General features: G+C 70.3%; 56 protein-coding genes, 1 pseudogene and 1 riboswitch (2 of these 58 only partly in view). Of the genes and pseudogenes, 13 read left to right on the top strand and 44 right to left on the bottom strand.

Annotated elements, in window-relative coordinates; genetic code table 11:
- A protein-coding gene (locus ABZ848_RS33950; protein WP_360838123.1) for a YceI family protein crosses the window boundary here: on the top strand, positions 1-192 show its end. Its footprint begins 489 nt before the window's first position; only the last 192 of its 681 coding nucleotides appear in the window; the start codon falls outside the window, past its left edge; the stop codon is at positions 190-192.
- A 31-nt stretch (positions 193-223) separates the two neighbouring features.
- Here the strand turns inward: ABZ848_RS33950 and ABZ848_RS33945 are convergent, their stop codons facing one another.
- The 3 genes from ABZ848_RS33945 to ABZ848_RS33935 all read right to left on the bottom strand — a co-directional run bounded on the left by ABZ848_RS33945 (position 224) and on the right by ABZ848_RS33935 (position 3,629).
- Positions 224-1,414: a spermidine/putrescine ABC transporter substrate-binding protein gene (locus ABZ848_RS33945; RefSeq protein ID WP_360838121.1), complete on the bottom strand. Its 1,191-nt coding sequence runs from the start codon at positions 1,412-1,414 to the stop codon at positions 224-226.
- Positions 1,415-1,542: 128 nt separating this feature from the next.
- Positions 1,543-2,976, bottom strand: a complete 1,434-nt coding sequence (locus ABZ848_RS33940; protein WP_360838120.1) for an ATP-binding protein — start codon at positions 2,974-2,976, stop codon at positions 1,543-1,545.
- Entirely contained in the window at positions 2,973-3,629 is a 657-nt protein-coding gene (locus ABZ848_RS33935; RefSeq protein ID WP_360838119.1) for a response regulator transcription factor, read from the bottom strand. Before ABZ848_RS33935 ends, ABZ848_RS33940 begins: the two co-directional genes overlap by 4 nt.
- Before the next feature lie 118 nt (positions 3,630-3,747).
- On the opposite strand from ABZ848_RS33935, the gene ABZ848_RS33930 reads away from it, so the two are divergent.
- Complete coding sequence (locus ABZ848_RS33930) at positions 3,748-4,326, top strand: hypothetical protein (protein WP_360838118.1); 579 nt, start codon at positions 3,748-3,750, stop codon at positions 4,324-4,326.
- 80 nt (positions 4,327-4,406) lie between these two features.
- Here ABZ848_RS33930 and ABZ848_RS33925 read toward each other — a convergent pair whose 3' ends face one another.
- The gene (locus ABZ848_RS33925) at positions 4,407-5,846 is read right to left on the bottom strand and encodes a gamma-aminobutyraldehyde dehydrogenase (protein ID WP_360838116.1); all 1,440 of its coding nucleotides are present in this window, start codon (positions 5,844-5,846) and stop codon (positions 4,407-4,409) included.
- Between the two features lie 170 nt (positions 5,847-6,016).
- Here ABZ848_RS33925 and ABZ848_RS33920 point away from each other — a divergent pair, with 170 nt between their 5' ends.
- The 7 genes from ABZ848_RS33920 to ABZ848_RS33890 all read left to right on the top strand — a co-directional run bounded on the left by ABZ848_RS33920 (position 6,017) and on the right by ABZ848_RS33890 (position 12,887).
- On the top strand, positions 6,017-6,532 hold the full coding sequence (locus ABZ848_RS33920) for an Lrp/AsnC family transcriptional regulator (RefSeq protein ID WP_360838114.1): 516 nt from the start codon (positions 6,017-6,019) through the stop codon (positions 6,530-6,532).
- Positions 6,517-7,899, top strand: a complete 1,383-nt coding sequence (locus ABZ848_RS33915) for an aspartate aminotransferase family protein (RefSeq protein ID WP_360838113.1) — start codon at positions 6,517-6,519, stop codon at positions 7,897-7,899. The genes ABZ848_RS33920 and ABZ848_RS33915 overlap by 16 nt, the downstream gene beginning before the upstream one ends.
- A 190-nt stretch (positions 7,900-8,089) precedes the next feature.
- A complete protein-coding gene (locus ABZ848_RS33910) occupies positions 8,090-8,980 on the top strand; it encodes an ATP-binding cassette domain-containing protein (protein ID WP_360838111.1) in 891 nt (296 codons plus the stop codon).
- Entirely contained in the window at positions 8,962-10,320 is a 1,359-nt protein-coding gene (locus tag ABZ848_RS33905) for a hypothetical protein (RefSeq protein WP_360838109.1), read from the top strand. Before ABZ848_RS33910 ends, ABZ848_RS33905 begins: the two co-directional genes overlap by 19 nt.
- Positions 10,321-10,428: 108 nt before the next feature.
- Complete coding sequence (locus ABZ848_RS33900) at positions 10,429-10,836, top strand: VOC family protein (RefSeq protein WP_360838107.1); 408 nt, start codon at positions 10,429-10,431, stop codon at positions 10,834-10,836.
- A gap of 68 nt (positions 10,837-10,904) precedes the next feature.
- The gene (locus ABZ848_RS33895) at positions 10,905-12,026 is read left to right on the top strand and encodes an LOG family protein (protein ID WP_360838105.1); all 1,122 of its coding nucleotides are present in this window, start codon (positions 10,905-10,907) and stop codon (positions 12,024-12,026) included.
- Between the two features lie 162 nt (positions 12,027-12,188).
- On the top strand, positions 12,189-12,887 hold the full coding sequence (locus tag ABZ848_RS33890; RefSeq protein WP_360838103.1) for an LAETG motif-containing sortase-dependent surface protein: 699 nt from the start codon (positions 12,189-12,191) through the stop codon (positions 12,885-12,887).
- Between the two features lie 61 nt (positions 12,888-12,948).
- On the opposite strand, the gene ABZ848_RS33885 is transcribed toward ABZ848_RS33890, so the two are convergent.
- The 6 genes from ABZ848_RS33885 to ABZ848_RS33860 all read right to left on the bottom strand — a co-directional run bounded on the left by ABZ848_RS33885 (position 12,949) and on the right by ABZ848_RS33860 (position 19,337).
- Positions 12,949-13,746 carry a maleylpyruvate isomerase family mycothiol-dependent enzyme gene (locus ABZ848_RS33885; protein WP_360838101.1) on the bottom strand — a complete coding sequence of 266 codons (798 nt, stop codon included), beginning with the start codon at positions 13,744-13,746 and terminating at the stop codon, positions 12,949-12,951.
- Between the two features lie 10 nt (positions 13,747-13,756).
- Positions 13,757-14,791 carry an ABC transporter ATP-binding protein gene (locus ABZ848_RS33880; protein WP_360838100.1) on the bottom strand — a complete coding sequence of 345 codons (1,035 nt, stop codon included), beginning with the start codon at positions 14,789-14,791 and terminating at the stop codon, positions 13,757-13,759.
- The gene (locus ABZ848_RS33875; protein ID WP_360838098.1) at positions 14,792-16,393 is read right to left on the bottom strand and encodes an iron ABC transporter permease; all 1,602 of its coding nucleotides are present in this window, start codon (positions 16,391-16,393) and stop codon (positions 14,792-14,794) included. It lies immediately after the preceding gene.
- A 47-nt stretch (positions 16,394-16,440) separates the two neighbouring features.
- Positions 16,441-17,514, bottom strand: coding sequence for a thiamine ABC transporter substrate-binding protein (locus ABZ848_RS33870; RefSeq protein WP_360838096.1), 1,074 nt, complete (start codon positions 17,512-17,514; stop codon positions 16,441-16,443).
- A riboswitch (TPP riboswitch) is annotated at positions 17,511-17,618 on the bottom strand. Its footprint overlaps the gene before it by 4 nt.
- Positions 17,619-17,654: 36 nt before the next feature.
- On the bottom strand, positions 17,655-18,761 hold the full coding sequence (rlmN, locus tag ABZ848_RS33865; protein ID WP_360838094.1) for a 23S rRNA (adenine(2503)-C(2))-methyltransferase RlmN: 1,107 nt from the start codon (positions 18,759-18,761) through the stop codon (positions 17,655-17,657).
- Positions 18,762-18,800: 39 nt separating this feature from the next.
- The gene (locus ABZ848_RS33860) at positions 18,801-19,337 is read right to left on the bottom strand and encodes an NUDIX hydrolase (protein WP_360838093.1); all 537 of its coding nucleotides are present in this window, start codon (positions 19,335-19,337) and stop codon (positions 18,801-18,803) included.
- Positions 19,338-19,486: 149 nt separating this feature from the next.
- Between ABZ848_RS33860 and ABZ848_RS33855 the strand changes: the two genes are divergently transcribed.
- On the top strand, positions 19,487-19,900 hold the full coding sequence (locus ABZ848_RS33855; RefSeq protein WP_360838092.1) for a hypothetical protein: 414 nt from the start codon (positions 19,487-19,489) through the stop codon (positions 19,898-19,900).
- Between the two features lie 4 nt (positions 19,901-19,904).
- On the opposite strand, the gene ABZ848_RS33850 is transcribed toward ABZ848_RS33855, so the two are convergent.
- From ABZ848_RS33850 to rpsB, 9 genes and pseudogenes are all read right to left on the bottom strand, one after another.
- The gene (locus tag ABZ848_RS33850; protein WP_360838091.1) at positions 19,905-20,168 is read right to left on the bottom strand and encodes a hypothetical protein; all 264 of its coding nucleotides are present in this window, start codon (positions 20,166-20,168) and stop codon (positions 19,905-19,907) included.
- A complete protein-coding gene (locus ABZ848_RS33845) occupies positions 20,165-21,301 on the bottom strand; it encodes a WXG100 family type VII secretion target (RefSeq protein ID WP_360838089.1) in 1,137 nt (378 codons plus the stop codon). The genes ABZ848_RS33850 and ABZ848_RS33845 overlap by 4 nt, the downstream gene beginning before the upstream one ends.
- The gene (locus tag ABZ848_RS33840) at positions 21,298-21,633 is read right to left on the bottom strand and encodes a type VII secretion target (RefSeq protein ID WP_360838088.1); all 336 of its coding nucleotides are present in this window, start codon (positions 21,631-21,633) and stop codon (positions 21,298-21,300) included. Before ABZ848_RS33840 ends, ABZ848_RS33845 begins: the two co-directional genes overlap by 4 nt.
- A gap of 148 nt (positions 21,634-21,781) precedes the next feature.
- Positions 21,782-21,871 (bottom strand): annotated as a pseudogene (locus tag ABZ848_RS33835) (phosphatidate cytidylyltransferase); the annotation flags it as partial.
- A gap of 93 nt (positions 21,872-21,964) precedes the next feature.
- On the bottom strand, positions 21,965-23,113 hold the full coding sequence (locus ABZ848_RS33830) for a phosphatidate cytidylyltransferase (protein WP_360838087.1): 1,149 nt from the start codon (positions 23,111-23,113) through the stop codon (positions 21,965-21,967).
- Complete coding sequence (frr, locus tag ABZ848_RS33825; RefSeq protein WP_186286237.1) at positions 23,113-23,670, bottom strand: ribosome recycling factor; 558 nt, start codon at positions 23,668-23,670, stop codon at positions 23,113-23,115. The genes ABZ848_RS33830 and frr overlap by 1 nt, the downstream gene beginning before the upstream one ends.
- Before the next feature lie 147 nt (positions 23,671-23,817).
- The gene (gene pyrH / locus ABZ848_RS33820; RefSeq protein ID WP_360838084.1) at positions 23,818-24,576 is read right to left on the bottom strand and encodes a UMP kinase; all 759 of its coding nucleotides are present in this window, start codon (positions 24,574-24,576) and stop codon (positions 23,818-23,820) included.
- 188 nt (positions 24,577-24,764) lie between these two features.
- On the bottom strand, positions 24,765-25,601 hold the full coding sequence (gene tsf, locus ABZ848_RS33815; RefSeq protein ID WP_109495712.1) for a translation elongation factor Ts: 837 nt from the start codon (positions 25,599-25,601) through the stop codon (positions 24,765-24,767).
- 133 nt (positions 25,602-25,734) lie between these two features.
- Entirely contained in the window at positions 25,735-26,658 is a 924-nt protein-coding gene (gene rpsB, locus ABZ848_RS33810) for a 30S ribosomal protein S2 (protein ID WP_360838082.1), read from the bottom strand.
- Positions 26,659-26,930: 272 nt separating this feature from the next.
- On the opposite strand from rpsB, the gene ABZ848_RS33805 reads away from it, so the two are divergent.
- Positions 26,931-27,551 carry a M23 family metallopeptidase gene (locus ABZ848_RS33805; protein WP_360838081.1) on the top strand — a complete coding sequence of 207 codons (621 nt, stop codon included), beginning with the start codon at positions 26,931-26,933 and terminating at the stop codon, positions 27,549-27,551.
- 143 nt (positions 27,552-27,694) lie between these two features.
- On the opposite strand, the gene ABZ848_RS33800 is transcribed toward ABZ848_RS33805, so the two are convergent.
- The 18 genes from ABZ848_RS33800 to proS all read right to left on the bottom strand — a co-directional run bounded on the left by ABZ848_RS33800 (position 27,695) and on the right by proS (position 42,286).
- Positions 27,695-28,252 carry a helix-turn-helix domain-containing protein gene (locus tag ABZ848_RS33800; RefSeq protein WP_360838218.1) on the bottom strand — a complete coding sequence of 186 codons (558 nt, stop codon included), beginning with the start codon at positions 28,250-28,252 and terminating at the stop codon, positions 27,695-27,697.
- Between the two features lie 86 nt (positions 28,253-28,338).
- Positions 28,339-29,181 carry an RNA polymerase sigma factor WhiG gene (gene whiG / locus ABZ848_RS33795; protein ID WP_242775634.1) on the bottom strand — a complete coding sequence of 281 codons (843 nt, stop codon included), beginning with the start codon at positions 29,179-29,181 and terminating at the stop codon, positions 28,339-28,341.
- Positions 29,182-29,432: 251 nt separating this feature from the next.
- Entirely contained in the window at positions 29,433-30,578 is a 1,146-nt protein-coding gene (gene dprA / locus ABZ848_RS33790) for a DNA-processing protein DprA (protein WP_360838078.1), read from the bottom strand.
- Positions 30,575-32,179: a YifB family Mg chelatase-like AAA ATPase gene (locus ABZ848_RS33785; RefSeq protein WP_360838077.1), complete on the bottom strand. Its 1,605-nt coding sequence runs from the start codon at positions 32,177-32,179 to the stop codon at positions 30,575-30,577. Before ABZ848_RS33785 ends, dprA begins: the two co-directional genes overlap by 4 nt.
- Before the next feature lies 1 nt (position 32,180).
- Positions 32,181-32,543 (bottom strand): YraN family protein, encoded by a 363-nt coding sequence (locus ABZ848_RS33780; RefSeq protein WP_360838075.1) that lies wholly within the window; start codon positions 32,541-32,543, stop codon positions 32,181-32,183.
- Positions 32,544-32,651: 108 nt separating this feature from the next.
- Positions 32,652-32,960, bottom strand: a complete 309-nt coding sequence (locus ABZ848_RS33775) for a DUF2469 domain-containing protein (RefSeq protein ID WP_005311352.1) — start codon at positions 32,958-32,960, stop codon at positions 32,652-32,654.
- Positions 32,961-33,016: 56 nt separating this feature from the next.
- The gene (locus ABZ848_RS33770) at positions 33,017-33,538 is read right to left on the bottom strand and encodes an NUDIX hydrolase (protein WP_360838073.1); all 522 of its coding nucleotides are present in this window, start codon (positions 33,536-33,538) and stop codon (positions 33,017-33,019) included.
- Positions 33,528-34,304: a signal peptidase I gene (lepB, locus tag ABZ848_RS33765; RefSeq protein ID WP_360838072.1), complete on the bottom strand. Its 777-nt coding sequence runs from the start codon at positions 34,302-34,304 to the stop codon at positions 33,528-33,530. The genes ABZ848_RS33770 and lepB (ABZ848_RS33765) overlap by 11 nt, the downstream gene beginning before the upstream one ends.
- Positions 34,305-34,408: 104 nt before the next feature.
- Positions 34,409-35,392, bottom strand: a complete 984-nt coding sequence (gene lepB, locus ABZ848_RS33760) for a signal peptidase I (protein WP_360838070.1) — start codon at positions 35,390-35,392, stop codon at positions 34,409-34,411.
- A complete protein-coding gene (gene lepB, locus ABZ848_RS33755) occupies positions 35,280-36,401 on the bottom strand; it encodes a signal peptidase I (RefSeq protein ID WP_360838068.1) in 1,122 nt (373 codons plus the stop codon). The genes lepB (ABZ848_RS33760) and lepB (ABZ848_RS33755) overlap by 113 nt, the downstream gene beginning before the upstream one ends.
- Positions 36,394-37,089, bottom strand: coding sequence for a signal peptidase I (gene lepB, locus ABZ848_RS33750; RefSeq protein WP_360838066.1), 696 nt, complete (start codon positions 37,087-37,089; stop codon positions 36,394-36,396). The genes lepB (ABZ848_RS33755) and lepB (ABZ848_RS33750) overlap by 8 nt, the downstream gene beginning before the upstream one ends.
- A 45-nt stretch (positions 37,090-37,134) precedes the next feature.
- Complete coding sequence (rplS, locus tag ABZ848_RS33745) at positions 37,135-37,485, bottom strand: 50S ribosomal protein L19 (RefSeq protein ID WP_003973398.1); 351 nt, start codon at positions 37,483-37,485, stop codon at positions 37,135-37,137.
- A 133-nt stretch (positions 37,486-37,618) separates the two neighbouring features.
- Positions 37,619-38,452, bottom strand: a complete 834-nt coding sequence (trmD, locus tag ABZ848_RS33740) for a tRNA (guanosine(37)-N1)-methyltransferase TrmD (RefSeq protein WP_360838063.1) — start codon at positions 38,450-38,452, stop codon at positions 37,619-37,621.
- Complete coding sequence (gene rimM / locus ABZ848_RS33735; RefSeq protein WP_360838061.1) at positions 38,449-38,967, bottom strand: ribosome maturation factor RimM; 519 nt, start codon at positions 38,965-38,967, stop codon at positions 38,449-38,451. The genes trmD and rimM overlap by 4 nt, the downstream gene beginning before the upstream one ends.
- Before the next feature lie 105 nt (positions 38,968-39,072).
- Entirely contained in the window at positions 39,073-39,312 is a 240-nt protein-coding gene (locus tag ABZ848_RS33730) for an RNA-binding protein (protein ID WP_003973401.1), read from the bottom strand.
- Between the two features lie 2 nt (positions 39,313-39,314).
- The gene (rpsP, locus tag ABZ848_RS33725; protein ID WP_360838059.1) at positions 39,315-39,734 is read right to left on the bottom strand and encodes a 30S ribosomal protein S16; all 420 of its coding nucleotides are present in this window, start codon (positions 39,732-39,734) and stop codon (positions 39,315-39,317) included.
- 281 nt (positions 39,735-40,015) lie between these two features.
- On the bottom strand, positions 40,016-40,609 hold the full coding sequence (locus ABZ848_RS33720; RefSeq protein WP_242775618.1) for a hypothetical protein: 594 nt from the start codon (positions 40,607-40,609) through the stop codon (positions 40,016-40,018).
- A 261-nt stretch (positions 40,610-40,870) separates the two neighbouring features.
- Entirely contained in the window at positions 40,871-42,286 is a 1,416-nt protein-coding gene (proS, locus tag ABZ848_RS33715) for a proline--tRNA ligase (RefSeq protein WP_360838057.1), read from the bottom strand.
- Positions 42,287-42,484: 198 nt separating this feature from the next.
- On the opposite strand from proS, the gene ABZ848_RS33710 reads away from it, so the two are divergent.
- A complete protein-coding gene (locus ABZ848_RS33710; protein WP_360838055.1) occupies positions 42,485-43,351 on the top strand; it encodes an SAM-dependent methyltransferase in 867 nt (288 codons plus the stop codon).
- 30 nt (positions 43,352-43,381) lie between these two features.
- Here ABZ848_RS33710 and ftsH read toward each other — a convergent pair whose 3' ends face one another.
- The 6 genes from ftsH to ABZ848_RS33680 form a co-directional block, all read right to left on the bottom strand.
- Positions 43,382-45,322, bottom strand: coding sequence for an ATP-dependent zinc metalloprotease FtsH (ftsH, locus tag ABZ848_RS33705; RefSeq protein WP_360838053.1), 1,941 nt, complete (start codon positions 45,320-45,322; stop codon positions 43,382-43,384).
- 96 nt (positions 45,323-45,418) lie between these two features.
- Positions 45,419-46,984: a signal recognition particle protein gene (gene ffh / locus ABZ848_RS33700; RefSeq protein ID WP_360838051.1), complete on the bottom strand. Its 1,566-nt coding sequence runs from the start codon at positions 46,982-46,984 to the stop codon at positions 45,419-45,421.
- Positions 46,985-47,069: 85 nt separating this feature from the next.
- Positions 47,070-49,517, bottom strand: a complete 2,448-nt coding sequence (locus ABZ848_RS33695) for a [protein-PII] uridylyltransferase (protein WP_360838050.1) — start codon at positions 49,515-49,517, stop codon at positions 47,070-47,072.
- 24 nt (positions 49,518-49,541) lie between these two features.
- Complete coding sequence (locus tag ABZ848_RS33690) at positions 49,542-49,880, bottom strand: P-II family nitrogen regulator (RefSeq protein WP_003997576.1); 339 nt, start codon at positions 49,878-49,880, stop codon at positions 49,542-49,544.
- Complete coding sequence (locus ABZ848_RS33685) at positions 49,877-51,214, bottom strand: ammonium transporter (RefSeq protein WP_360838048.1); 1,338 nt, start codon at positions 51,212-51,214, stop codon at positions 49,877-49,879. The genes ABZ848_RS33690 and ABZ848_RS33685 overlap by 4 nt, the downstream gene beginning before the upstream one ends.
- 327 nt (positions 51,215-51,541) lie before the next feature.
- Positions 51,542-53,026, bottom strand: a complete 1,485-nt coding sequence (locus tag ABZ848_RS33680; protein WP_360838046.1) for a hypothetical protein — start codon at positions 53,024-53,026, stop codon at positions 51,542-51,544.
- A gap of 445 nt (positions 53,027-53,471) precedes the next feature.
- Here ABZ848_RS33680 and ABZ848_RS33675 point away from each other — a divergent pair, with 445 nt between their 5' ends.
- Positions 53,472-54,131, top strand: coding sequence for a bifunctional DNA primase/polymerase (locus tag ABZ848_RS33675; protein ID WP_360838044.1), 660 nt, complete (start codon positions 53,472-53,474; stop codon positions 54,129-54,131).
- 82 nt (positions 54,132-54,213) lie between these two features.
- On the opposite strand, the gene ftsY is transcribed toward ABZ848_RS33675, so the two are convergent.
- Positions 54,214-55,150, bottom strand: partial view of a signal recognition particle-docking protein FtsY gene (gene ftsY, locus ABZ848_RS33670; RefSeq protein ID WP_360838042.1) — the 3' portion only. The gene runs 266 nt beyond the window's last position; only the last 937 of its 1,203 coding nucleotides appear in the window; its start codon lies beyond the right edge, outside the window — the gene reads right to left on this strand; its stop codon occupies positions 54,214-54,216.

Below are 55,150 nucleotides of genomic sequence, written 5' to 3'. Positions count from 1 at the left end.
GAGCTCACCTACATCGGCCATGTCACCGACGCGTTCGGCGACGAGCGGGTGGGCTTCGACGGCACGACCACCATCAACCGCTCGGAATGGGGCCTGAGTTACAACCAGCGCCTGGCGGAGGGCGGCGCGATGGTGAGCGAGAAGGTCCGCCTCCAGTTCGACATCGCGGCCATCCGCACGACACGGGCCTGACGGGGACCGCCGTCCGCCTCCCGCCCCGCCCTCACAACCCCACGATCTTGTTCCACCGCTTGGCGAACTCCACCCGTTCCGTCGAGGTGATGTCCCGGGCGATGGCGAGCCGCTTGCGCATCGCCGCGTCCGGGAAGATCAGCGGGTTCTCGGCGAGGGCCGCTGTGTCCTTGTCCTTGTCGGCGGCGAGGATCTCCTGGGCCTCGGGGACGGGGCAGACGTAGTTCACCCAGGCGGCGAGCTCCGCGGCCACCTCGGGCTCGTAGTAGTAGTCGACTAGCTTCTCCGCGTTGCTCTTGTGCAGCGCGCGGTCCGGGATCATCAGCGAGTCGGCCCACAGCTCCGCGCCCTCCTCGGGGACGACGAAGCGGATGTCCGGGTTGTCGGCCTGGAGTTGGATGACGTCTCCGGAGTACGCCTGACAGGCCAGGACGTCACCGCTGACCAGGTCCTTGGTGTAGTCGTTGCCGGTGAAGCGCCGGATCTGGCCGTTGGCCACGTACTTCTCGACCTGGTCGCAGACCTTGTCGAAGTCGGCGGCCTTCCACTTGGTGATGTCGACGCCGTTGCCCTGCATCAGCAGCGCGAACGCCTCGTCGAGGCCGGAGAGCAGGGTGACGCGGCCCTTGAGGTCGCTCGCCCACAGCTCGGAGACATGGCGGATCTCGCGGCCCAGCTTCTTCCGGTTGTACGCGATGCCGGTGATGCCCGACTGCCACGGCACCGAGTACTTGCGGCCCGGGTCGAAGGCGGGCGAACGCAGCTGCGGGTCAAGGTACTTGGCCACGTTCGGCTGCTGCGACCGGTCCATCTCCTGGACCCACCCGAGCCGCACGAACCGCGCGCACATCCAGTCGCTCATGACGATGAGGTCGCGGCCGGTCTGCTGGTGGTTCATCAGCGCGGGGCTGATCTTGCCGAAGAACTCGTCGTTGTCGTTGATCTCCTCGGTGTACTTGACGGAGATCCCCGTGCGCTTCTCGAACGCCTCAAGGGTCGGCCGGCTGTTCGGGTTTTCGTCGTCCGTGTCGATGTACAGCGGCCAGTTCGCCCAGGTCAGCCGCTTGTCGCTGGCCGACATGTCCGCGACGGCCCGCTGACCGGGCTTCACGTACGCGGCCGGCACCCCGCAGCCGGCCAGACCGCCGAGCACGGCGCCCCCGCCCAGCGCACGCAGCAGGGACCGGCGGGAGAGCGGGGAAGTCTTCGAAGTCAGGGGCATTGACGCAGCATGCCGCCCCCACCTGTGGACGGACAATCGACGCTGCGTCAAGCGGATCGCCGGGTGCAGCGGACACCTTGTCGATCGGTATCACCAGGTCAAGGCAATGGGGCAGGTTTTCGGCGGGTTTACGGGCTTCGGGGCGCGGGCCGCGGGGTGGCGAGGGGGGCCGCAGCGGGCGGTGAGGGTGTATCGGCGGGCGGCGAACCCGTGGCAGCGGGCGGCACGGGCACACCGACGAGCCCCGATGCCGGCGCGGCGGGCGACGTGGGCGACGCGGCAGGCGACGCGGGCCGCGAAGAGGTCGCCACAGGCGACGCGGGCGCGCCAACGGGCCCCGAGGATGTCACGGCAGCCGACGCACGCGACGCCGCGGACGGCGCCGGTGGCGTCCGCTCGCGGCCTGGTAGGCACACCTCCACGGTCAGTCCGCCCGCCGCCCGTGTCCTGGCCAGCACCCGCCCGCCGTGCGCGGCGACGACGGCCGCGACGATCGACATGCCGAGCCCCAGCCCGTCCCGCTTCCGCACCCGGTCCGGGCCGAGCCGGCGGAACGGCTGGAACAACCCCGCCGCCTGGTCCGCCGGAATCACCGGCCCGCTGTTCTCGATCCGCAGCCCGGCCGCCCCCGCCGCGTCCACCCCCGTCCACACGCTCACCCAACCCCCCTCCCCCACAGGGAGGTTGTGCCGTACGGCGTTGTCGGTGAGGTTGACGACGAGCCGCTCGATGAGCTGCGGATCCCCGTACACGACCGCGGGTTCCAGCCGCGCCGCCACCTTCACGCCCCCTTCCGGCAAGCGGGCCCGCACGACCTCCGCGAGGTCCACCGACTCCCGCCGCTCCAGCCCGCGTTGGCTGCGGGCCAGGGTCAACAGGGCGTCGATGAGCCGCTCCTGCTCCTGCCCGGCCGAACGGACGCGGGCCAGAGCGGCTCGCAGCTCGTCCGCGGAGGCGTCGGGGTCCGCCAGGGTGACGTCGACGACGGCCTGCTGGAGCGTGAGCGGGGTGCGCAGTTCGTGCGAGGCGTTGGCGACGAACCGCTGCTGTGCCTCGAACGCGCCCTCCAGCCGGGCGAGTACGGCGTCGAAGGTGTCGGCCATCGCCTTGAGTTCGTCCTCCGGTCCGGTCACCGCGAGCCGCTCGTGCAGGTTGTCGGCGGAGATCCGGCGGGCGGCCGCGGTCATGGTGCGCAGCGGCGCCAGCACCCGCCCCGACATCAGCCAGCCGAGGGCGACCGACAGCACGACCATCACGGCGAGCGCGATCCCGGCCTCGATGAGCAGCGACCGCAACTGGTCCTCGCGAACGGCCTCTACGACGGCATGCAGGGTCGGCGGGTCGAGCCCGGCCGGGGCACTGGTGCCGTCCTCCGGCGCGGGAGCGCTGCCGGAGCCCTCGGTCGACGCGGCGTGTCCGCCCTGGGAGCTGGCGGCGAGGAAGTACGTGAAGCCGAGCAGCATCGCACCGGCCACGACGAACAGGGCCGTGTAGATGAGGGTGAGACGCCAGCGGATGCTCCGCGGGCGCCGGGGCAGGAACCTGCGGACCCGGTCGTTCATCGGATCCGGTACCCCGCCCGCTCCACCGTCTCGATCAACTGCGGTTCCCCCAGCTTCCGTCGCAGCCTGCTGACCGTCACCTTCACGGTCTGGCTGAACGGATCGGCGGCCTCGTCCCAGGCCCGCTCCAGGAGTTCCTCGGTCGATACGACGGTCCCCTGCGCGCCCAGCAGCAGTTCGAGCACGGCGAACTCCTTGGGGCTGAGCGCCAGCCGGAGCCCGCCCCGGGTCGCCTCCCGCCGCGCCGGGTCGAGCCGCAGCTCGCCGCGGACCAGGACCGGCGGCAGCGCGGGCTGCGCACGCCGCGCCAACGCCCGTATGCGGGCGACGAGTTCGGTGAACGCGAACGGCTTGGGCAGATAGTCGTCGGCGCCGAGCCCCAGCCCCGCGACCCGGTCGGCCACCGTGCCGGACGCCGTCAGCATCAGCACCCGTGCCCGCCTGCCGCCCTCGGCGAGCGTCCGGCACACCTGGTCACCGTGCAACCCGGGCAGATCACGGTCCAGTACGACGACGTCGTAACCGTTGATCCCGGCGCGCTCCAGCGCGGTCGGGCCGTCGAAGGCCAGATCGACCGCCATGCCCTCGCGGCGCAGCCCGCCGGCCACGGTCTCGGCGAGCTCCTCATGGTCCTCGACCACCAGCACACGCATGCGGCTCAGTGTGGCGGGGCGGGGGTTACAGCGCGATAAGCGCGGCCGTTCCCGTGCCGTAACCGCTCGGGCTGTTGCCTGGATGCCGTCAACAGCCGTACCACATCGGGAGGAACACATGTCCGTACTGGCGACGCGGCCGCGGCGGATCGCCCTGGCCATCGCGGCGATCACCGCCGCCACTCTCGGCACGGTCAGCGCGTCGGCCGCGCAGTCCACCGAGACACCGCCCGCGGGCGGTCACCAGGCGCACCATTCCACAAAGCCGGTCCCGCGGGGCGGCGAGAAGGGCCACAAGGCCAGGGGCGAGGGGGGAGCCGGGATCGCCATCTCCTACCGGCCCACCGCGAACGCCCCCGGCGACGTCAACGCGGTCAACGACGACTTCGCCGCGTGCATGCGTGCGCACGGCGAGCCGACGGTCCCCGTCTTCCACGCCACGAAGGACGCCGACGGCAAGGTGACGCTGCGGGTGCAGGGGGGCGCCGCCGCGCACGGGGCCACCCCGACGCCGAAGAAGTTCCAGAAGGCCCTCAAGTCGTGCGCCCCGATCCTCAAGGAGGTAGGCATCACGATCTCGACCGACGTGGACCAGCTGCCGCCGCTGCCGGAGCCGGGGACTCCGGGTGCCGGGGCGCCGGGCCTGGACAGCAAGAAGAGCGACGACGGTACGCCGTCGCTGAGCTCGCACGCGTAACGAGGCCACCGAGGAGGGGGGAACGGAGCGGCCCCGGACGGGAGTTGATCCGTCCGGGGCCGCTGCGCACACCCTGGGAACTATGCGTCCAGGGACGTCATCACGTGCTTGATCCGCGTGTAGTCCTCGAAGCCGTACCCCGAAAGATCCTTGCCGTAGCCGGACTTCTTGAAGCCGCCGTGCGGCATCTCCGCGACCAGCGGGATGTGCGTGTTGATCCACACGCAGCCGAAGTCGAGCTTCTTGGACATCCGCATCGCACGCCCGTGGTCCTTGGTCCACACCGAGGAGGCCAGCGCGTAGTCGACGCCGTTGGCCCACTCCACCGCCTGGTCCTCGTCCGTGAAGGACTGGACGGTGATGACGGGACCGAAGACCTCGTTCTGGATGATCTCGTCGTCCTGCTTGAGCCCGGAGACGACGGTCGGCGCGTAGAAGTACCCCTTGTCACCGACCCGCTGGCCGCCCGCCTCGACCTTGGCGTGCGCGGGCAGCCGCTCGATGAACCCGGAGACCTGCTTGAGCTGGTTCGGGTTGTTGAGCGGGCCGAACAGCACGTCCTCGTCGTCCGGCTGCCCGGTCTTCGTCTCGGCCGCGGCCTTCGCGAGCGCGGCCACGAACTCGTCGTGGATGCCCTCCTGGACGAGCACGCGCGTGGCGGCCGTACAGTCCTGGCCGGCGTTGAAGAAGCCCGCCACCGAGATGTCCTCGACGGCCTTGGCGATGTCGGTGTCCTCGAAGACGACGACCGGCGCCTTGCCGCCGAGCTCCAGGTGGACCCGCTTGAGGTCCTTGGACGCGGACTCGGCGACCGACATGCCGGCCCGTACGGAGCCGGTGATGGAGGCCATCGCCGGGGTCGGGTGCTCGACCATCAGCCGGCCGGTGTCACGGTCGCCGGTGACGACGTTGAAGACGCCCTTGGGCAGGATCGAGCCGATGATGTCGGCGATCAGGACGGTCGAGGCCGGGGTGGTGTCCGAGGGCTTCAGGACGACCGTGTTGCCCGCCGCGACGGCCGGCGCGAACTTCCACACGGCCATCATCATCGGGTAGTTCCACGGCGCGACCTGCGCGCAGACGCCGACCGGCTCACGGCGGATGATCGAGGTCATCCCGTCCATGTACTCGCCGGCCGAGCGGCCCTCCAGCATCCGGGCCGCGCCCGCGAAGAAGCGGATCTGGTCGACCATCGGCGGGATCTCCTCGGACCGCGTGAGCCCGATCGGCTTGCCGGTGTTCTCCACCTCGGCCGCGATGAGCTCCTCGGCCCGCTCCTCGAACGCGTCCGCGATCTTGAGGAGGGCCTTCTGACGCTCGGCCGGGGTGGTGTCGCGCCAGGCCGGGAAGGCCGCGGCGGCGGCCGCCATGGCGGCGTCCACGTCCGCCGCTCCGGACAGCGGCGCGGTCGCGTACGCCTCGCCCGTCGCGGGGTTGACCACCTCGGTGGTCCGTCCGTCGGCGGCGTCCCGGAACTCACCGTCGATGTAGTTGCGCAGACGACGCAGCTCGGTGCTCACTGCCGGCCTCCTGTGTCAGGTCGAACTGTCCATTGGCTGAGACACCCACCCTAATCCGCGAGCCCACGTTTTCAACACCCCTGGTCGCGCCAAGACTGCGGAATCCGCAGATCTCACTGACGTAAACAACGAATTTCATCGGTCCGCCCTTGCGGAACCGTCGAGACGTCGTGCACAGTGAGGTCGTGGCCAGTCGAAGCGCAGAGCAGCGGGACTCGCGGGAGTCCAGGAACGGCACTCCCCATCTGGATGCCGTCTCCCTCGCCATCATCGAACAGCTCCAGGAGGACGGCAGGCGTCCGTACGCCGCGATCGGCAAGGCCGTGGGCCTGTCCGAGGCGGCCGTGCGCCAGCGCGTACAGAAGCTGCTCGACCAGGGCGTGATGCAGATCGTCGCCGTCACGGACCCGCTCACCGTGGGCTTCCGCCGGCAGGCGATGGTCGGCGTCAACGTCGAGGGCGATGTGGAGAAGATCGCCGAAGCGCTGACTGACATGTCGGAAGTCGAGTACGTGGTGATGACCGCGGGCTCGTTCGACATCCTCGCCGAGATCGTCTGCGAGGACGACGACCATCTGCTGGACGTCATCAACAAACGCATCCGGGCGCTGCCCGGCGTGCGCTCCACCGAAAGCTTCGTCTACTTGAAGCTGAAGAAGCAGACCTACATGTGGGGAACCCGATAACCGTGAGCCAGAAGGACCTCAGCAAGACCGCGTACGACCACCTGTGGATGCACTTCACCCGCATGTCCTCGTACGAGAACTCCCCCGTCCCGACCATCGTCCGGGGCGAGGGCACCTACATCTACGACGACAAGGGCAAGCGCTACCTCGACGGTCTCGCGGGCCTGTTCGTGGTCCAGGCCGGCCACGGCCGCACGGAGCTCGCCGAGACCGCCTTCAAGCAGGCGCAGGAGCTGGCGTTCTTCCCGGTGTGGTCCTACGCCCACCCGAAGGCCGTGGAGCTCGCGGAGCGCCTCGCGGACCACGCGCCCGGCGACCTGAACAAGGTCTTCTTCACCACCGGCGGCGGCGAGGCGGTCGAGACCGCCTGGAAGCTCGCCAAGCAGTACTTCAAGCTGGTCGGCAAGCCCACCAAGTACAAGGTCATCTCCCGCGCGGTCGCCTACCACGGCACCCCGCAGGGCGCCCTGTCCATCACGGGCCTCCCGGGCCTGAAGGCCCCCTTCGAGCCGCTGGTCCCCGGCGCGCACAAGGTCCCGAACACCAACATCTACCGCGCGCCGATCTTCGGCGACGACCCGGAGGCCTTCGGTCGCTGGGCCGCCGACCAGATCGAGCAGCAGATCCTCTTCGAGGGCCCGGACACGGTCGCCGCGGTCTTCCTGGAGCCGGTCCAGAACGCGGGCGGCTGCTTCCCGCCCCCGCCCGGCTACTTCCAGCGCGTGCGCGAGATCTGCGACCAGTACGACGTACTGCTCGTCTCCGACGAGGTCATCTGCGCCTTCGGCCGCCTGGGCACGATGTTCGCCTGCGACAAGTTCGGCTACGTCCCGGACATGATCACCTGCGCCAAGGGCATGACGTCCGGCTACTCCCCCATCGGCGCGTGCATCGTCAGCGACCGCCTGGCGGAGCCGTTCTACAAGGGCGACAACACCTTCCTTCACGGCTACACCTTCGGCGGCCACCCGGTGTCGGCGGCGGTGGGCCTCGCCAACCTCGACCTGTTCGAGCGCGAGGGCCTGAACCAGCACGTCCTGGACAACGAGGGCGCGTTCCTCTCCACCCTCCAGAAGCTGCACGACCTGCCGATCGTCGGCGACGTCCGCGGCAACGGCTTCTTCTACGGCATCGAGCTGGTGAAGGACAAGGCCACGAAGGAGTCCTTCAACGACGAGGAGACGGAGCGGGTCCTGTACGGCTTCCTCTCCAAGGCCCTGTTCGACAACGGCCTGTACTGCCGCGCCGACGACCGGGGCGACCCGGTGATCCAGCTCGCCCCGCCGCTGATCTCCAACCAGGAGACCTTCGACGAGATCGAGCAGATCCTGCGCGCGACGCTGACGGAGGCATGGACGAAGCTCTAGCCTTCGGCGGTTAGACCGCTAATACGGCCCGGGGTGCGCCCGTTCGAGTGAGAACGGTGCACCCCGGGCCGCGTGCTGTCCGGCCTCGGCGCCCCCGCTCCATAGCGTGCCTGGTAACCGATCGGCCCTGCTTTCGTTCCCCCGCACGGGGGATTGCAAGGCACTACGGACCAGAACGAGGTGTACGCCGATGGAGGCACCGCCGGACAACGACGTGCTGTGGGCTCGCGCCCTGCACTTCACCCACCAGGACGGCTCACCAGGGCTGACCGGTGTCTCGCTCGGCGTCCAGGAGGGCGAGATCCTCGCCGTCGGCGGCCCGCGCGGCAGCGGCAAGACGACGCTGTTGCGCTGCCTGTCCGGGCTGGTCCCGGCCCAGCGCGGCGAGGTCTGGTTCAACAGCGTGCCGGTCCACACGATGGGCCCGCTCACCCGCGAACGCCTGCGCCGCGACCGCTTCGGCTGGATCGACCCGGCGCCGGTCCTGGTGCCCGAGCTGAACTCCTGGGAGAACGCCGCGCTCCCCCTGATGCTCCGCGGCACGAGCCGCCGCCGCGCCAAGACGGCCGCGCTGGAGTGGCTGGAGCGCCTGGACATCGGCGACAGTTCCCGCAACCGCCCCCACGAACTCACCCAGGCGGAACGCCAGCGGGTCTCGATCGCCCGGGCCCTGGCCGCGTCCCCGACGATCCTGTTCGCGGACGAACCGACAGCGCCCCTGCATCGCGCCGACAGAGCCCACGTACTGCGTACGCTCACCACCGCTGCCCGCTCCCACGGCATCACGGTCGTCCTGGCCACCCACGACGCGGAAACAGCAGCCCTGGCCGACCGCACGGTGACCCTCCTGGACGGCCGCCGCGTCAACACGGTCCATCTGCCACCGCTGCCGGAGCCGGGGGACCGGGGGGCGGCGCAGGGTGCCCGAGCGGCATCGCGGAATGGTCGGGAGACCGCACAAGAGGGCCAGGGAGCCACACTAGAAGCTCGCGGAGAGACTCAAAAAGCTCCGGAGGCCGGGCAGGGCGGCCCCGGTACCGGGCAGGAAGGCCGGGGGGCCGCGTGCTCGCTCTCCGTCTGACCCGCGCGGCCCGCCCCGCCGTACACCTGCGCCGCCTCCTGGTGGCCACGGCCGCGGCAGGCACCGGCTTCCTCCTCCTGTGCACCCTCGGCTACGCCATGACCCACCCCGACTCCCCCTCGGCCTCCGTCCTCCGCCTCGCCTGGTGCCTCACCCCGCTCGCCGCCACGGTCCACTTCGCGGTCGCGGTGGCCCGTACGGACCCGGCCACCAAACCCCGCCCGGGCCTCTCGGCGATCGGCCTCGGCCCGGCCCGCCTCATGGCCATCTCGGCCACGACGACGGCCCTCTCCTGCACCCTGGGCTCGATGGTGGCCCTCCTCTTCTTCCTCCACCTCCGAGGCGACCTGACAGGCATGCCCTTCGACGGCGCGGCCTCAGAATTCCTCGCCGCGGACAAGCCGCTCCCTCTACCGGCAGCCCTCACGCTGCTGGCCCTGGTACCGGCGATCGCGTCACTGGCGGTGGGCGTGGTCCTACGCCCCCGGGACACCCACCCGACCCCGACACGCCCGCCGGGCCGCTCGTACGGCCGCTTCGGAGCGTACGGCCGGTCGACGCGCAGAGAGACGTTCGGCGCATACGGCCGCTTCGGCGCCCGCAGACGCGACGGCGCCGCGCCGTCTGCGCGGGCAAGCGAAACGCCCCCCACAGCAACCCCCACCGAGCCGGCTGACTCGCACAACCCGGACCCCACCGCTCCCCCACCCCCCCGCACAGCCCCCTCCGGCCTCCCCTGGGGCACCGCGATCCTCGCCGCCGGTCTCGCCGTAGAGGCCTACGCCAGCCGCACCACAGCCACCTCCACCTCCCACTCCACCCCCGCTCTCACCCTCCCCGGCGGCCTCACCAGCACCACCCCCGCCATCCTCATCGGCTTCCTCCTCACCGCAGTCGGCCTCGCCCTCGCCGCCCCCGGTCTCACCCACCTCACCGGCCGTCTCCTCCAGTCCGCCCGCCCCGGCGCCCTCCGCCTCCTCGCCGGCCGCGTGCTCATGGAGGAAGCCACCCGCATCGGCCGCCCCCTCGGCATCGTCTGCGCCGTGGCCTCCGCCGCGTACGCCATGACCGCCCTCTACGACCCCGCCGAACCCTCCTTCGGCCCCCTCACCACCCTCGGCACACTCCTCGTCGCGGGCTGCACGGTCGCCACCCTCCTCACCGCCGCCGTGGAGGCCAGACAGGCCAGGGCCGACACCACCGCCGCCCTGCTCCGCCTCGGCGCCCCCGCCACGATGCTCCGCAGCGCCGCCGCCCTCCGGGCCGCCGCCCTGCTCGCCCTCTTCGGCCCCCTGACCCTCCTCGTCGCCGAACTGGCCGCCCTCCCCCTGACGCCCTGAAAATTCCCGGGACCGAAATCCCCGGTCGCCGATGAGTTCCGCACGACCCCCGGGTCTACCCACCGAACAGCACGCACCGGACACGCTGCACTCGACGGGAGAACCCCCATGTACCAGCAGATGATCTTCGTGAACCTCGCCACCAACGACATCGTCGCCTCGAAGAAGTTCTTCACGGAGCTCGGCTACTCGATCAACCCGCAGTTCTCCACGGACGACTGCACCTGCGTCGTGATCAGCGACACGATCATCGCGATGCTGCTCAGCAAGCAGCGCTACGCCGACTTCACGAAGAAGGAGATCGCCGACTCGACGAAGACCAGCGAGGTGCTGATCTGTCTGAGCGCGGAGAGCCGCGAGAAGGTCGACGAGCTGGTGGACAAGGCGATCGCGGCGGGCGGCACGGACAACAACGACACCAACGACCAGGGCTTCATGTACGGCCGCTCCTTCGACGACCTCGACGGCCACTCCTGGGAGGTCGTGTGGATGGACCCGGCGGCGGTCCAGGGCTGATCCAAGGCTGATCCGGGACTGGTCCAGGGCGACCCGTCGCAGCCGAACGCCGTGCCTAGCATGGGCCCGTGCAGACGAGCCCGGCCCATGCGGCCCACCACGACGACCGCGAGATCGAGACGCTCGAGGACTTCGACGCGACCGTCTCGGCTCGCGGAACGCTGTCCGGACACCGAGTGCAGGCCGTCGATCTGACGGACCGCACAAGGGAGTTGCTCACCACCGGCACCGCAGGTGCCATATTCCTCGGCTGCCCGATGCGGCCGGACGCGGAGGCGAAGGTCCGCGCCGAGGGAGCCCTGGTCTTCCCGCCGGTGCCGGGCCTGCCCTTCGACCCGTACCGCGGGCATCTCTACCGGCCCGAGGACCTGTTCGCCGACCTCGACCAGGGGTACGAGCGGACCCCGGACGCCCTCGCCTACGCGTGGTTCCAGACGACCAAGGCCGACGGCGACATCTGGGCGTCGATGCTGCGCGCCGTGCACGACGACTCCATCTCCGACGCCCTCGACGAACTCCTGCGCGGGGCAAGGGTGGTGGGCGTCATGGGCGGACACGCGATGGCGCGCGGGACGCAGGCGTACGCCGGTGCGGCGCGGCTCGGGCGGGAGCTGAGCCGGTCCGGCCTGACCGTCGCGACGGGCGGCGGGCCGGGCGCGATGGAGGCGGCGAACCTGGGCGCGTACACGGCGCCGTACGAGGACGAGGTGCTGGAGGAGGCCTGCCAACTGCTGGGCAGGGCACCGTCGTTCACGCCGTCGATCACCGAGTGGGCGCGGGCCGCCTTCGAGGTGCGCACGCGGTGGCCGAAGGGCAACCACTCGATCGGCATCCCGACGTGGTTCTACGGCCACGAGCCGCCGAACGCCTTCGCCTCGCACATCGCCAAGTACTTCGCCAACGCCACCCGCGAGGACGGTCTGCTGGCCCGCTCCAACGCGGGTGTGGTCTTCCTGCCGGGCGCGGCAGGGACCGTACAGGAGATCTTCGACAACGCGACGCCCAACTACTACGAGTCCCGTGGGGAACCGACCCCCATGGTCCTGGTCGACCGGGCACACTGGACCGAGCGGCTGCCGGCGTGGCCCCTCTTGCAGGCTCTCGCCCGGGAACGGTCGATGGAGTCCCGTATCGCCCTCGTTGACCGGATCGAGGAGGCTCCCGAGGCATTGAAACGTCTCGGTGGTTAATAACGAGGTAAAGCCAACCGTCAAGGTGCGTCTACGGATTGACACTCCTTATGGAACGCTTATAGACCTGTGAGACTCCTGGGGAACGTGAAGCCTCACCTCATCGTCGCCTCACTTCCCCTTCAAACCCCCCGCAGTTGTGCCATCCCGTGAAGGGCAAAAGTGTCCATAACTCGCCGCACCGCGCGTCGTTCCGTGCAGATCCTGGGCGTCGCCGCCGCCTCCTCCGCGCTCGCGCTGAGCGCCGCGGGCTCCGCGCTCGCGTGCAACATCAATGAGTTCTCCGCCACTGCCAAGTGCGACGGCAGCAAGGGCGTCATCGTCGTCACCGACAAGGACGGCTCCGGTACCCCGGCCACGATCACCGTGTTCCTGGAGAACAACGGTGCCGACGCCAAGACCGTCGGTTCGCAGGACGTCACCGGTACCAAGGAAGGTGTCGACGTCACCTTCGAAGAGGACTGGTCGCCCAACGCCGAGTACCGCATCCACGTCACGGCCGGGAAGGACAAGGACCACCCGATCGTCGACAAGGACATCACGCCGAACCTGACCACCCCGTCCGAGGGCTGCTCGAAGGACGAGTCGACCCCGCCGACCACCCCGGCGCCGTCGGACTCGACCACGCCTCCGGCCGAGGAGTCCGCGACCCCGACCCCGTCGGCCTCGGAGAGCAGCACCGCCCCGGCCGACACCTCGTCCAACGCGCCGTCCCCCGCGGCCGGTGACTCCAACCTCGCCGAGACCGGTGCGAGCTCCAACACCGGCATGATCGCCGGTATCGCGGGCGCGCTCGTCGTCGTCGGCGGCGGCGCCGTGTTCTTCGGCATGCGCCGTCGTGGGGCGAGCAGCAGCCGCTGACGCTCCTTTTGCACCACGCCGTGGCCCGTCCCCGTATCCCCGGGGGACGGGCCATCGTCGTTCAGCCGAAGGTCGCCCGCTCCAGCCAGAACTCCAGCAGCTCCCGCTCGCCGACGATCTCCAACTCCGGGCTGTCCAGCGGGAGTCGGCGGTAGAAGGCGAGCAGTACGGAGGTGAGCGGGCCGCGCAGGGCGACCGTCGCCTTCTCGTGGCCGCGGCGCCAGGCGATCCCGTCCTCGGTGAGTTCGATCAGCCACTCGGCGTTCAGCTCGGGCGGGGCGTCGGTGGCGTGCAGATGGATGCTGCGGCCGGACCCGCGCAGCTCCTGCTCGGCCTGGTGCGGGTCGGTCAGCTGGACGTACCGCACGATCTCCAGCCACTCGTCGATGGCGTCGGCGGCGATCCCGTGCGCCACCTCGTACGGCAGCCCCGCGGCGAGCGTGGCGTCGGCGCGGTGGATGATGATCTCGTGGGTCATCCGGCGGGCCCAGAACCCGGAGGTCTGCAGTCCGCCCCAGCTCCACACCTTCGCGTCGGGCCCGGCCTCGCGGAGTGCGTCCACGACCAGTTCGCCGGCCTCCGCCAGCCAGGCGTCGAGGGCCGCGGCGTCGCCCGTGACCTCGGGGCCGTCGCCGCGCGGCACCTGTTCGTCGGGGATGTTCTCCTGCGCCCGGGTGCGCACCAGCGTGCCCGACCAGCGCAGGGCGCCGCCCATGTGCAGCACGAGCTGCTCCAGCGTCCAGTCCGGGCAGGTCGGCACGGTCGCGGCCAGATCCGCGCCGCTCGTCACCACCGCCCTCAACTGCTGTACCTGGTGGACGATTTCGTCGACGTACCGATCGTGTGCGAGAAGCGTCATGCCCCTCAGCCTAGGGACGGACCTCCGGTTCGAGCACCACGATTTCGGCGGCGTCGAACTCCACCCCGACCGCGTCCCCGACCCCCGGCGCCTCCCGCAGCGCACAGGCCGCTTCCAGCCTCGGCGCGTCCTCCGGCTGCAGGTGTACGGCGACATGGGTGCCCTTGAAGGTGCGTGCGGCGACCGTGCAGCGCAGGCCCTCGTCGGCGGGGACGAGCCGTACGCCGGCGGGGCGGACGAGGATGGTGCGGGGGCCCTGGGGGGCGTACTCGGGGACCGGGACCTTGCCCCAGGGGGTGTCGGCGGCCTCTCCGGTCACCGTGCCCGCCACGACGTTGTCGAAGCCGAGGAAGCGGGCGACGAACTCGTCCGCCGGGCGCTGCCACACCTCAAGTGGCGTGCCCGACTGGGCGATTCGCCCGTCCCGCATCACCACGACCCGGTCGGCGAGCGCGAAGGCCTCGCCCTGGTCGTGTGTGACGGCGAGGACGGTCGTGCCCAACTGACCGAACAGCTCCCGGAGTTCGACCACGAGCCGCTCCCGCAGCGAACGGTCGAGCTGGCCGAGCGGTTCGTCGAGCATCAGCAGCCGGGGGCGGGGTGCGAGGGCGCGGGCGAGCGCCACCCGCTGCTGCTCGCCGCCGGAGAGCGAGGCGACGGCCCGGCGGGCGGCACCCGGAAGGCCGACGAGGTCCAGCAACTCCCGTACCCGCTCGTCCTGTTGGGGCCTGGACGCGCCGTGCATCCGCAGCCCGAAGGCGACGTTGCCGCCCACGTCCCGCTGCGGGAACAGCTGATGGTCCTGGAACATCAGGCCCACCTCGCGCTTGTGCGCGGGCACCCCGGCCTGGTCCCCGCCGTCGAGCAACACCCGCCCCGCGGACAGGGGTTGGAGCCCCGCCACCGCCCGCAGCAGCGTCGACTTGCCGCTGCCGCTCGGCCCGAGCACGCACACCACCTCGTGCTCGGCGACATCGAGGCCGACGGCGTCGAGCACGGCCCGCCCGCCGAAGCGGACGGTGGCGTCCTCAAGGCTCAGCAGCATCTAGAACTCCCCGGTCCGGTCGGTACGGAGCCGCTCAAGGACCAGCAGCGCCACCGCGCACACCACCATCAGAATCGTCGAAAGGGCCATCGCCTGGCCGTAGTTGAGGTCACCGGGCCGGCCGAGCAGCCGGGCCACGGCGACCGGCAGCGTCGGGTTGTCGGGCCGCGCGATGAACACGGTCGCCCCGAACTCCCCCAGCGACACCGCGAACGCGAACCCCGCCGCGACCAGCAGCGCCCGCCGCACCATCGGCAGATCGACCTCCCGCCACACCCGCCACGGCGAGGCCCCGAGGACGGCCGCGGCCTCCCTCAGCCGTCCGTCCACGGCCCGCAGCACGGGCAGCATGGTCCGTACGACGAAGGGGACGCCCACCAGCGCCTGCGCGAGCGGCACCAGGATCCAGGAGGACCTCAGGTCCAGCGGCGGCTCGTCGAGGGCGATCAGGAACCCGAAGCCGACGGTCACCGCGGAGACGCCCAGCGGCAGCATCAGCAGCGCGTCGAAGCCACGCACCAGCCGCCCGGCGTCCCGGCGCGCGAGGGCCGCGGCGGCGAGAGCGCCGATCAGCACGGCGATGGCGGTGGCGGCGAGGGCGTACTGGAGCGAGTTGCCGATCGCCTGGATCGGCGGGACGAGGAAGGTGCCGCCGTCCTCGTGGGTCAGCGCGCGGTAGTAGCCGAAGTCGGGGGCGTCCAGGGAGCGTTGGACGAGCACGGCGAGCGGCAGCAGGAGCAGTACGGCGACGGTGGCCAGGACTCCGGCGAGCAGCGCCCACTGCCCGGTCCCGCGCGGCCGTCGGGCCGTCGTGCCCGCGTCCACCAGGCGCAGGGCGGTCTCCCGCCGCCGTACCGTCCACGCGTGCACGGCGAGGATCGCGCCCACCGCCGCGAACTGGACGATGGTGAGGACGGCGGCCGTGGAGAGGTCGAAGATCTCGGAGGTCTGCCGGTAGATCTCGACTTCGAGCGTGGAGAAGGTCGGCCCGCCGAGGATCTGGACCACGCCGAAGGAGGTGAAGGTGAAGAGGAAGACCATGAGCGCGGCGGCGGCCACGGCGGGCGCGAGGGCCGGGAGCGTGACCTTGCGCCAGGCCTTCAGGGGCGAGGCTCCCAGCATCCGCGCGGCTTCCTCCTGCCGCGGGTCGAGCTGGGCCCACAGGCCGCCGACGGTCCGTACGACGACCGCGTAGTTGAAGAAGACGTGCGCCAGCAGGATGGCCCAGACGGTGGTGTCCAGCCGTACGCCCCACAGCTCGTCGAGCAGTCCCCCGCGCCCGAGGAGCGCCAGGAACGCCGTACCGACGACGACGGTCGGCAGCACGAACGGGACGGTGACGACGGCCCGCAGCACCTGCTTGCCCGGGAAGTCGAAGCGCGCGAAGACGTATGCGCCGGGGAGCGCGATCAGCAGCGTGAGCGCGGTGGAGGCGAGCGCCTGCCAGGTGGTGAACCAGAGCACGTGCCGGATGTCGTCCTGGGCGACGACATCGAGGATCCGCCCGAACTGCCAGGCCCCGTCGACCTTCAGCCCGCGCGCCACGATGGCCGCGACGGGCCAGGCGAAGAAGACGGCGAAGAACGCGACGGGCAGGGCCATGAGCCCGAGCCGTGCCGCGCTCCCGCCGTTCGCCTTCGGCGGTCGTGCTACTTCAGTACGAGTGACGTCCACGACTTGACCCACTGGTCACGGTTGTCGGCGATCTTGTCGGGCGCCATCGTCTCGGGGTCGGTGGCCGGCTTGCCGTACTTCTCGAACTCCGCCGGGACCGTCGCGCCCTCCCGCACCGGGTAGACGAACATGTTCAGCGGCATGTCCTCCTGGAACTCCTTGCCGACCAGGAAGTCGATGAAGGCCTTGCCGCCCTTGGTGTTCTGGGCGTTGCTGAGCAGTCCCGCGTACTCGATCTGCCGGAAGCAGGTCCCGTACGACACCCCGGTCGGCGCGGTCTTCGGTTTCGGGTCGCCGTAGATGACCTCGGCGGGCGGGGAGGAGGCGTAGGAGACGACGAGCGGCCGGTCGGCCTTGGCCTTCTTGCCGCCGGCGGACCCGGAGAACTCCTCGTTGTAGGCCTGCTCCCAGCCGTCGACGACCTTCACGCCGTTGGCCTTGAGCTTCTTCCAGTAGTCCTGCCAGCCGTCGTCCCCGTACTTCGCGGCGGTGCCGAGCAGGAAGCCGAGGCCGGGCGAGGAGGTGGAGGCGTTCTCGGTGACGAGGAGGTTCTTGTACTCGGGCTTGACGAGATCGTCGAACGACTGGGGCGGGGTCAGCTTGTGCGCGCTGAAGTACGCCTTGTCGTAGTTGACGCAGATGTCGCCGGAGTCGATGGGCGTGACCCGGTGCTTGTCCTGGTCGACGCGGAACTCGGACTTGATCTCGCCCGCGCCCTTCGCCTCGTACGACTGGAAGAGCCCGTTGTCGAGTGCCCGGGAGAGCAGGGTGTTGTCGACGCCGAAGAAGACGTCGCCCTGCGGGTTGTCCTTGGTGAGGATGGCCTTGTTGACGGCCTGTCCGGCGTCGCCGTCCTTGAGGACCCGGACCTTGTAGCCGGACTGCTTCTCGAAGTCCGCGAGGACGCTCTTGGAGACGGCCCAGGAGTCGTGGCTGACCAGCGTGACGGTCTTGGAGGAGGAGCCCTCGTCGCCGGACGAGGACCCGCACGCGGACAGCGTGACCAGGCCGAGGCCCACGACGGCAGCCCAGTACTTCTTGGTGTTCACGGTGATGACCGAACTTCCTACCCAGAATGACCTGGGCGAGGTTCAGAGGGTCTGCGGCCCGATTGCCGCACTCTCAGCGCTGTGGCGCTCCCCTGTCGGATACGAATGCCAGATATGAAGATGTACGTACGAACGTCAGACTACCGCTCGGTGGCGGCGAGCTGTCCACACGCCCCGTCGATCTCCTGACCGCGGGTGTCCCGGATGGTCACCGGAACGCCGTGCGCGGCGATGGCCTCGACGAACGCCTTCTCGTCCTCGGGCCGGGAGGCGGTCCACTTCGAGCCGGGCGTCGGGTTCAGCGGAATGAGATTGACGTGCACGGGCTTGCCCTTGAGCAGCCGCCCGAGCCGGTCACCGCGCCAGGCCTGGTCGTTGATGTCGCGAATGAGCGCGTACTCGATACTCAGCCGCCGCCCGCTCTTCTCCACGTACTCGAACCCGGCGTCGAGGACCTCGCGGACCTTCCACCTGGTGTTCACGGGGACGAGGGTGTCACGCAGCTCGTCGTCGGGGGCGTGCAGCGAGATGGCGAGCCGGCACTTGAAGCCCTCGTCGGCGAAGCGGTGGATGGCGGGGACGAGTCCGACGGTCGAGACGGTGATCCCGCGCTGCGAGAGGCCGAGGCCGTCAGGGGCTGGGTCGGTCAGCGCGCGGACGGCCCCGACGACCCGCTTGTAGTTGGCGAGGGGCTCGCCCATCCCCATGAAGACGATGTTGGAGAGCCGCGCGGGCCCGCCGGGCACTTCCCCGTCCCGGAGCGCCCGCATTCCGTCGACAATCTGATGGACGATCTCGGCGGTGGACAGATTCCGGTCCAGCCCCGCCTGCCCGGTGGCACAGAAGGGGCAGTTCATGCCACAGCCCGCCTGCGAGCTGATGCACATGGTCACCCGGTCCGGGTACCGCATCAGCACGGACTCGACGAGCGTCCCGTCGAACAGCCGCCACAGGGTCTTCCGCGTGGTCCCCTGGTCGGTCGCCAGATGCCGCACGACGGTCATCAGCTCGGGAAGCAGCGCCTCCTGCAGCTTGGGCCGGGCCGCGGCCGGGATGTCGGTCCACTCCGCGGGGTCGTGCGCGTACCGCGCGAAGTAGTGCTGCGACAGCTGCTTGGCACGAAACGGCTTCTCCCCGATCCCGGCGACGACGTCCTTGCGCTCGGCAGGCGTGAGATCGGCAAGATGCCGCGGCGGCTTCTGGGCTCCGCGGGGGGCGACGAAAGTAAGTTCTCCGGGCTTTGGCATGGCTGTACCAGTGTCGCAGATCGACACGGGTGACCTCTCCTACCGCCATTCCCAGTGGTGCGTGCGCACCGCCGCGTCACCGTGGCCGGGGGCCTCCTCCGTAGTGAAGGGGGTGCGGGGGAGGCCGTGGACGGTCGCGGTGACCGTGTACAGGTGGTAGCGGGACGGGAGGCCGGGGTACGACGGTGAGTCCGACTGCTCGACGGACAGGGACGGCGGGCTGTCCGCGACCGTGACGTCCTGCGGGTCCACCCGGAGTTCCTCGGCGAGGCAGCGGAGGGCCGCGGCGACCGGGGTCTCGCCGGGGAGCATCTTCTCCGTGGGCGGGGAGTTCCGGTCGCGTACCGCCCCGTCCGCCATGAGCTGGCGTACCTCCGTCAGGCGTCTTCCCGCCGTCTCGATCGTCACGCTCACCACCGCGACCTCCCGCAGCGGCGGGTCCGGCGACAGCCAGGTCTCGCCGGCGGCGATCTCCTCCCACAGGCGCCGGACCGACTTCGTGCCGTCGCGGCCCCAGGTGTCGTACGGGATGCCCTGGCCCGCGAGCCATTCCCGCAGGTCGTCCTCGCTGTCCACGTCCCCCGCCCTCCTTGTGGTGTAGCGGGCTACACCATCGATCCGGGTGAAGGTTCCCTCGTGGGCGCAGCCCCCTCGCCGGGATCGTAGACGGCACACGGGCACGCAGACACACCGTGCCGCCAGCGCCTCCAGGAGGGGACCGTTCCATGGCCGCCAACCGCCGTCGCCGACGTCGTATCGCCACTCTCGCCACCACCGTGGCAGCCGTCGCGCTGACCGCCGGACTCGTCACCGGCTGCGACCCCGACGACGTGGACAACTCGCTCGACTGCGTACGGAACTACGACGACATCGCCGACAGCCTGAAGGCCATCCACGAGGCCGGGTGGGACGCGGCGAAGGACCCCACGCAGACCGACGAGTCCATCGACACCATCGAGAAGAACCTCGACAAGATCAAGGACAAGAACGGCGACTCGGGCGACAGCAAGGTCGAGAAGGCCGTCGACGACCTCAACCAGGCCATCTCCGACTACAACAAGGCCGTACTGGACGGGGAGAAGCCGGACTCCAGCAAGATCGACAAGGCCGCGGACGAGCTGAAGAACGTCTGCACCTGACCGGTCAGAACAGCCAGACGCCGAACGCCACCACCGCGAGGCCGATCGCCAGGAAGACGCCCGCCGTGATCGCGAGCGGACGCAGTTGCGTGCGCCGGCGCGACGGGTCGAGGCCGCGCCAGGTGCTGCGGGCGGCGTACACCCCGGCGAAGGCGATCAAGCAGCCGATGATCACGGCCAGGAACCCGAAGAACTTGGCCCAGGTGTAAGGGTGGTTCGGGTTCGGGGTCCATACGGCGGCGAGGTAGCCGGTGCTGAGGAGGTTCACTCGTCGTTCTCGTGCTTCATCAGATCCTGTACGTCCGCCTCGATGCCGGAACCGGCCGCGTAGACCCCGGTGTTGAGGGTCGTGCCGACGGTGTTCTTGAAGGAGGCGTCCGCCAGCTTCCCCTGTTCGCTGAGGTTCTCGCCGCCGAGGCTGCCGTGTTCCTCCAGGGCGTGGTTGACGCCGTGGTTCTGGGCGTTGCCGAAGGCGCCGGTGGCGGCGTTGGTGAGGGCGTCCTGGCCGATGGTCGACGGGTCCTGGCCGGCGATGACGTCGGCGGTGAGGCCGCCCGCGACGTTGCCGGCGGCGCCGTTGACCGTCGTACCGAGAAGGCCGTCGCCACGGAGGATGTCGCCGGCCGTGCCGGTCAGGCGCGCGCCCGCCGTGCCGGCGACCGCGGTGAACGCCGCCGTGCCCGCCGCGGCCCGGCTGCCCGCGGTGAGGTCGGCGCCGACGGTGACCGGCTGGCCGTGGACGGCCTGGTTCACCATGAGGCTGCCGGAGTCGGCGACGAAGTTGGTGGTGAAGCTCTCCAGGCCCGTCTTGGTGAAGTCCGCCGTGATGCGGGCGACGGTCGTGAGGACCTTCTCCAGGGTGGCGGCGGTCTCCGCGCTCAGGCCCGCGAACTCCTCCAGGAGGGCGGACACCTTCTCGGCGGCCGACTCGAACAGCCGGACCAGGTCGACGATCTTCGCCACGCGCTCGGCCACGGCGGTGTTGGCGACGAGGTCGGAGAGGAAGCCGGTGAAGAAGGACAGCGCGGCGCCGGCGATCTCCATCTCGGCGATCTCGACGCAGATGTCGATGATCTCCTCGTTGATGCCGTCGATCTGCGTGGCGTAGTCGCGCAGGCCGTCGGCGACGTGGTGGAAGTTGTCGGCGACCTGAAGGACGACCTTGCGCTGCTCCTGCCAGTGCCTCTCGAACGCGTCCCGTGCCTCGCCGTGCCAGCCCTGCTTGTCGACGCCCGCGATCGCGACGTCCACGGCGTGTACGAGGTCGGTCAGCTCCTTGCCCATGGTGTCCCAGCTGTGGGCGACGGAGCGGAGGGTGGGGCCGTCGCCGCCGGGGAGTTCCACACCGCAGGCCTCAAGGATGTCCAGGACCTTGCCGTCGATCCAGCCGTTGACGCTCATGCCGGGCCTCCCCGGCGCCGGACGGCGGCGTTCAGGTAGTCGACGGCGGTCTGGTCGGAGTCCGTGTAGTTGGCCGCGTTGGCGCGCAGGCGGTCGCCGTGGCTGTTCAGGACGGTGGGGAGGTGGCCGAGCGCCTTGACGGTGTTGCTCAGCAGCTGCCCGTACTTCTGTGCCGCGCCGTCGCAGACACCGAGCAGGCCGAACGCCTGCCCGATCTCGGACGCACCCGCCGCGAAGCCCTCGATCGGCGCGGAGAGTCCCGTCGCCTCCCGGTCGAACTTGCCCGCGAGGTCCGTCAGCGTGGCCGGGTCCACCCCGAATTGCCCGCTCATCGCGCTCCCCTGTCGACTGCCTGGCCATCGCCAGCATGTCCGGGGAACACCCGTCCGGAAAGGATCTTTTACGCAGTCGGAGCAGGGCACTGACACACAATTTGCGTGCCTCTGGTCAAGTCAATGCCCTGATCCGTACGACGGCACGTCAGCCGCTGCCGACGAAGAGCACGAGCAGCAGCCACACCACGGGCGCCGTCGGCAGAAGGGAGTCCAGGCGGTCCATGCTGTGTCCATTTGCCGCTACCGCGGCGTGGCGCCATGGCCCGCTACGGTGGCCGACCTGCGTATATCAGTCCGCCACCACCGCAGCATGCAGCGGCGCCCGCTGTCAGCCAGACCCCACGAACAACACCAGCAGCAGCCACACCACAGGCGCCGTAGGCAGAAGGGAGTCCAGGCGGTCCATGATTCCGCCATGACCCGGGAGCAGCGTGCCCATGTCCTTGATGCCCAGGTCTCGCTTGATCATCGACTCGCCCAGGTCGCCCAGTGTGGCGCTGGCCGCGACCGCCAGGCCCAGGAGGAGGCCCTGCCACCAGGTGCCGTCGTCGATCAGGAACTGCATGCACAGCGCGCCCGCCACCATCGCGAACGTCACCGCGCCGACCAGGCCCTCGCGGGTCTTGCCGGGGCTGATGCGCGGCGCGAGCTTGTGGCTGCCGAAGCGCCAGCCGACGGCGTACGCGCCCGTGTCGCTGACCACCGTGAGGAGCAGGAAGGTCAGGACGCGCCAAGGGCCGTCCTCGGCGGTCAGCATCATCGCGACGAAGGTCGCCAGGAACGGCACGTAGAAAGCCGCGAAGACGCCCGCCGTGACGTCCTTGAGGTAGCCCTCGGGCGGTTCCGTCATCCGCCATACGAGGACGGCGAGCGCCGTGAGCGCCATGGCGACCCACGCGCCCTCGGCGCCCCGCACGTACCCGGCGACGACCATCGCCGCGCCGCCGAGTGCCAGCGGCACCAGGGGCGCCTTGATGCCCTTGCGCTCCTGCAGCCGACTGGTCAGCTCCCACAGGCCGACGACGACCGCGACCGCCACCACACCGACGAACGCGGCCTTGACGACGAACAGCGACGCGAGGATGACCGCACCGAGTCCGACGCCGACCCCTATGGCCGCGCCCAGGTCGCGCCCCGCGCTCTTCTTCTGCGGCGGGGGCGCCGGCTGTGGGGCGTCGGGCATGGGCTCCGGATTCTGCTGCACCGGCGGGTACGGCGGTGCCTGCTGCATGTCGTAAGGCTGCGCCTGCGGCGATTCGTCGCGGAACAAGGGGCCGCTCAGCCGAGCGGCCCCCCGGTCGTCATCCTGGTCACCGCCGTACGCGGGTACCTCGGGCACGATGGGCATGGGGCGAGTCTGCTGCGCCTCGGGCGCATCGTACGCGGGACCCGCCGGGGCAGCCCCCTGGACAGGCCCCTGGTCGGTCGGCCCCCAGTACCCGGTCTGTGGCGGCGCTCCCCAGGAAGAGTCGTTCATCAGACCTCGAGCAGCTCCGCTTCCTTGTGCTTGAGGAGTTCGTCCACCTGGGCCACGTACTTGTGGGTGGAGTCGTCGAGCTCCTTCTCGGCGCGGCGGCCCTCGTCCTCGCCGACCTCGCCGTCCTTGATGAGCTTGTCGATCGCGTCCTTGGCCTTGCGGCGCACCGAGCGGATGGACACGCGCGCGTCCTCGGCCTTGCCCTTGGCGACCTTGATGTAGTCGCGGCGGCGCTCCTCGGTCAGCTCGGGGAACACCACACGGATGATGTTGCCGTCGTTGCTCGGGTTGACGCCGAGGTCGGAGTCGCGAATGGCCTGCTCGATGTTGCGCAGGGCCGACTTGTCGAACGGGGTCACGACGGCCATGCGCGGCTCCGGCACGGAGAACGAAGCCAGCTGGTTGATCGGCGTCGGCGCGCCGTAGTAGTCGGCCACGATCTTGTTGAACATCGCCGGGTGCGCACGGCCGGTGCGGATCGCGGCGAAGTCCTCCTTGGCGACCACGACGGCCTTCTCCATCTTCTCCTCGGCCTCGAGGAGGGTCTCTTCGATCACCACTTGCTCCTGCGTGTCTTGAGTAGGCCCGGCTGCTGTTCCGTATGCGTGGGGGCGGCGGCCGGCTGCGTCGCGTCTTCTTCCTGCACGGTTCCCGACCTGCGGGACATTGTCCATCCCCCGGTCAGGGTCCGTAGGTGTTGCCTGTCAGTCCCGGCTGTCCTGGTCACCCACAAGCGTGCCGATCTTCTCACCCTTGACGGCGCGGGCGATATTGCCCTCGACCAGAAGCTCGAAGACGAGGATCGGCAGCTTGTTGTCACGGCACAGCGTGATGGCGGTGGCGTCGGCGACCTTGAGGTCGCGGGTGATGACCTCGCCGTAGCCGAGCGAGTCGAACTTGACGGCGTCCGGGTTGCGCTTGGGGTCGGAGTCGTAGACCCCGTCCACGCCGTTCTTGCCCATGAGCAGCGCCTCGGCGTCGATCTCCAGGGCGCGCTGGGCGGCGGTGGTGTCGGTGGAGAAGTACGGCATGCCCATACCGGCGCCGAAGATGACCACGCGGCCCTTCTCCAGGTGGCGCACGGCGCGCAGCGGGATGTACGGCTCGGCGACCTGGCCCATGGTGATGGCGGTCTGCACCCGGCTGTCGATGCCCTCCTTCTCCAGGAAGTCCTGGAGGGCGAGGCAGTTCATCACGGTGCCGAGCATGCCCATGTAGTCCGAGCGGGCCCGGTCCATGCCGCGCTGCTGGAGCTCGGCGCCGCGGAAGAAGTTGCCGCCGCCGATGACGACCGCGACCTGGGCGCCGTCGCGGACGACGGCGGCGATCTCGCGGGCGATCTTGTGCACCACGTCGGGGTCCACGCCCAGGCCCCCGCCACCGGAGAAGGCCTCACCGGACAGCTTCAGCAGATACCGGCCGCGCACTTTGCCGTCGTCGCTCTTCTGGGGCTTGGTGGTCATGGGGATCCCGCCTCTTTCACCTGTTGCACATACGAAGAAGGCCACTGCCGGTGGGGTGTCGTTCGCATCCCATGCTCGGCAATGGCCTCCTCGTCAGATCTGCTGTCGTCCGTCACGCGCGTGCGTGACGGCGTACCGGACGACTGCCCCCGACCCTATCGGGCCCGGGCGCCGATCGCGGTACGGACTCAGATGCCGACCTTGATGCGCGTGAAGCGCTTCAGGGTGACACCGGCCTCGTCCAGGACCTTCTGGACCGACTTCTTGTTGTCGAGCGCGTACGGCTGACCGAGCAGCGTGGCGTCCTTGAAGAAGCCGTTGAGGCGACCCTCGACGATCTTCGGCAGGGCGGCCTCGGGCTTGCCCTCGGCGCGGGTGGTCTCCTCGGCGACGCGGCGCTCGGACTCGACGACCTCGGCCGGCACGTCCTCCTTGGAGAGGTACTTCGGCGCGAAGGCGGCGATGTGCTGGGCGACGCCCTTGGCGAGGTCCGCGTCGGCCTTGTCCAGCTCGACCAGGACACCGATCTGCGGCGGCAGGTCGGGCATGGTGCGGTGCATGTACGCGAAGACGAAGCCGTCGGCGAACTGCGCGAAGCGGTCCAGGACGATCTTCTCGCCGAGGTTGGCGTTGGCCTCGTCCACGAACGCCTGGACGGTCTTGCCGGCCTCGATCTCGGAGGCGAGCAGGGCCTCGATGTCGGCCGGGGAGGTCGCGGCGACGTGCTGCGCGATCTGGTTGGCGACGGCCTGGAACTTCTCGCCCTTGGCGACGAAGTCCGTCTCGCACTTCAGCTCGACCAGGACACCGGAGGTGTTGTCGTCGGCGATGAGGGAGACCACGGCGCCGTTCTCGGCGGAGCGGCCCTCGCGCTTGGCGACGCCCTTCTGGCCCTTGATACGGAGCGCTTCGACGGCCTTGTCGACGTTGCCCTCGGCCTCGTCCAGCGCCTTCTTGCAGTCCATCATGCCGGCGCCGGTGAGCTCACGAAGCTTCTTGACGTCGGCGGCGGTGTAGTTCGCCATGAGTCGTTAAGTCTTTCTCGAAGTCGGAAGATCTACCCGGTCCACGAACCACATGTGGATGTGGAACGCGAACCTATGGGTGAACGGCGGGGGCGAACCGGATGTCGCCGCCCCCGCCGTCAACGCTGACTGATCAGGCCTGCTCGGCGTCCGCGGCCGGAGCCTCGGCGGCGGGAGCCTCAGCAGCCTCGGCGGGGGCCTCGGCAGCCGGGGTCTCCTCGGCGGCCGGAGCGGCCTCGGCAGCCGGAGCGGCCTCGGCGGCGGGAGCAGCCTCGTCGGCCTTCTTCTCGCCCTCGAGCAGGTCGCGCTCCCACTCGGCGAGCGGCTCGCCCGCGGCCTTCTCGCCCTTGTCACCGGTGGCGACGCGCGAGCGGCTGATGAGGCCCTCGGCGACGGCGTCGGCGATCACGCGGGTGAGCAGGGTGACGGAGCGGATCGCGTCGTCGTTGCCCGGGATCTTGTAGTCGACCTCGTCGGGGTCGCAGTTGGTGTCGAGGATGGCGACGACCGGGATGTTGAGCTTGCGGGCCTCGCCGACCGCGATGTGCTCCTTCTTGGTGTCCACGATCCAGACGGCGCTGGGCACCTTCTGCATCTCGCGGATACCGCCGAGGGTCTTCTCCAGCTTGGCCTTCTCGCGCGAGAGCACGAGAAGCTCCTTCTTGGTCAGACCCGAGGCCGCGACGTCCTCGAAGTCGATCTGCTCCAGCTCCTTGAGGCGCTGCAGACGCTTGTAGACGGTCGAGAAGTTGGTGAGCATGCCGCCCAGCCAGCGCTGGTTGACGTAGGGCATGCCGACGCGGGTGGCCTGCTCGGCGATGGCCTCCTGCGCCTGCTTCTTCGTGCCGACGAACATGACCGTGCCGCCGTGGGCGACGGTCTCCTTGACGAACTCGTAGGCGCGGTCGATGTACGACAGCGACTGGAGCAGGTCGATGATGTAGATGCCGTTGCGCTCGGTGAAGATGAAGCGCTTCATCTTCGGGTTCCAACGACGGGTCTGGTGACCGAAGTGGACGCCGCTCTCCAGCAGCTCCCGCATCGTGACGACGGCCATGGCCGTTCTCCTTGATTTTCTCGGTTGTACCGCGGGTGCCGGTGGGCACTCGCGCCTGACGCCCGCGTGCGCCGTGCCGCGAAGGACCGAGGGGCGCTGACAGGGGACCGTTGCCGGCCGCCGTGTCGGGGCGTGCGAAGTCGACCCGGTGACCCGGATCGCCAGAAGAAGTGTACGGGACCCGCGAGGTACCGGGTGACGCCGTTGTCCACAACCCGGCAGCGGTCCACAGGTACCGGCCATGATCGGCGCGGATACGGGACGGTTCTCGCATGCGAGTGATGCGAGAGAAGCGGTGTGTGCGGCCGGGGTGGACCCTGCTGCTGGGGCTGACACTGACGGTGCTGACCGTCCTGGCCGTCCTTGCCCCCGGGGCCCGGGCGGCCTGGGCGGACGGCCCACCGGCACCTCCGCCGCCCCCACCGACGGCACCGGGTCCACCGGTCCCCGCCGTCGCCGCCTTCTGGCCCGTCGGCACTCACCCATCGGTGTTACGAGGCTGGGAACCCCCGGCGACGGTCTACGGCCGCGGCCACCGGGGCGTCGACCTGGCGGCCCCGGCCGGAACCCCGGTACGGGCGGTGACGGCCGGCCGGGTCTACTTCGCGGGCCGGGTGGCGGGCCGGGGTGTGGTCTCCGTGGAACTGACGGGCACGGACCTGCGGACGACGTACGAGCCGGTGTCGGCCTCCGTGAAGAAGGGCGACGAGGTCGGTCCGGGCGAGGTGGTGGGCACGGTGGAGGCGACGGGCTCCCACTGCACGGTCACGTGCGTGCACTGGGGTCTGCTGAGAGGCGAGACGTACGTGGACCCCCTGTCCCTGCTCCCGCCGTGGCTGCTGAACAGGGGTCCGTCGAGACTGCTGCCGGTGCTGGGGGTACCGCTGCCGTGAGCGCCCTCTCGAAGCGGGCTGCAGTTCGGCAGCGCCCAAGGGGCGCGGGGCTGCATCAATGTGCGGCTCCGCCACGGGGCGCGACCAGCCACGACGGTCCCGCGGACGATCGACGGCCAATCGCGGCACTTCCAGCGAAGCGCCTAGCCCCGGACTCCCCGCAGTGCCATGGTCACGGCCGCCTCGGTGATCGCGGTCGGGTCCTCCGCCGCGCCCAGTTCGATGCGCCGTACGGCCGCGTCCACAACGCCCTGCAGCAGCATCGCGGCCAGCCGGGGCTCCGCGTGCCCCATCTCGCCCAGCGCCTCGACGATCATCGCGACGAGCCCGCCGTGCGCGGCCCGGATCTTCTCCCGGGCCCCCGCGTCCAGCTCGCTCGCGGAGATCGCCACGACGGCCCGGTGCCGGCGGTCCCCCACCAGCGCGAGCTGCCGGCGCACATACGCCTCGACCTTGCCCTCGGCCGTGTCCGCCCGCTCCATGGCGGCCTCGACCTCGGCGGCCCAGACGGGGAAGTCGACCTCGCACAGCTCCTCGACCACGGCCGCCCGTGACCGGAAGTACTCGTACACGGACGAGCGCGCGAGCCCCGTGCGCTCGGCGAGCGCCGGGAAGGTCAGCGCCTCCGTCCCGCCCTCGGACAGCAACGACCGAGCCGCGTCCAGCAGGGCGGCTCGCTGCATCGACCGGTGCTCGGCCACGGAGGCCGCTCGAATCCTTGGCACGTCAACCACTTTACGGACGCACCGGCGCCGACGGGAGGGACTCACCCCCACTCCGGCTCCGCTCAGCGTCCGAAACTCGCCAGCTTCGCCCGCAGCTGCAGCACCGACTTGGTGTGGATCTGGCTCACCCGGCTCTCGGTGACACCGAGCACGTTCCCGATCTCGGCGAGCGTGAGCCCCTCGTAGTAGTACAGCGTGACCACGGTCTTCTCCCGCTCGGGCAGGGTGTTGATCGCCCGCGCCAGGAAGCGTCTGAGCTCCCGGTCCTCGGCCACCTCCACGGGGTTGTCCGCGGCGGTGTCCTCCAGCGTGTCCATGAGGCTGAGCCGGTCCCCGCCCTCGCCCCCGACGTGCAGCAGCTCCTCCAGCGCCACCACGTTGGCCAGCGACAACTGGCTGAACACGGCGTGCAGTTCGTCCACCGGGATGCTCATCTCGGCGGCCACCTCCTGCTCCGACGGCGTGCGCCGCAGCCGCGCTTCCAGGGTCGCGTAGGCCCGCTCGACGTTCCGCGCCTTCTGCCGCACCGAACGCGGGATCCAGTCGAGGGCCCGCAGCTCGTCGATCATCGCGCCGCGGATCCGGGTGATCGCGTATGTCTCGAACTTGATCTCCCGGTCGACGTCGAACTTCTCGATCGCGTCGATCAGCCCGAACACCCCGGACGAGACGAAGTCGGCCTGCTCCACATTGGGCGGCAACCCGACGCTCACGCGCCCCGCTACGTACTTCACCAGCGGCGAGTAGTGCAGGATCAGCTGCTCCCGCAGCCGCTCGTCCCCCGTCGCCTTGTACGACCGCCACAGCTCGTCGAGCGTCGAGGGAGCGGGCGGCCGCACGCTGCCACCGTCGCGGGCGGCTGGGGGGATCGCCGCCCGGTCGGAGCCGGAGGTGTGCTGGGGCATTCGTCGCCTTGTGCCGTTCTGCCGTGAAGTGCGTGAAGGGGGAGATGTGGGTGGCTGTGCCGGAATCCACGTGAGCGTAGCGTGACTGGAGCGTCGCGGTGCGCGAAGGGAGGAGCGGGACGCGTACGCAGATACGTTCCTCAGGGCGCTCCACCGAGTCACGGCCGTCGCTGTGCGTGACCGCCCGGGGGCGCCAACTGCGGGTATTTCCACAGGTGTCAGGCTTCCCCCGGACGGCCGAACACGCTCGGTCAGCATCGGCCCCGGCCCCCGCGGACGGAGATCATCGTCTGGCGTGTCAACTTCCAGCCGTCGCCGTGTCGTTCGACGTAACCAAGTGATCGGAGCTCGTACAGTCTCGCGATCGCGTCGTCCCGCGTGGTCTGCGCGCCGCGGGCCACCGCGTCGGCCGTGGCCGCGCCACGTCCGGGCAGCGCGGCCAGCACCCGCCGGGCGTCGGGCTCCAGCAGGTCCGTCGGCAGGACGGGGCCGCGCCGCTGCGGGGCCAGTTCCCCGATGTCACCGACCAGTTCGACGACCTCGGCGGCGTCGCTGACGAGGACGGCGTCGCCGCGCAGGAGTTCGTGCACGCCTGCGGAGAGGCTGCTGGTGGCCGGGCCGGGTACCCCTATCGTGTGGCGTCCGAGCCGTTGTGCGGCGCGGGCGGTGACGAGGGAGCCGCTGCGGTGGGCGGCCTCGACGACCACGGTGCCTCTGGTGAGGGCGGCGATGACGCGGTTGCGGACGATGAACCGGCTGGGCGTCGGATGATCTCCGGGCGGCAACTCGCCGATGACCAGTCCCTGTTGCGCGATCCTGGTGATCAACTCGGTGTGGCCGCGCGGGTAGGGCCGGTCGACTCCGCAGGCCAGCACGGCGACGGTGGCCCCGCCGGCGCCGAGCGCGCCGCGGTGGGCGGCGCCGTCGACGCCGTAGGCTCCGCCGGAGACGACGACCCAGCCGCGCTCCGCGAGCCCTGCTCCCAGTGTGGCGGCCATGTGGGCGCCGTACTCGGTGCAGGCGCGGGCGCCCACGACGGCGACGGACCTGAGCGCCCACATCCGCAGGCTGGGCATTCCGCGCACCCACACCCCGAGCGGCCGCCCATCACCCAGATCGTCGAGCTGCCCCGGCCACTCCGAATCCCCCGGCACGACGAACCGCATCCCGGCGTCCCGGGCCACGGCGAGATCCGCCTCCGCGCGATCCTCGGACGCCCGGGCCAGCAACCCACCCCACCGCTTGTCGGTGACCCCGACGAGCTGCGGGCCGCCGGCCTTGAGACACCGCGCGACTTCCACGGCCCCGAGCTCCCGCACCCATCGGCCGCCGACCTCGTCGCCCGGCTCCAGGACCCGCCCGAGAAAAACCCGGGCGAGCCGTTCGTCGTCGGTCACGTGCCGATCCCCTCGAGGACGGCACCGCGCCGGACGCCCGTGCGCAGTTCCAAGGCCCAGTTCACATCGTTCGCCGAAGGCCGGTCACGGCCGCCCAGGTCGGCCAGGGTCCACGCGACCCGGAGCACACGGTCGAGGCCGCGCGCGGTCAGCAGGCCCCGGTCCAGGTCCTCCTCGGCCTTGCGCAGGGCACCAGGCTGCACGTGCCAGCGGGTGCGCAGCTCATGGCCGGGTACCTCACTGTTGGTCCGCCAGGGTGTGCCCTCGTAGCGCCTGGCCGCTCGTTCCCGCGCGATCTTGACGCGTTCGGCGACCATGGCGGTCGTCTCCGCTCCACTGTGGAGCTGGAGCAGTTCCGCCCTGGCCACCGGTTCGACCGTCACACGGAGGTCCACCCGGTCCATGAGGGGGCCGGACAGCCGAGCCCGGTACCGCTTGATCGAGGACGGCCGGCACTCACAGATGTCGTCGCCCCGGCCGTGCCGGCCGCAGGGACAGGGGTTGGCCGCCAGGACCATGAGGAACTTGGCGGGCATCCGCAGTATGCCGGCGGCCCGGGCGACCACGACGTGCCCCGACTCCAGTGGCTGGCGCAGGGCGTCCAGGACGCTGCTGTGGAACTCCGCGGCCTCGTCGAGGAACAGCACACCGTGGTGCGAGAGGGACACCGCCCCCGGCCGTGGGAACCCGTTCCCGCCCCCGACCAGCGAGGCCATGGTCGCCGAGTGGTGTGGCGCGCAGTACGGCGGCTTGTCGACGAGCGGGTGGCCGGGCGGCAGGACCCCCGCCACGGAATGGACCGCCGTGACCTCCAGCGACTCCTGCTGGCCGAGTTCCGGCAGCAACCCCGGCAGACGCTCGGCCAGCATCGTCTTTCCGGCGCCCGGCGGACCCTTGAAAAAGACGTGGTGCCGACCGGCGGCAGCCACTTCCAGGGCGGCCCGGGCCAGGTGCTGACCTGCCACTTCCTTCAGATCCGGGGTGTGCGCCCCGGGAGCCGTGCCGAGTCCCGTCCCGGGCAGCGCCAGGCCGGCGAGGAACGGGTCCGGGCGGATGTCCCCCGGGACGGGTTCCTCGTCCGGCACCGGCTCGTCAGTGAGAACCGCGATGAGCTGGCGCAGACTACGCACTCCGAGCACGGAGACGCCTGGCACCAGCGACGCCTCGGGTACGGCGCACTCGGGGACAACCACCTGCTCATAACCCGCGTCCGCCGCGGCGAGCACCGCCGGCAGGACGCCTCGTACCGCCCGGACCCGCCCGTCCAGGCCCAGTTCGCCGATCATCACGATGTCGGCGAGCACGCGCGGGTCGATCCGCTCCGCCGCCCCGAGGACCGCCGCGGCCACCGCGAGGTCGAAGCCGCTGCCGCTCTTCGGCACGGACGCGGGGCTCAGTCCGACCGTGAGCTTCTTCGACGGCCAGGTGGCCCCCGAATTCACCACAGCCGCCCGCACCCGATCCCGGCTCTCGCTCAGGCTCTTGTCCGGCAACCCCACCAGCGTGAACGCCGCCACCCCGGGCTCCAGGTCCGCCTGGACCTCCACCACCACGCCCTCGACGCCCACCAGCGCCACCGAGCACGTACGCGCGAACCCCATCTCAGGCCACCCCCCGCGCGTGTTCCACGACCGGTGCCCCACGCTGGGGCAGCAGGACGCCCACCAGGTCGATGCGGACACCGCCCGGTGGTGCGCCTCCATGCGCGTGGATCCAGTGCGCGGCGAGCCCACGCAACCGCTCCGCCTTCTCCGGCGTCACCGCGGCCATCGGGTGCTCGAAGGGCCCCGCGCGCCGCGTCTTGACCTCGCAGACGACCAGGACGTCCCCGTCCCGCGCCACGATGTCGATCTCCCCGGTCCTGCCACAGCGCCAGTTGCGCTCCAGGACCGTCATCCCGGCCTCGGCCAGCCGCCGCGCGGCCAGCTCCTCGCCGTACCTGCCGAGTGCACTGCGTGCGTTCATGTCGGCACCACCTCCGGCGCCAACGATCACGCAACCCCGCCCCACCGAGTTGATCTTGGTGGACTACTCGGCGGTTGTGGACAACCCCGCCACCCCCACGGGTGACACTCAGCTGCCCGGCAACTCCAGATCGCTCTTGTTCAGCTCCTCAATGTTCACGTCCTTGAACGTGAGCACCCGGACCTGCTTCACGAACCGAGCCGGCCGGTACATGTCCCAGACCCACGCGTCCGCCATCGAGACCTCGAAGAACACCTCGCCCTGGACCGAGTGCACCTGCATCTCGTAGTCGTTGGTCAGGTAGAAGCGCCGCTCGGTCTCGATCACGTATTTGAACAGACCGACGACATCGCGGTACTCCCGGTAGAGCTTCAGCTCCATCTCGGTCTCGTACTTCTCGAGGTCCTCGGCGCTCATGGCATGTTCCCCTTCAGCCGTGCGATCCCACCATTGTGCGCCAGTCCCATGAGCCTCTAGACGATTTCCGGGTCGAGGGTCACGGGTCCGGCAGGGGGACCTTCGTCGAGCAGCCTGCGGAGCAGCTCGGCGAGTCTGGTCGGATACACCGTCTCATGTGCCCGGGTCAGTTCCGCACACGTCCACCAGCGTGCTCCGGCGACGCTGCGCCGCTCCAGCTCCGTCAGCCCTCTGGCCCCGGGCAGGGCATCGGACGTCTGCGCCGTCCTGGCCAGGTAGTACCACTCGTCCTGGTCCCAGCGTCGGCCGGCGAACGGGAAGGAGCACTGCCGGCGCCACAGCACGGGGCCGAGCTCGAACTCGGTGATACCGGTCTCCTCGGCGAGTTCCCGTACTGCGGCCTCCTCACGCGTCTCGTCGCCCTCGACGCCGCCGCCCGGGGTGAACCACCAGTCGTCCGTCGGGTCGTCCGGCTCGTGGCCGTACAGGAGCAGGATGCGGTCGTCGGGGTCGAGCAGCACGACCCGGGCGACCTTGCGCAGCCCGTTCTCGGGTCCGTCCGCCGGTTCAGCGGGCACCCACGGGCTCCGTCCGGGTGCGGGCGCGGCGGTTGCCCAGGCGCTTGGCGATCGGGCCGTACGCCCCGCCACCGAGGACGAGGACCGCGCCGACGATGATCAGCGCGACGATGATGCGGAGGGGGCCCGGCGTCGAGAGGGCGCCCAGGGTCTCGAAGCCCGTGGGGCGCTCCAGCATGCCCTTCATCGGCCAGACGACGGCGTCCACGCGAGCCGTCACGGCGGACTCGGCCACCGTGCCCTGGGCCGCGTCGCTGAGGTGGGCGGAGGAGTCCAGCGAGCCCTGGCGCTCGTCGCCGAGGAGGAACAGGCGGCCCTGGGGGACCTTCACGGTCGGGATCTTCTTGTCCTCGACCGCGCTGCCCTTGAGGTAGCCCTCGTCGATCTGCTTGCCGTTGACGGTCAGCTTGCCGTCGGTGCAGCAGGAGACCGTGTCGCCGCCGACCGCCACCACACGCTTGACCACGGGGGCGTTGGTCACCCACGTCTTGTCCGTGAAGACGACCACGTCACCGCGGTGTACCTCGCTGCCGTCGACCCGCTGCGCCAGCACCCGGTCGCCGGCGTCGATGGTCGGCGTCATCGAGGTGGTCGGCACGGTGTACGGCCGGTACACCACCGCTCCCCAGGCGAACCCTCCGAGGAACAGCACGATGCCCAGTGCGACCGCGATACCGGACAGTCGCTGTCCGGCCTTGCTGCCCACCGGGCCCGTGCTCCTGCCGCCGCTGCGCGGGGCCGTACGTGTAGTGCTCTCGCCACCCATGGGTCCGCACCCTACCCGGCGGTACCTGGGCCGGTCAGCCCTTCACCGGCCGACGCGGTCACAGCTGCACCAGGCTTTCACCAAGGCTTGGTGCGCGGTCCCGCTCAGCGGCTCTCGGCCGGTGCGATCCTCCTGCGGCGCCACAGCGCGACCGGCACGACACCGGTGAGGGCGAGCGCGTTCGGAGCGGCCGTCAGGGCACCCGCCGCCGAGGACTGGTCGCCGAGGCCGGGCTGGTCGAAGGTGTCCGGGATCGGCAGGGTGTCCCAGCGGTTGATCGGCCAGGCGATGACGATGGCGCGTCCGACGACCTTGTCGACCGGGACCATGCCGTGGTGCTTGTCGCTCTGGTTGTAGCGGGAGTCGCGGGAGTTCTGCCGGTGGTCGCCCATGACCCAGATGTAGCCCTTGGGGACCTTCACCGTGAACTGGCCGCCCTGGTCGTCCACGCTGCACGGGGTGTTGCCCGCGTACACGAACGACGTGTCGTTCAGCGGCTTGCCGTTGACCTTCAGCGGGCCGCTGCCCTTGCAGGAGACCGTGTCGCCGCCGACGCCGATGACGCGCTTGATGAGGTCCTTCTCCTCTGCGGACGGCATCAGGCCGATCCAGCTGAGGACCTTCTGCAGCGCGTTCGGGTTGGCGGTGGGCTCGCCCGCCAGCCAGTTGTCCGGGTCGTGGAAGACGACGACCTCGCCGCGCTCGGGCTTGGAGCCGAACCACGGGGTCAGCTTGTCGACCAGGACGCGGTCGCCCTGCTGGAGGGTGTTCTGCATCGAGTCCGACGGAATCGAGAACGCCTGCACCAGGAAGGTCTTGATCAGCAGCGCGAGGACGAGCGCGATGCCGATGAGGATGGGCAGCTCCTTCCAGAAGGAGCGCTGCTTCTTCGCCCTGGGCGCCGAGTCGCCCGGCCCCTGGCCGTCCGCCCTGGTCTGCGCGTCGCGCGGCATGCCGTCGTCGCCCGCCGAGGAGTCACTCCCGGAGGTCACGGCGCTGTCCGCGGCCGGGACGGCTGATTCCACGGGCTGCCCGCGGTGCTCCTCGCCGTCGTGTCCGGACCGTGCGCCAACCGCCACATCCCCCACGCCAACTCCTTACTCTGTGTCGCTGCCTGCCCCATACGCGACGCAGGCCCACCACTCCCATAACGAGCGGGAGTTCCGCAGGGGTCGGGAGCTGGATGGCTGTGTTCAGATCGTCGGGAGCAACCCTATGCGACAGCTGCGGGGACGCGGTCGTCCCCGACACGGAGTTGGAAACGGAGGCGAAAGTTTTAGGTTCTTCCAAGGAGGTCCAGTGCCCCATGGGCCAGGCGATGACCTTCGCCCGCCCCACCACGGAGTCCAGTGAGACCGTGCCGCCGTAGGCGGTGTTCATATGGGCGCGGGAGTCCGCGGAGTTGGCCCGGTGGTCGCCCATCACCCACAGCCGGCCCTTCGGGACGGTGATGTCGAACTCCTGTGTGGACGGGGCGTTTCCGGGATACAGGTAGTCGCCCTCGGTCAGCGGTACGCCGTTGACGGTCATCCGGCCCTGTGCGTCGCAGCACTTGACGCGGTCGCCGCCGACGCCGATGACCCGCTTGATGAGGTCCTTCTCGTTGTTGGACGGCAGCAGACCGATGAAGGTCAGCGCCTCCTTGACCTGCTTGACGACGATGGGGTCGCTACCGGTCGTCGTGGTCTGCTCGTCCGCGAGCCAGCCGCCGGGGTCCTTGAAGACGACGACGTCGCCGCGCTTGGGCTCCGAGCCGAACCACGGGGTGAACTTGTCGACCAGGACGCGGTCGCCGATCCGGATCGTCTGCTCCATGGAACCGGACGGGATCACGAACGCCTGGACGAGGAACGTCTTCAGGACCAGGGCTATGAGTACGGCGACACCGACCAGGAGCGGTATCTCCTTGACCGCGCTGCGCCTGCGCTTTCGCTTGACCTTGCGCTGGAGCTTGCGCCGCTCCGCGCGCGAGCGGCCACCGGACGGGCCTGCGGCGCCCGCGGAGCCGCTGGTGCGCCGCGATCCGGTGGGCAGCAGGTTCTCGGTGCCGAAGGGGCTGCTGGGCGCCGCGCCGCGCGGCTTGCCGCGGTTACCCATGCGCACCGTCCGCGGCGGGCACGCGCGCGTAGGCGCTCGGCCGGTGCAGGCGCGTGAGGTGGGCGGAGGGCCAGACGATCCAGTCGGCGCGTCCGATCACGTCGGAGAGCGGGATCATGCCGCCGCCGGGCGAGCCCAGGTGGTCGCGGGAGTCGCTGGAGACGCTGCGGTGGTCGCCGAGGACGAAGAGGGTGCCGTCGGGCACGACGACGCTGAAGGGCACCGAGGACGGGGTGTCCCCGGGGTACAGGAACGACGACTCGTCGACCGACCGGCCGTTCACCTCGATCCTCCCCTCCTTGTCACAGCAGACCACGCGGTCTCCCCCCACACCCACGACGCGCTTGATGTAGTCGGCGTTCCCGAAGTAGCCCGTGCCGTCGAACACAACGACATCTCCCCGTCGCGGCTGGGCACCGAAACGGTACGCCAACTTATTTACGAGAACGCGGTCGCCGATCCTCAATCCGTCTTCCATGGATCCGCTGGGAATCTGGAATGGTTGGACCACGAATGCGTTGAGGAGCAGCAAAAAGACCAGGCAGACCAGCAGGGTCAGGGTGATCCGCCCGCCCGGCAGCCAGTCGGTGACCTTCGCCACCAACGCGAAACGCGACCGTTCCTCCGCAGCCACTGGATCAGGGCGGGAGGAGCGGTCGCGCTCCGTCTGCTGTGCTTCGGTCTCCATCGAGGCCAGATGCTATCCGGCGCCCCTATGGACACCCGCGCGAGCTCAGCTGTCGCGCTTCTCCTTGATCTTCGCGGCCTTACCGCGCAGCTCGCGCAGGTAGTACAGCTTGGCGCGACGCACGTCACCGCGGGTGACGAGCTCGATCTTCTCGACGATCGGGGTGTGCACCGGGAAGGTGCGCTCGACGCCGACGGAGAAGGAGACCTTGCGGACCGTGAAGGTCTCGCGGACACCGGCGCCCTGGCGGCGGATCACAACGCCCTTGAACTGCTGCACACGGGAGCGGTTGCCCTCGATGACGCGCACGTGGACGTTGACGGTGTCACCCGGGCGGAAGGCCGGGACGTCGCTGCGCAGCGACGCGGCGTCGACGGAGTCGAGCAGGTGAGACATTTCGTCTGCTTTCTTCACCCATGCCACAGGTCATAGGCGGTATCTAGGTTTCCGAGAGGATGCTGTCCGTGTCGGGGCGGGCGTCGTGTCCCCCTGTGGCAGGGGCGCACGCCGGACGACGCACAACAGCGAGCTATTCTTCCACGCCCTCGTGCCTGCGCCAAAATCGGCCGTACGGCTCCCCCGCCGGGTCCGGGGCCCAGCCCAGGATGGAGAGCATCTCGCGGTCCTTCTTGTCGAAGGCCTTGGGGTCGCAGCGCTCGATGAGGTCGGGCCGGTTGGCCGTCGTACGCCTGAGGGCCTCGTCGCGGCGCCAGCGGGCGATCTTGCCGTGGTGGCCGCTGAGCAGCACGTCCGGGATCCCGCGGCCGCGCCACTCAGGGGGCTTGGTGTAGACGGGGCCCTCCAGGAGGTTGGCCATGGCGCCCGGCGCGAAGGAGTCGTCGCGGTGGGACTCGGCGTTGCCGAGGACGCCGGGCAGCAGTCGCGCCACGGCTTCGGTGATGACCAGTACGGCCGCCTCGCCGCCGGCGAGGACGTAGTCGCCGATGGACACCTCGTAGACCGGCATCCGGGTCGCGTACTCGTCGATGACCCGGCGGTCGATGCCCTCGTAGCGCGCGGGCGTGAAGATCAGCCAGGGGCGCTCGGAGAGCTCGACGGCGAGTTCCTGGGTGAAGGGGCGGCCGCTGGGGGTGGGGACGATCAGCGCGGGCGTGTGCGAGCCGGTCTCGTAGCCGTCGGCGAGGGCCGAGTCCAGGGCGTCGCCCCAGGGCTCGGTCTTCATGACCATGCCGGGGCCGCCGCCGTACGGGGTGTCGTCGACCGTGTTGTGGCGGTCGTACGTCCACGCGCGCAGGTCGTGCACATGCACCCCGAGCTGCCCACGCGCGCGTGCCTTGCCGACGAGGGAGACGTTCAGGGGTTCCAGGTACTCGGGGAAGATGGTGACGACGTCGAGCCTCATTCGCTGTCGTCCCCGATCAGCCCGGGCGGCGGGTCGATGACGGCCCGCTGCTCCTCCAGGTCGATCTCCGTCACGATCTCCTCGACGAAGGGGATGAGGACCTCGGTGCCGTCGGGACGCTCCACGATGAACAGGTCCTGCGAGGGCAGGTGCGAGATCTCGGTGATCCGGCCCACCTCCACGCCGTCCTTGGTCACCACGTCCAGGTCCATCAGCTGGTGGTCGTAGTACTCGTCCTCCTCGTCCGGGAGCACCTCCGGATCCACCTCGGCGATGAGGATGGTGTTGCGCAGCGCCTCGGCGGCGCTGCGGTCCTTCACGCCCTCGAAGCGCAGGAGGAGACGGCCGCTGTGGACCCGGCCGGTCTCGATGGTGAGCGGCCCCGTCGAGGCGGGCTCCGTCAGCAGCACCGCTCCCGGCGCGAGCCGGAGCTCCGGCTCGTCGGTGCGGACCTCGACGGTGACCTCGCCCTTGATGCCGTGGGCACGGCCGATGCGAGCGACTACCAGCTGCACTGTGCTTGATCTCCTGGACGACAAGTAGGTACGACTACGGGCCGGGGACGGCCCAGTTGAGGCCCTCCCCGGCCCGAGCCGGTGCTGTGTTGTCAGCGTGTTGCGTCAGCGGACGTGGTCGACGTCGACCAGGTCGACGCGGACACCGCGGCCGCCGATGGCGCCCACGACGGTGCGCAGAGCGCGTGCGGTGCGGCCGTTGCGGCCGATCACCTTGCCGAGGTCGTCGGGGTGGACCCGGACCTCGAGCACGCGCCCACGGCGCAGGTTGCGGGATGCGACCTGCACATCGTCAGGGTTGTCGACGATGCCCTTCACGAGGTGCTCGAGAGCCTCCTCGAGCATGCTCAGGCCTCGGCCGACTCGGACTCGGCGGCGGCCTCGTCCCTCTTCTCCGCCTTCTTCTTCTGGGTGATCGCCTCACCCTTGCCCTCGTCGTCGCCACCAAGGGCCTCGAACGACGGGCGCGCCTTCTTCGGCTCGGCGACCAGCAGCGGAGCCGGGGCGGGCTCGCCCCTGAACTTCTGCCAGTCGCCGGTCTTCTTCAGAATGGCGAGGACGGGCTCGGTCGGCTGCGCGCCGACACCCAGCCAGTACGCCACACGGTCGGCGTCCACCTCGATGACCGACGGGTTGTAGGTCGGGTGGTACTTGCCGATCTCCTCGATCGCACGGCCGTCACGGCGGGTGCGGGAGTCGGCGACGACGATGCGGTAGTGAGGCGAACGGATCTTGCCCAGACGCTTCAGCTTGATCTTGACTGCCACGGGAGTGGGTTCTCCTGGTTTTGACGTGGTTGGGCACGGCGAGATTGCCGCGTGGGGTTGCGGTACCCGAGTGCCCGATGGACGCGTCAGCCGGAGGAGAGAGGGGTCCTGTGCGGCTGTCGAGTACAGCTAGCCATTGTGCCACACCCCACGGATCGCTTCCGCCGGTGGGACCGGACCTTCCCCCGGACATGCCGAAGCGGCACCCGGCGTGGAGGTGAGTCACGCCGGGCGCCGGCCGCACCGGCAGCCACGAGATGCCGGTACTTCGTGCTCCCGCGTTACGCCGCGACCGCCTCGGGAATCCGGAAGGGCTTCCCGCAGCCTCCGCAGACGATCGGCGCCTGGGCCAGCACCGACGGGACGACCCGCACGTTACGGCCGCAGTCGCAGACCGCCTTCACGCGCACGCCGCCGCCCGAGGAGCCGTGCCGGGCCGCCGGGCCGCGGAAGCTCTTCGGGGTGTCGGCGGAGGTGGCCGCCGTATGGGCCTTGAGGGCGCGCTGCAGCCGCTCCATGGTGGGGCGGTAGCGGCGCTTGGCCTCGGGGTTGAGCGTGACCAGCGAGAAACCGCTGCTGGGGTGCGGCTCCTCGGGGTGGTCCAGGCCCAGCTCCTCGGCGATCGCTAGGAATCTGCGGTTGTGGTACCGGCCGGCGCGGGACGTGTCTCGCACGCCGCGTGCCGCGGCGATGCCGTGGACTGCCTCATGGAGCAGTCGCTCGAAGGAGAGCTCGTGCCCGCACGCGGACGACGACTCTCCGATCAGGGACTCTGGCGCGGCAAGGTCAGGCAGCTCGGGGTGGTACCGCTGAATGTCGGCCCACGCCTCTGCCAGCTCTGCGGCGAGAACAGGTGGTGTCTGTGTCGTGCTCACGTAATGACAACGAGCGGGGGTGCCGCTGTGTTCCTATTCCGGGGCATCCCAAATAATTTGCACGTACCCGTCAGTTGCCGCTGATGCGTGGAGACGAGGGCGGGTGCGCTGATCTGCGGAGAAGCCTCACAGCTCGTACCAAGCCGGTACGTAGCCTGACGTACGCACCGGCGCGTAGCGGATGTCCACGCGCCGGTGCGGCTGTGATCCGCAGGTGCGCAAGAGGCGTTTCGGTCGCTCTCGCGGCGGAAGCCCTGTGTATCAGTAAGCGCGCGCGACGACCGCGACGTTACCGGGTGCGTCCTGGGAGTCCGGAACCGACCCGTCGGAAGCGACCAGACACCGTACGGTCACCGCGTGCTCGGCCAGTCTGGCCTCGCCCTCTTCGCCGAGGTCGGCCCACGGGATGCGGGCCCAGCCGCCGGCGCCCGCCGCCTCGACGGCCTCCTCGATCGTCGACACGTCGGCCGTCCGCGACTCACGGCGCTCGCGGGACTGCGCCAGAAGCAGCGCCTGGTCCTCCTCCAGGATCGTGGGGAGAAGTCGTACGAGACTGTCGATCGCGACCGGCTCCTTGCCGCCCGGGATGCGGCGGGCGAGCATCGCCGTGCCGTTCTCCAGGTCACGGGGTCCGACCTCGATGCGGACCGGCACGCCCTTGAGCTCCCAGTCGACCGCGCGGCGGCCGAAGGGGGTGTCGGTGCGGTCGTCGACGTGGACGCGGACGCCCGCCGCGGTCAGCCGGTCGCCGATTTCGCGGACCTTGGCCAGAACCTGCTCGTCGCCCTTGATCGCGAGGACGACGGCCTGGATCTGCGCGAGCCGCGGCGGGACGCGCAGGCCGTTGTCATCTCCGTGAGTCATCACCAGGGCGCCGATCATGCGGGTGGTCGAGCCCCAGGAGGTCTGCCAGACGAGCTCCTGCCTGCCCTCCTTCGACAGGTACCGGGTGTTGAAGGCCTTGGCGAAGTTCTGGCCGAGTTCGTGGCTGGTGACCATCTGGAGGGCCTTGCCGTCGCCCATCATGCTTTCCAGCGTGAGGGTGTTGATGGCGCCCGCGAAGCGTTCCTTGACGGTCTTGCGGCCGGCGACGAAGTCCATGGCTAGGACGTTCTCGATGAACTCCCCGTACACGTCCCGCTGGATGTGCTCGGCGAAGTCGCGCGCCTCCTCGTACGAGGCGTGCGCGGTGTGGCCCTCCTGCCACAGGAACTCGGTGGTACGGAGGAAGAGACGGGGGCGCAGCTCCCAACGGACCACGTTGGCCCACTGGTTGATCTTCAGGGGCAGGTCGCGGTAGCTCTGCACCCACTTCGAGAAGTAGTCGTTGATGATCATCTCGGAGGTGGGGCGGACGACCGCGGGCTCCTCCAGCTCCTTGCCGCCGCCGTGGGTGACCACGGCCAGCTCGGGCGCGAAGCCCTCGACGTGGTCGGCCTCGCGGGCGAAGTACGACTGGGGGATCAGCAGCGGGAAGTACGCGTTCTGCGTGCCAGTGGCCTTGATCCGGGCGTCCATCTCGGCCTGCATGCGCTCCCACAGCCCGTACCCGTACGGTCGGATGACCATGGTGCCGCGCACCGGGCCGTTGTCGGCCAGCTCGGCCTTGTTGACCAGATCCTGGTACCAGCGGGGGAAGTCGTCCGCCCGGGGTGTGAGTACGGGTGCCTTTGCCATGACGGGATGTTACGGGCCCACGTTGCGCCGATGTGAATTCTTTTTCCCCCGCACAGTCAACCCACAAGCCGGGCCCCACAACCCCTGGACGAGCGGTCGAGTGCGGAGTTACCTGGCATACGGGGGGAGTGCGAGCGCACGTCACGGGGGCTACGGAAACGGGCACAGCGGCAACTCTCGGCGGATTGGGGCGCTTTGATGACACCTACGCTCGTGCGGCAGCACCCACCCCATGCGGGCGGTTCGCCCCGTGTGGATCTGTGTGCACGCGCGCGTGACTGGTCCGAGATCCAGGAGCGGATGCTGGTGCCGCTCTACGAGGCCGTCTACGAGCGACTCGAAGTGGGCCGCGGCACCCGGATGCTGGGCCTCGGCTGCGGTTCCGGGCTTGCCCTCCTGATGGCGGCCGCGAGAGGCGCGGCGGTCACCGGTGTCGACCACTCCTTCCCCGAGCGGCTCGTCCTCGCGCGCGAGCGGCTGCTGCCGGACGCGTGGGACGCACGCGCGCGTGCGGACACGCGGATCATCGACGGTTCGCCGGCCGACCTGGCGACCGCGGGCGACGCGGAGACGCCCGCGTACACCCTGGTGACGGCTTTCGAGCCGATCGGGTGTCTGGCGGGCGACTCGGAGGGGCTCGGCGGGCTGCTGCGGGCAGCGACACCGCTCGCCGAGCGCGGGGCGCCCGTGGTGCTCGCCGGCTGGGGTCCGCCGGAGCGCTGCACCACGTCGTCCGTGCTGCGGGTGGCCACCAGGCTGGCGGATCCGCTGCGCAGCGCGGGCAGTTGGCGCCCCGCCCTTCGCGACGACCTGGAGGAGGTGGCCCAGCGGGCGGGGCTGAAGCCCGACGGCTCGGGCCGGGTCGCCTGCCCCTTCGGCTACGCCGGCACGGACAGCGCGGTGCGCGGGCTGCTCTCGACGGGCCTGTTCGACGCGGCGATCGCGGCGACCGACGCGACGCAGGTGGAGAAGGAGCTGGCGGAGGCGCTGCACCCGTATCTGCGTCCGGACGGGACGGTGTGGATGCCGAACGTCTTCCGGTACCTGATCGCGCGCACGCCCTAGGCGTCCGGTCACCACAGGCGTCCAGTCACGCTAGGCGTCGGCCTCCTTCTTGAGGCGGGTGATGCTGGCGATGCGGTACGCGTCCGCCTCCTCCAGGGTCTCGCGTTCCAGCAACGCCTCGGCGAGCGCGTCCAGTTGGCCGCGGTGGTCGACGAGCTTGCGGCAGGCCTCGTCGTAGCACTCGTCGACGATGCGGCGCATCTCGCCGTCGATGACGTCGAGGGTCTGCGGGGCGGCGGCGAGGCCATACGCCTGCTGGGCGTCGTTCGGGAGGGCCGAGAGCCGGCCGACGCGCTCGCTCATGCCCCAGCGGGCGACCATTCCGCGCGCGATGTTGGTGACCTGTTCGAGGTCGTTCTCGGCACCGGTGGTGATCACCCCGTAGACGACCTGCTCGGCCGCCATGCCGCCGAGCGCGCCGATGATCCGGCCGCGCAGGTACTCCTCGGTGTACGCGTACTTGTCGGACTCCGGCGTGGAGAGCGTGACGCCCAGGGCGCGGCCGCGCGGGACGATGGTGATCTTGCGGACGGGGTCGGCGCCGGGCTGGAGCATGCCGAGGAGGGCGTGGCCGCTCTCGTGGTAGGCGGTGCGGCGGCGCTCCTCCTCGGGCATCACCAGGGGCCGTTCGGCGCCCAGTTGGACCTTCTCCAGGGCCTCCGAGAGGTCGGACTGGGTGACGCGCTCCTGCTTGCGCTTGACCGCGAGGAGGGCTGCCTCGTTGGCGAGGTTGGCGAGTTCGGCGCCGGTCATGCCCGGGGTCGTACGGGCGACCTGGGCCAGGTCCACGTTCTCCGCGAGGGGGATCTCGCGGGTGTGGATCTGCAGGATGGCCTCGCGGCCGCCGCGGTCCGGGGGCGAGACCTGCACGACCCGGTCGAAGCGGCCCGGGCGGGTCAGGGCCGGGTCGAGGATGTCGGCGCGGTTGGTGGCGGCGATGACGATGACGCCCTCGGAGCCGGAGAAGCCGTCCATCTCGGTGAGGATCTGGTTGAGGGTCTGCTCGCGCTCGTCGTGACCGCCCATGGAGGCGCCGCCGCCGCGGGCCCGGCCGATGGTGTCGATCTCGTCGATGAAGATGATGGAGGGGGCCACCTTGCGGGCCTCCGCGAACAGTTCACGCACGCGTGAGGCGCCGACACCGACGATCATCTCGATGAACTCGGAGGCGGAGGCCGAGAAGAACGGCACCCCCGCCTCCCCCGCGACGGCCCGCGCGAGCAGTGTCTTGCCGGTGCCGGGCGGGCCCGCGAGCAGCACGCCCCGGGGCATCTTGGCGCCCATACGGCGATAGGCGTCCGGGTTCTTCAGGAAGTCGACGACGTCGTTCAGCTCGCCCTCGACCTCGTCGATGCCGGCCACGTCCTCGAAGGTGGTGCGCTGCTGTCCCGGCTCCAGTTCGACCGGCTTGGGGGGCGCCTTGCGCCCGAGCATGCCGCCCGCGCCGCCGAGGCCCGAGCTCATACGGCGCGCGATGAACACCCACACCGCGATCAGCAGCAACATCGGCGCCAGCGAGATCAGCAGGTTGGCGAGGAAACTGCGGTGCTGGACGACCGGCTCGGCCGTGACCGTGACGTCGTGCTTGGTCAGGTCCGCCCAGAGCTGGTCGTCCGCGAAGGACGGGCGCTGGGTGTTGAACTTGGTGTACTTGCCGCCGCCGTCCGGGTTGTCCTGCTCCTTCTTGAGCTGGCCCTGGATCGCGTCGCCCTTGGCGTAGATCTTGGTGACGTTGCCCGCGTCGACCTGCTTGCTGAACTCGGTGTACGAGATCGTCGGCTCGTCGCCCTCGTTGAAGAACGACAGGATCAGGTTGGCGATCAGGTACACGACCAGCGCGGTCAGGATCAGACTCCACCAGCCGCCGCGCATCTTCCGGCCGCCCGGCGGCGGCTTCGGCGGCTCCTCCGGGGTGCCCTCGGTACGCCAGGGCTGGTCGGGCGACTTGCGCGGCGGCGCGGGGTTGGTCATATCGGGACGTTACGACAACGACCAACCCCTGGCACGCGCAGAGAGTGAACTCAGCCCATGAACTTACCGAAGCTCAGCTGACGGACTTCCTGAGGCTCAGCCCATGAACTTCTTGAACTCGTCCGGCAGCTCGAAGTCCTGACCGCCCTGCTGGCCCGGCAGCCCGAAGGCGCCGCCCGGCACGGCGCCGCTCTGGGCGCCGGCGGCCCTGCGCTCGGCCTCCTCCTGCTCCTGCTGCTTGCGCTTCATCGGGTTGCCCGAACGCTGCTTGCCCTTGGCCTTCTTGGGCTGCTTCTTCGTCCGGCCCGGACCGCCGCCCATGCCGGGGACCCCCGGCATACCGGGCATGCCGCCGCCCTGGGCCATGCGGGACATCATCTTGCGGGCCTCGAAGAACCGCTCGACGAGGTTCTTGACCGCGCTGACCTCGACGCCGGAACCCTTGGCGATACGGGCGCGCCGCGAGCCGTTGATGATGTTCGGGTCCTGGCGCTCGCCCGGGGTCATCGACTTGATGATCGCGGCGGTGCGGTCGACGTCCCGCTCGTCCAGGTTGTTGATCTGGTCCTTGATCTGCCCCATGCCGGGCAGCATCCCGAGCAGCTTGCTGATGCTGCCCATCTTCCTGACCTGCTCCATCTGGGCCAGGAAGTCGTCCAGGGTGAAGTCCTGGCCCTTCTTGGACGCCAGCTTGGAGGCCATCTTCTGGGCCTCTTCCTGGCTGAACGTCTTCTCCGCCTGCTCGATCAGGGTGAGCAGGTCACCCATGTCGAGGATGCGGGAGGCCATCCGGTCCGGGTGGAAGGCGTCGAAGTCCTCGAGCTTCTCGCCGTTCGACGCGAACATGATCGGCTTGCCGGTGACCTGGCGGATCGACAGGGCGGCACCACCGCGGGCGTCGCCGTCGAGCTTGGAGAGCACCACGCCGTCGAAGCCGACGCCGTCGCGGAAGGCCTCGGCGGTGGTGACCGCGTCCTGACCGATCATCGCGTCGACGACGAAGAGGATCTCGTCCGGGCTGACGGCGTCGCGGATGTCCGCGGCCTGCTTCATCAGCTCCTGGTCGATGCCGAGCCGGCCGGCGGTGTCCACGATCACGATGTCGTGGACCTTGGACTTCGCGAAGTCGATGGAGTCCTTGGCGACCTTGACCGGGTCGCCCACGCCGTTGCCCGGCTCCGGCGCGTACACGGCGACGCCGGCGCGCTCGGCGACCACGCTCAGCTGGTTCACCGCGTTCGGGCGCTGGAGGTCGGCGGCGACCAGGAGCGGCGAGTGGCCCTGCTCCTTCAGCCAGTGGCCGAGCTTGCCCGCGAGGGTGGTCTTACCGGCACCCTGCAGACCAGCCAGCATGATCACGGTGGGCGGGGTCTTGGCGAAGCGCAGCCGACGGGTCTCGCCGCCGAGGATCGTGACGAGCTCCTCGTTCACGATCTTCAGGACCTGCTGGGCCGGGTTCAGCGCCCTGGAGACGTCGGCGCCCATGGCACGGTCCTTGACGTTCTTGATGAACGTCCGGACGACCGGCAGCGCCACGTCCGCTTCGAGCAGCGCGATACGGATCTCGCGCGCGGTGGCGTCGATGTCCGCCTCGCTCAGACGCCCCTTGCCGCGCAGATTCTTGAAGGTCGCTGAGAGGCGATCGGAGAGAGTGTCGAACACGGCGGCGTCGGTCCTCGGGAGTCGGGGGCAGGGTGAGCGTCTTCAAGGGTATCCCGGCTCGGTACGACACCGGGATCCCGCGTCCTCATCCCCTGAGGGTCTCCTCCAGCTTGCGCGCCACGGACACCGCCTCCTCGCCGGGCAGGGGCGCCCCCTCCGGCCCGGTCACGTAGAAGGCGTCCACGGCGTTGGCGCCCAGCGTGGACACGTGCATGCTGCGCACCCGCAGCTTCGCGTCGTCCAGCGCCCGCCCGATCCGGTGCAGCAGCCCCGGGGCGTCCTGTGCGCGCACCTCGATCACCGTGGCGAGCCGGGACGCGGCCGAGGCGACCGTCACCCGCGGCGGCGGCGCCACGACACCCCGGCGGCGCGGATAGGCGGCGTCCCGCTCGGCGAGCCGGCCCGCGATGTCCAGGGACCCGTCCAGGGCCCGTACGAGATCGGCGCGCAGCCGGGCGGCCTGCGGCAGCGAGCCGTACTCGGCGGCGACCCGCCAGTCCAGCAGCAGCACCGCGCCCTCGACGCCGTCCGGCAGGTCCAGGGCGCGCAGTTCGGCGGTGCGCACGGTCAGCCGGTGCATGGCGAGTACGCCGGCCACCGCGGGCAGCACGCCGGGCTGGTCCGGTACGGCGATGAGCAGCTCGACGCCGAGCGGCTCGGGGTCGCCGGAGGGCTGGTCCTCGGTCGGCGGCTCGGTCTGGGCGCGCAGGGACAGCACCGGGCTGCCGGTGGCGAGCGCCTCGATGGCGAGCCGCTCCTGTTCGGCGGTGGGCGCCGCCGCCTCCGGTTCGTCGGGTGCGTCCCCGGAGAGCACGGCGCCGACCCGCTTGACCAGGTCGGCGACGAGCGAGCCCCGCCAGGACGACCAGGCGGCCGGTCCGGTGGCCAGCGCGTCTGCCTCGGTCAGCGCGTGCAGCAGCTCCAGCGTGGACTGCGACCCGACGGCCTCGGCGACCGAACGGACCGTGGCCGGGTCCTCCAGGTCACGCCGGGTGGCCGTGTCGATCAGCAGCAGATGATGACGTACGAGAGTCGCGAGTACGGCGACGTCCTCGCGGTCGAAGCCGATGCGGGCGGCGACGTCCTTGGCGATGATCTCGCCGGCCACCGAGTGGTCGCCGGGCCAGCCCTTGCCGATGTCGTGCAGCAGGGCCGCGACCAGGAGCAGGTCGGGGCGGTGGACGCGGCGGGTGAACTCGGAGGCGCGGACGGCCGTTTCGATGAGGTGCCGGTCGACGGTCCAGATGTGCACGGCGTTGCGTTGCGGCCGGCAGCGCACCCGCTCCCAGTCCGGCAGCAGCTGTGTGATCAGGCCCTCGGCCTCCAGTGCCTCCCACACCTCGATGGTGGGGTGGCCGGAGCCGAGCAGGGTGACCAGCTGTTCGCGGGCCTCGGCGGGCCAGGGCGTGGGCAGGGGGCGCGCGATGGACGCCATGCGCCGTACGGCGTGCAGGGAGAGCGGGAGGCCGGCCTGGGCGGCGGCGGCCGCGGCGCGCAGCGGCAGCACCGGGTCGCGCTCGGGGCGTGCGGCGCGGGCGAGCACCACCTCGCCGTCCTGCTCGACCACGCCTTCGGCCAGCGGAGACCGCTCGGGGACGGGCTTGCCGCCGCCCAGCATGGCGCGCAGCCGCGGCCGCACGGCGCGCGACCTGAGCACGCGCCCCACCTCGCGCCAGGTGACGTCACTGGCGTACGAGATGACACGTGCCGCTTCGTAGACCTGGCGCAGCAGGGTGTCGGCGTCGAGCAGGCCGAGCTCGGCGGCGACCTGGTCCTGCTCCTGGAGCGCGAGCCGGTCGGTCGCGCGCCCCGTGGCCAGGTGCAGGGCGTCGCGGACGTCGAGGAGGCGGCGCCGGGCGTCGTCGAGGCCCTCGCGCGGGGCGTCGGCCAGCCAGGAGGCGGCGACGGCGCGCAGGGCGGTGGCGTCGCGCAGGCCGCCGCGGGCCTCCTTGAGGTCGGGTTCGAGGAGGTACTGCAACTCGCCCTGGCGCTCGGCGCGTTCGGAGCACAGCTCCTGGAGCTCGGGGAGGCGTTTGGGGGCTTGGTTGCGCCAGTCGGCGAGGACCGCGGTGCGCAGTCCGGCGGTCAGGCCCAGGTCGCCGGCGATGTGGCGGGCGTCCAGGAGGCCGAGCTGGACCTTCAGGTCCTCGGCTGCGGTCTTGCGCGCCTCCCCCGGGGTGCGCACGGAGTGGTCGAGGGCGAGGCCGAGGTCCCACACCGGGTACCAGATACGGTCGGCCAGCGCGGCCACCGTCTTGGCGTCGCCGCCGTCGTGCAGGAGCAGCAGGTCCAGGTCGCTGCGCGGGGACAGCTCGCCGCGGCCGTAGCCGCCGACGGCGACCAGGGAGACCCCGCGCAGTCCCTCGGCGCCCGCCCCGAAGAGGCCGGTCAGCCAGTCGTCGGTGAGTTCCGACAGGGCCGCACGGCGCGGCGGCCCGGACTGCACCCCCTCGGTGAGGAGACGCAGCCGGGCCGCCGCATAGCCGCTGGGTCCCGAGTCCTCTGCTTCGTTGTGCACTTCAGTACTCGACACCCAGCAGCTCCTGTTCTTTTTCTGTCAGAGCGCGTCGGGGCCGCGCTCGCCGGTCCGTACCCTGACGGCCGTCTCGACCGGCAGGGACCAGACCTTGCCGTCACCGATCTTGCCGGTACGGGCCGCCTTGACGATGACGTCGATCAGCTGCTCGGCGTCGTCGTCCTCGGCCAGCACCTCGATCCGGATCTTGGGGACCAGGTCGACGGTGTACTCCGCGCCGCGGTAGACCTCGGTGTGACCCCGCTGACGACCGTAGCCGCTCGCCTCGGTGACCGTCAGGCCGTGGACTCCGAAGGCCTGGAGGGCTTCCTTGATCTCGTCGAGCCGGTGGGGCTTGACGACGGCGGTGATGAGCTTCATGCGTCCACCTTCTTCGACTCGGACTCGGCCGCGGCAGCCACGGCGACCTTGGCGGAGCCGCCGCCGGCACCGCTGAAGTCGTATGCGGTCTCGGCGTGCTCGGCCTGGTCGATACCGGAGATCTCCTCGTCCTCGGTGACCCGCATTCCGATGGTCTTGTCGAGGAGGAAGGCGAGCACCGCGGAGGCGACCAGGGAGTAACCGAGGACCGCGCCGACACCGGCGAACTGCTTCCACAGCTGGGTGAAGGAGTGGTCGCCGTAGAAGACGCCGGTCGCGGTGGACTGGCCCTTGCCGGTGGCGAAGAAGCCGATCAGCAGGGAGCCGGCGATACCGCCGATCATGTGGACGCCGACGACGTCGAGCGAGTCGTCGTAGCCGAACTTGTACTTCAGGCCGACGGCCGCGGCACAGGCGACACCGGCGATGACACCGACCGCGATCGCGCCGAGCGGGGAGACCGCACCACCGGACGGGGTGATCGCGACCAGACCGGCGACCGCGCCGGAGGCGGCGCCCAGCGTGGTGAACGCGCCGTGCCGGATCTTCTCGTAGGCGAGCCAGGCCAGCATGGCGGCGGCGGTGGCGACCTGCGTGTTGACGAACATCAGCGCGCCGACGCCGTCGTCGTTGCCCAGCCACGAGCCGGCGTTGAAGCCGAACCAGCCGAACCACAGCAGACCGGCACCGAGCATGACCAGCGGGAGGCTGTGCGGGCGCATCGGGTCCTTCTTGAAGCCGACCCGCTTGCCGATGACCAGGATGACGCCGAGGGCGCCGGCACCGGCGTTGATGTGGACCGCCGTACCACCGGCGAAGTCGATCACACCGAGCTTGAAGGCCCAGCCGTCGGCGCCCCAGACCCAGTGGGCGACCGGGACGTAGACGACCGTCAGCCACAGGGCCACGAAGAGCGACCAGGCCGAGAACTTGACGCGGTCCGCGATGGCGCCGCTTATCAGGGCCGGCGTGATGACCGCGAACATCATCTGGAAGACCATGAAGACGAAGATCGGGATCGTGTAGCCGTCCCAGAGCTCCGTCAGGCCGACGTTGCTCATGCCCAGCCAGTCGGAGTTGAAGCCGATGAAGCCGTTGCTGGAGCCGAAGGCCAGGGAGAAGCCGTAGAGCACCCACAGGATGGTGACGATCCCGATGCTGACGAAACTCATCATCAGCATGTTCAGGGTGCTCTTGACGCGGACCATGCCTCCGTAGAAGAAGGCGAGGCCCGGTGTCATGAGCAGCACCAGGGCGGAACAGATGAGCATGAAGCCCGTGTTGGCGGCAGACAGCTTGGGAGCTTCTGCGGCGAGCGTGATGGCTGGGGCCATCGGCGTCTCCTCGTCATTGGTACGGCCCCGTGCGGGCGAAGCCTTTAAGCGGGCATGAGGGGTGGGCCGGTTATGCGCCAAGAGATTGGCGCAGCGCGGTTTCGGTGGAAGCCCCTCGTTGTTTCGCCGCAGTGACGAAGGCGCCGCGTGTGTTACGCCTCGATGAACTGCCGGATCCCGGCAGCGTCGATCGTTATCGTGGCGCAACCTTCCGGGACGGAAAGGATCCGGCCGCGACGGGCCTTCCGATGACCTGGCACGGGGGAGCCGAGTCGGGCGGTTCGGGAAGGCCGGCCGCGGCCGGGGCTCAAGGGATACGGCGGTTTCTCAGACCGCCTCGGCCGTCTCCGGCAGCTCGACGGCAAGCTTCTCGGTGAGGTCGACGACCTCGGCGAGGTCCCCGAAGTCGCGCACCGCCGTGTCGACGGTCTTTCGAATACGAGTGTTCACGCGCTCGGAGCGGACCTTCTTGGCGATGTGCATGGCCTGTTCGGCCAGCACCGCGCTCTGCTCGGGCTCGCGCTGGAGCAGATGGACCGTGGCCATCCCGATCAGGTTCAGTGCGTACGACCGCTGGTGCTCGGCGTCCTCGGCGAACAGGGCGACGGCCCGCTCCATGACGGGCTGGGCCAGGGAGGCGTACGTCGGGCTGCGCCCCGCGACATAGGCGAGGTCGCGGTAGGAGTGGCTGTTCTCGCCGTGCAGCTCGGCCTCGGAGAAGAAGCGGATCCAGTCGGGGTCCGGCTCGTCCCACTCCTCGACGTCGGCGAAGGTGTCCTCGGCCATCCGGACGGCGCGCTTGCACTTTCCGGGCTGGCCCATGTTGGCGTAGGCGCGGGCCTCCATCGCATACAGCATCGACTGGGTGCGCGGGCTCGCGCAGTCCCGGCTGCCGTACTGCGCGAGGTGGATCAGCTCCAGGGCGTCGTCCGGCCGGCCGAGGTGGATCATCTGGCGGCTCATGCTGGACAGCACATACGAGCCGAGCGGCTTGTCGCCGGCCTCCTTGGCCGCGTGCAGGGCGAGGACGAAGTACTTCTGGGCGGTCGGCTGGAGCCCCACGTCGTACGACATCCAGCCGGCCAGCTCGGCCAGCTCGGCGGCGACCTTGAACAGCTTGCGGGTGGTGGACTCGGGCTGGGGTTCCTGGAGCAGGTCGGTCACCTCGTGCAGCTGGCCGACGACCGCCTTGCGGCGCAGGCCGCCGCCGCACTGGGCGTCCCACTGGCGGAACATCACCGTGGTCGACTCCAGGAGGTCCAGCTCGGGCTTGGAGAGCCGGCCGACGCGGCGGCTCGCGCCTGCGGGCTCGGGCTCCGGCGGGGCGGCCTGGGCCGTGGGCACCAGCCAGCGCTGCATCGGTTCGATGAGGGACGGGCCCGCGGACAGGACCAGCGAGGTCCCGAGGAAGCCGCGCCGCGCCAGCATCAGGTCGCTGCGCGAGAACTCGCTGAGCAGGGCCACCGTCTGCGGGCCCGTCCAGGGCAGGTCGACGCCGGACACGGAGGGTGACTGGCGTGCCGCGCGCAGGCCGAGGTCCTCGACGGAGACCACGCAGCCGAAGCGCTCGGAGAACAGCTCGGACAGGATCCTGGGGATGGGCTCGCGGGGATTCTCGCCGTCCAGCCAGCGGCGCACCCGGGAGGTGTCCGTGGAGATGTGGTTGGCGCCCAACTGGCGCGCCCGGCGGTTGACTTGGCGGGCGAGTTCGCCCTTCGACCAGCCGCTGCGCACGAACCAGGACGTGAGCAGTTCGTTCGGGCGCTTGTCCGTGCTGGTCGCGGTCGTCCCGCTTCCGCCGTTGCCGCTCACTGGAACGCCCCCATCCCTGAGACCACTTGTCGCTGAGTGCGCCAAGCCCTATCAGAATGCCGGTAAATAGGTCTGCCCGTCCGGTGGTTCTCACCCTTCGAACGGAAACCCGAGTTGCCTCCGGCATACCCACGAGTGCATGTGCCCCCAGGACTCGTGCACTCAAAGTAATCCTACGATCACCCGTCCAGCCATGGCGATCCCGGAAACGCCACCATTCGCCACCCCTTCGAATGAACTAACGGTCGCCCGCGCGCGATTCACTTGACATAGGACGACCGGGAGTAGGCGGAGCGATGCACTCAGGGGCGCGCGTCGCCGAACTCACCACCCGGGGCACTTCCGAGCGCCGCCTGGACCGCGCGGGACCGGGAAGTCGGGAACACAGCGTCACGTTCCGCATCCGCGCCGTAACCACCGGCGCGTAGAACCCGTTGGAGGGGGCATGGGTTTCACGATCGGCGGCATCCGGGAGATCCGCTCCGGCACGCGCAGGCGCGGCGGCCGCTCCTCCGAGTGCACCGCCGTCGCCGAGTTCACCGGCCTCTGGGGCTGGGACGTGGTGGCCGGGGCACGGGCCGCCGGAGGCGTCTGTTCCTGCGGCCGGACGGATTGTGGTGAACCGGGGGCGCACCCACTGGAGTTCGCGCCCCAGGTGCAGGCCGGCGCCACCCTCGACGAAGTGACCAAGACCTGGGGCGAGTTCCCCGGCGCGTCGGTCATGCTCGTGGTGGGCCGCGCGTTCGACGTCATCGAGGTCGCCGAACCAGCCGGCCGCCGCGCACTGGTCCGCCTGGAGCGCATGGGCCTCCCGGTCGGCCCGGTCACCGCCACCCCCGAGGGCCGCGCCCACTTCTTCGTCGCCCCCGGCGCCGCCGCCGAGCTCTCCGAGCTCCTCTACCGCATGGGCTGGGACGACCCGACCTCCCTCGACCTGCGCGGCCTCGGCCCGGGCACGTACATCACGGCCCCGCCGTCCGACCGCGGCGGCCTCGGCCCGGTCCGCTGGCTGCGCCAGCCCGCCCTGGACTCGGCGACGAAGCCACCGGCGGCGCGGCTGCTGCTGGGGACGCTGGCGTATGTGGCACACCGGTCGCGCGCGTAGCCGTACATGACGAAGCGCCCGTTCCGACTGCACCTCGGGACGGGCGCTTCCTGCGTGTGTACGACCGTGTGTGCGACGTGTCTCACTCGCCGATAAGCGCATCCACGAACGCCTCCGGCTCGAACGGCGCCAGGTCGTCCGCGCCCTCGCCCAGGCCGATCAGCTTGACCGGTACGCCCAGCTCGCGCTGGACCGCGACGACGATGCCGCCCTTGGCCGTGCCGTCCAGCTTGGTGAGCACGATGCCGGTGATGTCGACGACCTCGGCGAAGACGCGGGCCTGCACCAGGCCGTTCTGCCCGGTCGTGGCGTCGAGGACGAGCAGGACCTCGTCCAGTGGGGCGTGCTTCTCGACGACGCGCTTGACCTTGCCGAGCTCGTCCATGAGCCCGGTCTTGGTGTGCAGGCGGCCCGCGGTGTCGATGAGGACGACGTCCGACCCCAGCTCCTTGCCCTCCTTCACCGCGTCGAAGGCGACGGAGGCGGGGTCGCCGCCCTCGGGCCCGCGCACGGTGTGGGCGCCGACGCGCTCGCCCCAGGTCTGCAGCTGGTCGGCGGCGGCGGCCCGGAAGGTGTCGGCGGCACCCAGCACGACGCTGTTGCCGTCGGCGACCAGGACGCGGGCGAGCTTGCCGGTGGTGGTGGTCTTGCCGGTGCCGTTGACCCCGACGACCATCACGATGCCGGGCTTGCGGTCCTCGGGCTCGGTCCGCACGGTGCGGTCGACGTCGGTGCCGACCAGCTTGAGGAGCTCCTCGCGCAGCAGGCCGCGCAGCTCGTCGGGGGTACGGGTGCCGAGGACCTTCACGCGGGCGCGCAGGCCGTCGACCAGCTCCTGGGTGGGGGCCACGCCGACGTCGGCGGTGAGCAGCGTGTCCTCGATCTCCTCCCAGGTGTCGTCGTCGAGGTGCTCGCGGGACAGGAGCGTGAGCAGCCCCTTGCCGAGCGCGTTCTGGGAGCGGGAGAGGCGGGCACGGAGGCGGACGAGCCGGCCGGCGGTGGGCTCGGGGACCTCGATC

This window comes from Streptomyces sp. NPDC047081 (assembly GCF_040643775.1).
GTDB lineage: Bacteria > Actinomycetota > Actinomycetes > Streptomycetales > Streptomycetaceae > Streptomyces.
The sequence above is the reverse complement of the archived record's forward strand: the minus strand, read 5'-3'. Positions and strand labels throughout refer to the sequence as shown.

What these genes read in the sequence shown, in the direction of transcription:
- ABZ848_RS33845 (WP_360838089.1), bottom strand. Translation starts at nt 21,301, where the DNA reads ATGAGCGTCAACGGCTGGATCGACGGCAAGGTCCTGGACATCCTTGAG.
- ABZ848_RS33945 (WP_360838121.1), bottom strand. Translation starts at nt 1,414, where the DNA reads ATGCCCCTGACTTCGAAGACTTCCCCGCTCTCCCGCCGGTCCCTGCTG.
- rpsB (WP_360838082.1), bottom strand. Translation starts at nt 26,658, where the DNA reads ATGGCCGTCGTCACGATGCGGGAGCTGCTGGAGAGCGGCGTCCACTTC.
- whiG (WP_242775634.1), bottom strand. Translation starts at nt 29,181, where the DNA reads ATGCCCCAGCACACCTCCGGCTCCGACCGGGCGGCGATCCCCCCAGCC.
- ABZ848_RS33690 (WP_003997576.1), bottom strand. Translation starts at nt 49,880, where the DNA reads ATGAAGCTCATCACCGCCGTCGTCAAGCCCCACCGGCTCGACGAGATC.
- ABZ848_RS33780 (WP_360838075.1), bottom strand. Translation starts at nt 32,543, where the DNA reads ATGAACGCACGCAGTGCACTCGGCAGGTACGGCGAGGAGCTGGCCGCG.
- ABZ848_RS33730 (WP_003973401.1), bottom strand. Translation starts at nt 39,312, where the DNA reads ATGCTCGAGGAGGCTCTCGAGCACCTCGTGAAGGGCATCGTCGACAAC.
- ABZ848_RS33885 (WP_360838101.1), bottom strand. Translation starts at nt 13,746, where the DNA reads ATGACGCTTCTCGCACACGATCGGTACGTCGACGAAATCGTCCACCAG.
- lepB (WP_360838072.1), bottom strand. Translation starts at nt 34,304, where the DNA reads ATGGGTGGCGAGAGCACTACACGTACGGCCCCGCGCAGCGGCGGCAGG.
- trmD (WP_360838063.1), bottom strand. Translation starts at nt 38,452, where the DNA reads ATGAGGCTCGACGTCGTCACCATCTTCCCCGAGTACCTGGAACCCCTG.
- ABZ848_RS33910 (WP_360838111.1), top strand. Translation starts at nt 8,090, where the DNA reads ATGGAGGCACCGCCGGACAACGACGTGCTGTGGGCTCGCGCCCTGCAC.
- ABZ848_RS33775 (WP_005311352.1), bottom strand. Translation starts at nt 32,960, where the DNA reads ATGAGCGCCGAGGACCTCGAGAAGTACGAGACCGAGATGGAGCTGAAG.
- ABZ848_RS33830 (WP_360838087.1), bottom strand. Translation starts at nt 23,113, where the DNA reads ATGAACGACTCTTCCTGGGGAGCGCCGCCACAGACCGGGTACTGGGGG.
- proS (WP_360838057.1), bottom strand. Translation starts at nt 42,286, where the DNA reads ATGGCAAAGGCACCCGTACTCACACCCCGGGCGGACGACTTCCCCCGC.
- ABZ848_RS33930 (WP_360838118.1), top strand. Translation starts at nt 3,748, where the DNA reads ATGTCCGTACTGGCGACGCGGCCGCGGCGGATCGCCCTGGCCATCGCG.
- ABZ848_RS33900 (WP_360838107.1), top strand. Translation starts at nt 10,429, where the DNA reads ATGTACCAGCAGATGATCTTCGTGAACCTCGCCACCAACGACATCGTC.
- ABZ848_RS33805 (WP_360838081.1), top strand. Translation starts at nt 26,931, where the DNA reads ATGCGAGTGATGCGAGAGAAGCGGTGTGTGCGGCCGGGGTGGACCCTG.
- ftsH (WP_360838053.1), bottom strand. Translation starts at nt 45,322, where the DNA reads ATGACCAACCCCGCGCCGCCGCGCAAGTCGCCCGACCAGCCCTGGCGT.
- ABZ848_RS33875 (WP_360838098.1), bottom strand. Translation starts at nt 16,393, where the DNA reads ATGGCCCTGCCCGTCGCGTTCTTCGCCGTCTTCTTCGCCTGGCCCGTC.
- ABZ848_RS33940 (WP_360838120.1), bottom strand. Translation starts at nt 2,976, where the DNA reads ATGAACGACCGGGTCCGCAGGTTCCTGCCCCGGCGCCCGCGGAGCATC.
- ABZ848_RS33710 (WP_360838055.1), top strand. Translation starts at nt 42,485, where the DNA reads ATGACACCTACGCTCGTGCGGCAGCACCCACCCCATGCGGGCGGTTCG.
- ABZ848_RS33840 (WP_360838088.1), bottom strand. Translation starts at nt 21,633, where the DNA reads ATGAGCGGGCAATTCGGGGTGGACCCGGCCACGCTGACGGACCTCGCG.
- rlmN (WP_360838094.1), bottom strand. Translation starts at nt 18,761, where the DNA reads ATGCCAAAGCCCGGAGAACTTACTTTCGTCGCCCCCCGCGGAGCCCAG.
- ABZ848_RS33880 (WP_360838100.1), bottom strand. Translation starts at nt 14,791, where the DNA reads ATGCTGCTGAGCCTTGAGGACGCCACCGTCCGCTTCGGCGGGCGGGCC.
- lepB (WP_360838066.1), bottom strand. Translation starts at nt 37,089, where the DNA reads ATGGAGACCGAAGCACAGCAGACGGAGCGCGACCGCTCCTCCCGCCCT.
- lepB (WP_360838068.1), bottom strand. Translation starts at nt 36,401, where the DNA reads ATGGGTAACCGCGGCAAGCCGCGCGGCGCGGCGCCCAGCAGCCCCTTC.
- tsf (WP_109495712.1), bottom strand. Translation starts at nt 25,601, where the DNA reads ATGGCGAACTACACCGCCGCCGACGTCAAGAAGCTTCGTGAGCTCACC.
- ABZ848_RS33935 (WP_360838119.1), bottom strand. Translation starts at nt 3,629, where the DNA reads ATGCGTGTGCTGGTGGTCGAGGACCATGAGGAGCTCGCCGAGACCGTG.
- pyrH (WP_360838084.1), bottom strand. Translation starts at nt 24,576, where the DNA reads ATGACCACCAAGCCCCAGAAGAGCGACGACGGCAAAGTGCGCGGCCGG.
- ABZ848_RS33685 (WP_360838048.1), bottom strand. Translation starts at nt 51,214, where the DNA reads ATGGCCCCAGCCATCACGCTCGCCGCAGAAGCTCCCAAGCTGTCTGCC.
- ABZ848_RS33785 (WP_360838077.1), bottom strand. Translation starts at nt 32,179, where the DNA reads ATGGGGTTCGCGCGTACGTGCTCGGTGGCGCTGGTGGGCGTCGAGGGC.
- rplS (WP_003973398.1), bottom strand. Translation starts at nt 37,485, where the DNA reads ATGTCTCACCTGCTCGACTCCGTCGACGCCGCGTCGCTGCGCAGCGAC.
- ABZ848_RS33855 (WP_360838092.1), top strand. Translation starts at nt 19,487, where the DNA reads ATGGCCGCCAACCGCCGTCGCCGACGTCGTATCGCCACTCTCGCCACC.
- ABZ848_RS33675 (WP_360838044.1), top strand. Translation starts at nt 53,472, where the DNA reads ATGGGTTTCACGATCGGCGGCATCCGGGAGATCCGCTCCGGCACGCGC.